This window comes from Thermosyntropha lipolytica DSM 11003 (assembly GCF_900129805.1).
In the GTDB taxonomy this organism is placed as follows: Bacteria; Bacillota; Syntrophomonadia; order Syntrophomonadales; family Syntrophomonadaceae; genus Thermosyntropha; species Thermosyntropha lipolytica.
In genome coordinates this window covers 1-53,308 of the sequence record NZ_FQWY01000016.1, presented here as the reverse complement: position 1 = coordinate 53,308, position 53,308 = coordinate 1, and the positions used below count along the sequence as shown (strand labels likewise).

The 53,308-nt window shown below is 41.3% G+C and carries 53 protein-coding genes, 5 tRNA genes, 1 other RNA gene, 2 pseudogenes and 1 riboswitch; of the genes and pseudogenes, 44 read left to right on the top strand and 17 right to left on the bottom strand.

Annotated features, from left to right (window positions below; all coding sequences use genetic code 11):
• The 6 genes and pseudogenes from BUB92_RS06015 to BUB92_RS05990 form a co-directional block, all read left to right on the top strand.
• Positions 1-261: pseudogene (locus BUB92_RS06015) on the top strand (UPF0236 family protein); the annotation flags it as partial.
• Positions 262-374: 113 nt separating this feature from the next.
• Positions 375-450, top strand: a tRNA-Asp gene (locus BUB92_RS06010).
• Positions 451-537: 87 nt separating this feature from the next.
• Positions 538-613, top strand: a tRNA-Phe gene (locus BUB92_RS06005).
• Between the two features lie 6 nt (positions 614-619).
• Positions 620-694 (top strand) — tRNA-Gly (locus BUB92_RS06000).
• Positions 695-858: 164 nt separating this feature from the next.
• A tRNA-Cys gene (locus tag BUB92_RS05995) sits at positions 859-934 on the top strand.
• Between the two features lie 18 nt (positions 935-952).
• Positions 953-1,041, top strand: a tRNA-Leu gene (locus BUB92_RS05990).
• Between the two features lie 106 nt (positions 1,042-1,147).
• Here BUB92_RS05990 and BUB92_RS05985 read toward each other — a convergent pair.
• The 6 genes from BUB92_RS05985 to BUB92_RS05960 form a co-directional block, all read right to left on the bottom strand.
• Complete coding sequence (locus BUB92_RS05985) at positions 1,148-4,237, bottom strand: Ig-like domain-containing protein (protein ID WP_073091550.1); 3,090 nt, start codon at positions 4,235-4,237, stop codon at positions 1,148-1,150.
• Positions 4,238-4,254: 17 nt separating this feature from the next.
• Positions 4,255-4,662, bottom strand: coding sequence for an SPOCS domain-containing protein (locus BUB92_RS05980; protein WP_073091548.1), 408 nt, complete (start codon positions 4,660-4,662; stop codon positions 4,255-4,257).
• Between the two features lie 19 nt (positions 4,663-4,681).
• Positions 4,682-5,149, bottom strand: a complete 468-nt coding sequence (locus BUB92_RS05975; protein ID WP_073091546.1) for an SPOCS domain-containing protein — start codon at positions 5,147-5,149, stop codon at positions 4,682-4,684.
• Between the two features lie 84 nt (positions 5,150-5,233).
• On the bottom strand, positions 5,234-5,653 hold the full coding sequence (locus BUB92_RS05970; RefSeq protein WP_073091544.1) for a DUF3794 domain-containing protein: 420 nt from the start codon (positions 5,651-5,653) through the stop codon (positions 5,234-5,236).
• Between the two features lie 20 nt (positions 5,654-5,673).
• Positions 5,674-6,171 (bottom strand): SPOCS domain-containing protein, encoded by a 498-nt coding sequence (locus BUB92_RS05965; RefSeq protein ID WP_073091542.1) that lies wholly within the window; start codon positions 6,169-6,171, stop codon positions 5,674-5,676.
• Positions 6,172-6,186: 15 nt separating this feature from the next.
• Complete coding sequence (locus BUB92_RS05960; RefSeq protein ID WP_073091540.1) at positions 6,187-6,681, bottom strand: SPOCS domain-containing protein; 495 nt, start codon at positions 6,679-6,681, stop codon at positions 6,187-6,189.
• Positions 6,682-6,887: 206 nt separating this feature from the next.
• Here BUB92_RS05960 and BUB92_RS05955 point away from each other — a divergent pair, with 206 nt between their 5' ends.
• A complete protein-coding gene (locus BUB92_RS05955) occupies positions 6,888-7,463 on the top strand; it encodes a DUF3794 domain-containing protein (RefSeq protein ID WP_073091537.1) in 576 nt (191 codons plus the stop codon).
• A 105-nt stretch (positions 7,464-7,568) separates the two neighbouring features.
• Positions 7,569-8,159, top strand: coding sequence for a DUF3794 domain-containing protein (locus tag BUB92_RS05950; protein WP_073091535.1), 591 nt, complete (start codon positions 7,569-7,571; stop codon positions 8,157-8,159).
• 13 nt (positions 8,160-8,172) lie between these two features.
• On the opposite strand, the gene BUB92_RS05945 is transcribed toward BUB92_RS05950, so the two are convergent.
• Positions 8,173-9,846 (bottom strand): methyl-accepting chemotaxis protein, encoded by a 1,674-nt coding sequence (locus BUB92_RS05945; RefSeq protein WP_073091533.1) that lies wholly within the window; start codon positions 9,844-9,846, stop codon positions 8,173-8,175.
• Between the two features lie 321 nt (positions 9,847-10,167).
• Between BUB92_RS05945 and nadA the strand changes: the two genes are divergently transcribed.
• From nadA to BUB92_RS05890, 11 genes and pseudogenes are all read left to right on the top strand, one after another.
• Entirely contained in the window at positions 10,168-11,085 is a 918-nt protein-coding gene (nadA, locus tag BUB92_RS05940) for a quinolinate synthase NadA (RefSeq protein WP_073091530.1), read from the top strand.
• Positions 11,086-11,111: 26 nt separating this feature from the next.
• A complete protein-coding gene (locus tag BUB92_RS05935) occupies positions 11,112-11,546 on the top strand; it encodes an RrF2 family transcriptional regulator (RefSeq protein ID WP_073091528.1) in 435 nt (144 codons plus the stop codon).
• Positions 11,543-12,718: a cysteine desulfurase NifS gene (nifS, locus tag BUB92_RS05930; RefSeq protein WP_073091526.1), complete on the top strand. Its 1,176-nt coding sequence runs from the start codon at positions 11,543-11,545 to the stop codon at positions 12,716-12,718. Before BUB92_RS05935 ends, nifS begins: the two co-directional genes overlap by 4 nt.
• A gap of 1 nt (position 12,719) precedes the next feature.
• A pseudogene (gene nifU / locus BUB92_RS05925) lies at positions 12,720-13,082 on the top strand (Fe-S cluster assembly scaffold protein NifU); the annotation flags it as partial.
• Positions 13,083-13,089: 7 nt separating this feature from the next.
• Positions 13,090-14,004 (top strand): cysteine synthase A, encoded by a 915-nt coding sequence (cysK, locus tag BUB92_RS05920; protein WP_073091523.1) that lies wholly within the window; start codon positions 13,090-13,092, stop codon positions 14,002-14,004.
• 14 nt (positions 14,005-14,018) lie between these two features.
• Positions 14,019-16,406, top strand: a complete 2,388-nt coding sequence (locus BUB92_RS05915; protein ID WP_073091521.1) for a heavy metal translocating P-type ATPase — start codon at positions 14,019-14,021, stop codon at positions 16,404-16,406.
• Between the two features lie 25 nt (positions 16,407-16,431).
• Entirely contained in the window at positions 16,432-16,872 is a 441-nt protein-coding gene (locus BUB92_RS05910; protein WP_073091519.1) for an MOSC domain-containing protein, read from the top strand.
• 6 nt (positions 16,873-16,878) lie between these two features.
• Positions 16,879-17,457: a class I SAM-dependent methyltransferase gene (locus tag BUB92_RS05905; RefSeq protein ID WP_073091516.1), complete on the top strand. Its 579-nt coding sequence runs from the start codon at positions 16,879-16,881 to the stop codon at positions 17,455-17,457.
• Positions 17,458-17,569: 112 nt separating this feature from the next.
• Positions 17,570-18,364, top strand: coding sequence for an inositol monophosphatase family protein (locus tag BUB92_RS05900; protein ID WP_242939010.1), 795 nt, complete (start codon positions 17,570-17,572; stop codon positions 18,362-18,364).
• A gap of 16 nt (positions 18,365-18,380) precedes the next feature.
• Positions 18,381-18,626: a CBU_0592 family membrane protein gene (locus tag BUB92_RS05895; protein WP_073091514.1), complete on the top strand. Its 246-nt coding sequence runs from the start codon at positions 18,381-18,383 to the stop codon at positions 18,624-18,626.
• A gap of 37 nt (positions 18,627-18,663) precedes the next feature.
• The gene (locus tag BUB92_RS05890; RefSeq protein WP_073091512.1) at positions 18,664-18,876 is read left to right on the top strand and encodes a hypothetical protein; all 213 of its coding nucleotides are present in this window, start codon (positions 18,664-18,666) and stop codon (positions 18,874-18,876) included.
• A 57-nt stretch (positions 18,877-18,933) separates the two neighbouring features.
• Here BUB92_RS05890 and BUB92_RS05885 read toward each other — a convergent pair whose 3' ends face one another.
• The 3 genes from BUB92_RS05885 to rnpB all read right to left on the bottom strand — a co-directional run bounded on the left by BUB92_RS05885 (position 18,934) and on the right by rnpB (position 22,152).
• Positions 18,934-20,073, bottom strand: coding sequence for an acyl-CoA dehydrogenase family protein (locus BUB92_RS05885; RefSeq protein WP_073091509.1), 1,140 nt, complete (start codon positions 20,071-20,073; stop codon positions 18,934-18,936).
• A 27-nt stretch (positions 20,074-20,100) separates the two neighbouring features.
• The gene (locus tag BUB92_RS05880; RefSeq protein ID WP_073091507.1) at positions 20,101-21,300 is read right to left on the bottom strand and encodes a thiolase family protein; all 1,200 of its coding nucleotides are present in this window, start codon (positions 21,298-21,300) and stop codon (positions 20,101-20,103) included.
• Positions 21,301-21,799: 499 nt separating this feature from the next.
• An RNA gene (gene rnpB / locus BUB92_RS05875) (RNase P RNA component class A) lies at positions 21,800-22,152 on the bottom strand.
• Positions 22,153-22,401: 249 nt separating this feature from the next.
• On the opposite strand from rnpB, the gene BUB92_RS05870 reads away from it, so the two are divergent.
• The 4 genes from BUB92_RS05870 to BUB92_RS05855 all read left to right on the top strand — a co-directional run bounded on the left by BUB92_RS05870 (position 22,402) and on the right by BUB92_RS05855 (position 26,305).
• Positions 22,402-22,728, top strand: coding sequence for a hypothetical protein (locus tag BUB92_RS05870; RefSeq protein ID WP_073091504.1), 327 nt, complete (start codon positions 22,402-22,404; stop codon positions 22,726-22,728).
• 98 nt (positions 22,729-22,826) lie between these two features.
• The gene (locus BUB92_RS05865; protein WP_073091502.1) at positions 22,827-23,564 is read left to right on the top strand and encodes a formate dehydrogenase accessory sulfurtransferase FdhD; all 738 of its coding nucleotides are present in this window, start codon (positions 22,827-22,829) and stop codon (positions 23,562-23,564) included.
• 15 nt (positions 23,565-23,579) lie between these two features.
• Positions 23,580-25,427 (top strand): ASKHA domain-containing protein, encoded by a 1,848-nt coding sequence (locus BUB92_RS05860; RefSeq protein WP_073091498.1) that lies wholly within the window; start codon positions 23,580-23,582, stop codon positions 25,425-25,427.
• Positions 25,428-25,546: 119 nt separating this feature from the next.
• Complete coding sequence (locus tag BUB92_RS05855; protein WP_073091495.1) at positions 25,547-26,305, top strand: SDR family NAD(P)-dependent oxidoreductase; 759 nt, start codon at positions 25,547-25,549, stop codon at positions 26,303-26,305.
• Positions 26,306-26,356: 51 nt separating this feature from the next.
• Here BUB92_RS05855 and BUB92_RS05850 read toward each other — a convergent pair whose 3' ends face one another.
• Positions 26,357-27,163: a histidinol-phosphatase HisJ family protein gene (locus BUB92_RS05850; RefSeq protein ID WP_073091492.1), complete on the bottom strand. Its 807-nt coding sequence runs from the start codon at positions 27,161-27,163 to the stop codon at positions 26,357-26,359.
• 193 nt (positions 27,164-27,356) lie between these two features.
• Here BUB92_RS05850 and BUB92_RS05845 point away from each other — a divergent pair, with 193 nt between their 5' ends.
• Positions 27,357-28,370 carry a sodium:calcium antiporter gene (locus tag BUB92_RS05845; RefSeq protein WP_073091489.1) on the top strand — a complete coding sequence of 338 codons (1,014 nt, stop codon included), beginning with the start codon at positions 27,357-27,359 and terminating at the stop codon, positions 28,368-28,370.
• A gap of 12 nt (positions 28,371-28,382) precedes the next feature.
• Positions 28,383-28,844 (top strand): RidA family protein, encoded by a 462-nt coding sequence (locus BUB92_RS05840; RefSeq protein ID WP_073091486.1) that lies wholly within the window; start codon positions 28,383-28,385, stop codon positions 28,842-28,844.
• A gap of 88 nt (positions 28,845-28,932) precedes the next feature.
• Here BUB92_RS05840 and BUB92_RS05835 read toward each other — a convergent pair whose 3' ends face one another.
• Complete coding sequence (locus tag BUB92_RS05835; protein ID WP_073091483.1) at positions 28,933-29,181, bottom strand: hypothetical protein; 249 nt, start codon at positions 29,179-29,181, stop codon at positions 28,933-28,935.
• Positions 29,182-29,526: 345 nt separating this feature from the next.
• Positions 29,527-29,712, bottom strand: a complete 186-nt coding sequence (locus BUB92_RS05830; RefSeq protein WP_073091480.1) for a ribbon-helix-helix domain-containing protein — start codon at positions 29,710-29,712, stop codon at positions 29,527-29,529.
• Positions 29,713-30,220: 508 nt separating this feature from the next.
• Between BUB92_RS05830 and gdhA the strand changes: the two genes are divergently transcribed.
• From gdhA to speB, 15 genes are all read left to right on the top strand, one after another.
• On the top strand, positions 30,221-31,552 hold the full coding sequence (gene gdhA, locus BUB92_RS05825) for an NADP-specific glutamate dehydrogenase (protein ID WP_073091477.1): 1,332 nt from the start codon (positions 30,221-30,223) through the stop codon (positions 31,550-31,552).
• 110 nt (positions 31,553-31,662) lie between these two features.
• The gene (locus tag BUB92_RS05820; RefSeq protein ID WP_073091474.1) at positions 31,663-32,595 is read left to right on the top strand and encodes a peptidyl-prolyl cis-trans isomerase; all 933 of its coding nucleotides are present in this window, start codon (positions 31,663-31,665) and stop codon (positions 32,593-32,595) included.
• Between the two features lie 259 nt (positions 32,596-32,854).
• Complete coding sequence (gene nuoE, locus BUB92_RS05815; RefSeq protein ID WP_423230200.1) at positions 32,855-33,325, top strand: NADH-quinone oxidoreductase subunit NuoE; 471 nt, start codon at positions 32,855-32,857, stop codon at positions 33,323-33,325.
• A 1-nt stretch (position 33,326) separates the two neighbouring features.
• Positions 33,327-35,075 carry an NADH-quinone oxidoreductase subunit NuoF gene (gene nuoF / locus BUB92_RS05810; protein WP_073091468.1) on the top strand — a complete coding sequence of 583 codons (1,749 nt, stop codon included), beginning with the start codon at positions 33,327-33,329 and terminating at the stop codon, positions 35,073-35,075.
• A 16-nt stretch (positions 35,076-35,091) separates the two neighbouring features.
• Positions 35,092-38,277: an NAD(P)-binding protein gene (locus BUB92_RS05805; protein ID WP_073091465.1), complete on the top strand. Its 3,186-nt coding sequence runs from the start codon at positions 35,092-35,094 to the stop codon at positions 38,275-38,277.
• Positions 38,278-38,547: 270 nt separating this feature from the next.
• A complete protein-coding gene (locus tag BUB92_RS05800; protein ID WP_073091462.1) occupies positions 38,548-39,699 on the top strand; it encodes a YibE/F family protein in 1,152 nt (383 codons plus the stop codon).
• Between the two features lie 41 nt (positions 39,700-39,740).
• The gene (locus BUB92_RS05795) at positions 39,741-40,016 is read left to right on the top strand and encodes a DUF4491 family protein (RefSeq protein ID WP_073091458.1); all 276 of its coding nucleotides are present in this window, start codon (positions 39,741-39,743) and stop codon (positions 40,014-40,016) included.
• A 77-nt stretch (positions 40,017-40,093) separates the two neighbouring features.
• A complete protein-coding gene (locus BUB92_RS05790) occupies positions 40,094-40,528 on the top strand; it encodes a Fur family transcriptional regulator (RefSeq protein WP_423230199.1) in 435 nt (144 codons plus the stop codon).
• Positions 40,529-40,594: 66 nt separating this feature from the next.
• Positions 40,595-42,370, top strand: a complete 1,776-nt coding sequence (feoB, locus tag BUB92_RS05785) for a ferrous iron transport protein B (RefSeq protein WP_159432312.1) — start codon at positions 40,595-40,597, stop codon at positions 42,368-42,370.
• A gap of 14 nt (positions 42,371-42,384) precedes the next feature.
• Positions 42,385-42,612 carry a FeoA family protein gene (locus tag BUB92_RS05780; protein WP_073091449.1) on the top strand — a complete coding sequence of 76 codons (228 nt, stop codon included), beginning with the start codon at positions 42,385-42,387 and terminating at the stop codon, positions 42,610-42,612.
• 232 nt (positions 42,613-42,844) lie between these two features.
• On the top strand, positions 42,845-43,591 hold the full coding sequence (locus BUB92_RS05775; protein ID WP_073091446.1) for an ABC transporter ATP-binding protein: 747 nt from the start codon (positions 42,845-42,847) through the stop codon (positions 43,589-43,591).
• The gene (locus BUB92_RS05770; RefSeq protein WP_073091443.1) at positions 43,578-44,501 is read left to right on the top strand and encodes a SufB/SufD family protein; all 924 of its coding nucleotides are present in this window, start codon (positions 43,578-43,580) and stop codon (positions 44,499-44,501) included. Before BUB92_RS05775 ends, BUB92_RS05770 begins: the two co-directional genes overlap by 14 nt.
• A gap of 12 nt (positions 44,502-44,513) precedes the next feature.
• Complete coding sequence (locus tag BUB92_RS05765) at positions 44,514-45,419, top strand: selenium metabolism-associated LysR family transcriptional regulator (protein ID WP_073091440.1); 906 nt, start codon at positions 44,514-44,516, stop codon at positions 45,417-45,419.
• Positions 45,420-45,535: 116 nt separating this feature from the next.
• Positions 45,536-46,369 (top strand): polyamine aminopropyltransferase, encoded by an 834-nt coding sequence (speE, locus tag BUB92_RS05760; RefSeq protein WP_073091559.1) that lies wholly within the window; start codon positions 45,536-45,538, stop codon positions 46,367-46,369.
• Between the two features lie 2 nt (positions 46,370-46,371).
• A complete protein-coding gene (gene speB, locus BUB92_RS05755; RefSeq protein ID WP_242939009.1) occupies positions 46,372-47,238 on the top strand; it encodes an agmatinase in 867 nt (288 codons plus the stop codon).
• Positions 47,239-47,284: 46 nt separating this feature from the next.
• On the opposite strand, the gene rbr is transcribed toward speB, so the two are convergent.
• From rbr to trpS, 3 genes are all read right to left on the bottom strand, one after another.
• Positions 47,285-47,827, bottom strand: a complete 543-nt coding sequence (rbr, locus tag BUB92_RS05750) for a rubrerythrin (RefSeq protein ID WP_073091437.1) — start codon at positions 47,825-47,827, stop codon at positions 47,285-47,287.
• Between the two features lie 17 nt (positions 47,828-47,844).
• The gene (locus tag BUB92_RS05745) at positions 47,845-48,279 is read right to left on the bottom strand and encodes a hypothetical protein (RefSeq protein ID WP_073091435.1); all 435 of its coding nucleotides are present in this window, start codon (positions 48,277-48,279) and stop codon (positions 47,845-47,847) included.
• Between the two features lie 156 nt (positions 48,280-48,435).
• Positions 48,436-49,428, bottom strand: a complete 993-nt coding sequence (trpS, locus tag BUB92_RS05740) for a tryptophan--tRNA ligase (protein WP_073091432.1) — start codon at positions 49,426-49,428, stop codon at positions 48,436-48,438.
• Positions 49,429-49,695: 267 nt separating this feature from the next.
• On the opposite strand from trpS, the gene BUB92_RS05735 reads away from it, so the two are divergent.
• From BUB92_RS05735 to BUB92_RS05720, 4 genes are all read left to right on the top strand, one after another.
• Positions 49,696-50,118 (top strand): MarR family winged helix-turn-helix transcriptional regulator, encoded by a 423-nt coding sequence (locus tag BUB92_RS05735; protein WP_073091430.1) that lies wholly within the window; start codon positions 49,696-49,698, stop codon positions 50,116-50,118.
• Between the two features lie 84 nt (positions 50,119-50,202).
• Positions 50,203-50,321: riboswitch (molybdenum cofactor riboswitch) on the top strand.
• Between the two features lie 74 nt (positions 50,322-50,395).
• Positions 50,396-51,076: an ABC transporter permease gene (locus tag BUB92_RS05730; RefSeq protein WP_084728363.1), complete on the top strand. Its 681-nt coding sequence runs from the start codon at positions 50,396-50,398 to the stop codon at positions 51,074-51,076.
• Positions 51,077-51,082: 6 nt separating this feature from the next.
• Entirely contained in the window at positions 51,083-51,811 is a 729-nt protein-coding gene (locus BUB92_RS05725; RefSeq protein ID WP_073091427.1) for an ABC transporter ATP-binding protein, read from the top strand.
• A gap of 31 nt (positions 51,812-51,842) precedes the next feature.
• The gene (locus BUB92_RS05720) at positions 51,843-52,694 is read left to right on the top strand and encodes an ABC transporter substrate-binding protein (RefSeq protein ID WP_073091425.1); all 852 of its coding nucleotides are present in this window, start codon (positions 51,843-51,845) and stop codon (positions 52,692-52,694) included.
• A gap of 300 nt (positions 52,695-52,994) precedes the next feature.
• On the opposite strand, the gene BUB92_RS05715 is transcribed toward BUB92_RS05720, so the two are convergent.
• On the bottom strand, positions 52,995-53,308 hold a 314-nt coding region (locus BUB92_RS05715; RefSeq protein WP_143156876.1), incomplete at its 5' end, for an integrase core domain-containing protein.

Here is a 53,308-nt window from a genome sequence, read left to right as displayed (position 1 = left end):
ATGGGTTGGAGTCGGGAAGGACTGCGAGCAATGGCTGAACTGCGAGCATACTTAAGTAGCGGCGGCAAGATCAGCCTGAAGCATTTAAAACAGGAACCAAAGAAAAGCTATAGCCTAGAAAAAGCTATGGCCTTAAAGGTCAGCAATACCTTTACCAGAACACGTGAACAATTAAATAATGTGCCCATATTAAGCAAAGGTAAAGTGATACCAATGTTTAAATGTTTGAAAGATATGCATAATGGAACATCTAATTTATAAACCAAAATAGAGTGGTCATTAATTTATAAATATCCTATAAAAAGTTGACACTATCAAAAAAATGAAAAACCTTTGACTATTTTTAAAATAGATGCTATAATAAACATCGTTGCGGAGCTGTGGTGTAGCGGTTAACATGCCGGCCTGTCACGCCGGAGATCGCGGGTTCAATTCCCGTCAGCTCCGCCATAAAAAAGAATTTAAAATCACAAGGTTGACAATCTAAAACCAGGTGGATATAATAATCAATGCGGCAAGACAAACATAATAGTTTCTGCCTCGGTAGCTCAGTCGGTAGAGCAGTGGACTGAAAATCCACGTGTCGGTGGTTCGATTCCGCCCCGAGGCACCATGATAAGCGGAAGTGGCTCAGTGGTAGAGCATCGCCTTGCCAAGGCGAGGGTCGCGAGTTCGAATCTCGTCTTCCGCTCCATAAAGTAAAACAGGCGTTACGCGAGTAACGCTTTTATTTTGTTATAAAAACTTGTCCAGTGTTTTATATAAATTACTTACCTGGCTAAAACCTCGAGGTTTTGCTTGCAATATAAGAAAAAAGCTGTTATAATAAATCCTGCGTGAGAGATAAACCCTTTACGGGGGCGGGTGGCGAAGTGGCTAACGCTGAGGTCTGCAAAATCTCCATTCACCGGTTCGAATCCGGTCCCGCCCTCCATAGAAGAAGGATTAACATGCCCGGGTGGCGGAATAGGCAGACGCACGGGACTTAAAATCCCGCGGTTGGTGACAACCGTGCCGGTTCGACCCCGGCCTCGGGCACCATATATAAAAAATAGGGACGCTTAAAAAAGCGTCTTTTTACTTTATTCAGCCTTAAAAAGCCTGGCTTTTACAGCCAGGCTTTTTCGCTATCTATTATTTAACATAATCAACATAGCTTGATCCCGACAAAAAGAACTACACTTTTTCTTATAGTGCGGGGATTTAGCAGGTGATACTGTTTGTGTTCCAGTATAATTACAGGACACAGCTCGGCATCAAGCGGCAGCTCAGGCCAGATAATATAGCCTAAAAATGGTTTGGTAAAATGGGCAAAATGCACCTTCTGATCATCAGATGTTGAGCTGTAGGTTACTTCAAATGTTACATGCCCACTAATAATGACTTTCGTTCCTTCCAGGGTTTTAATAGTTTTTATAGAATCTATCTCGGCTATAACTTCAAAATTTATAATTTTTTCTACATCAGGTTTTAATACTGGTATTTCAAGGGTTCCATCTATCAAAATCTGAGTATAATGATCAGGCAGATTATCTATTATATAAGTGTGTGAAGTTTCTGCCGTAAGCCCTCCACAGTCAGTTGCTACTGCTTTTACTACATGAGCCCCTTCGGCAAATTGTGCCGTATCCCATTCGTAAATAAACTGGATATCCGTATCATTGCCTACTATTTCTGTGTGCACGAGCACATCATCGATATATATATCTACTTTAGCCAGACATTCATTGTCATGGGCAGATATCAGGAGGTCTACTACCTCTGAAACCGTAGAACCATCCGGTGGTGAAACTATATTTACCACCGGTGGGGTGTTATCGATTACGATATCGAGGATTTTGGCAGTAGTATTTGAGCATCCGTCAAAAGCAGTTACTTTCAGCTTATAAGGCCCATCAGGAAGTAAAGTGGTATCAAAAGAAACCGCATAGACGTTATCAAATGAAGTAGTTACAATAGCAATAAGGTTATAGTTTATTCCGCCATCATTTGAATATTCAAAAACAGTCTCGGTAACCCCTACATTATCAGTAGCACTTGCTTTAAGTGTTATATAACCTTTTATAAAACTGTTGTTTATTGGTGATATCCAGCTAACCGCAGGAGGAGTATTATCGATGGTAAATGTACTGTCTGATGTATTCTCTCCTTCTAATTCTCCATCCGAAGCTATAACCTTAATGAGATAATTGCCACTGCTGGGAAGCCCTGACGTATTCCAAACATAAGACATGGCAGTAAGTCCGCTGACCAGAGTGTTATAGCTAGCTCCTCCATCGGTTGAGTACTGAATTTTATAGGTTAAAGGATCTCCATCCGGATCAGATGCCACCCAGGTAATGGTAGTTCCGTTACAGATTATTTCGCCCCCATTAGGATTTAATACTGTAACCTGGGGAGGACGGTTTATTATGCTAACTTCAGCTGTATCAGTTATGCTGTAGCTGGCCGGGGAAGTATCTGTACCGGTCATGGTAACCTGGTTTATAAATGTGCGGGTAGTTGCCGGTGGTGCCAGAACAGTAAGGGTGATAGTATAGGCGGCGGGATTAAGTGGTGGAATAGGGGGCATATTCCAGGTAATAACATTGCCTACAATTGAACTGGGAGCCGGCACAGCTGATACAAAAGTAAATTCCGGAGGCAGGGTATCTTTTACCACTACATTATTCAGAGATAAGGTACCGTAATTGCCCAAAGTAATAGACCAGGTAATCATGTTATTGGGATTTACAGTTTGATAAGCCGGCGTTTTATCAAGAAAAGGTGCGGCACCCGGAGTAGCTTGAATAGAAGTACAGTAATTTAGTGAGTAGCTTTCATTGAAGTTGTCATCATAATAGGTATAGTATGAAGCAACGGTGTTAAAGCCGGGACTGGGAGGTGTTACACTGGCCGTAAAAGTCAGTATGGTACCAGGGCCGGTATGCCCGGAAAGAGCAGTTTCATCCCAGGTAAGGGTTTGCCCTACTATACTGGTGGGGGGAATGCTGGCGTCAAAATTATAGGTTGCAAAGGGAGCCAGGGTGATAGTAACCGAAGCTGAGGTGGCCTCACTGCCTCCTTCATTATCCAGAGAAAAGACCACGTTACTTGGAAACCCAACCGGTATATTTAAAGGTGAAGCATTAAGTGCAATACGAGGTTTGCCTACGGAAAAGAGTACGGAATTAAGAAGGTAACGCAAAAAAATCATGTCAGTATTAGCTGTATGAGTATAAGGTTTTTTCATATCATAAGTGTACTCATGCCCGCCTTCATATACGATTTTACCTGCTCCCGTGCCGCCTTTATAGCTGCCTGCGGCTAGAAAATCATAATTTAAAGTTCCTCTTCTAAAATAAGCCAGCCTTTGGGCGGAAGGCAGATAGGTTGCAGTCCAGGTGTTTACAGCTCCTCCCGGACGGCTGGGGGCAGTTGGGGTAGAAACAGCCTGGGTTAAAGGGAAATCAGGTTTTTCTACGAAAAAGGTATCTCCTTGATTAGCTACGGAAAATGTGCTGGTTATAAAAGGACCTACAATATTTTCAATACTCTGTATCGAGTGGCAGGTAGCATGCAGCATGCCGCCTATACGCAAAAATGTATCTAAAGCATCGCGGGCCGCAACTTCTACCGGGTTATTTCCTGACCAGTCCCTATCATTGGTATGGGCCGACAGGAATATGTCATATTTTAATCTTTTGCATGGATCAGCTGCACTGCTTAAAAAACCATAATTGGCAATAGTGGCATGGTCAAGCACATCGGGGGAACTGGTAGTCCACACATTTCCATTAGAATCAGGAATTCCTGCACTGTTAAGATATTTTATTATTACTCGAGCATTACGCTCTTCTATACTTATGCGAGGAGCCCGCCTGAGGGTCATGGCAACAGGAGCGGTAAAAGCTGCGGTTGCTTGATGGACAGTTACCGAATGATTAAGCTGCCATGATTGAATTATAGGAAGGGCTAAAGCTGCATAGCTGAAATCGATTATAAAAGGGCCTCCGGAGTAGTTGTGGCTGTTTATTATAGCAGAAGTTTGTATATCCTGAGCTGAGGCAATAAAGTCTGTATCGTCAACACTAGTTTTCCCCGGCTTAATAGCCCATTTGACCGGAATCCCCTGCTTGAGCAGTGCATATACCAGGCCATAGGCGCTTATCATGCCGGTGTCGATAGCGGCTCCATTCTGATAGGTAGTATCCATAGGAATGATGTAGGAACCAGGAGAAAAGTATTCGACTGCCATTTTTACCCTCCTTTCGGTTAAGGATTATTCTGGGTTATATCAATATGAATAACGATTACCTTGGATAAGTGCCTGTTATCTATCATATGAATCTGGGCATGTTCTTCGGTGATTTCTACACATATAGGACTGCCAGGGGGAGGGCCTCCAGGCCATTCTATCAGTTTGGCAAATGGTTCTTCAAAATGGGCTCCATGTACCTGCTGGTCTGGTACATCAGCTACATATTTTATGACAATTTGGGCTAAGCCTTCTATAATAACTTTGCGTACAGGCAGAGGAGGCTGGTCATCAGTCATAAGTCTGGTATCGATGACTTCTGCTTTGGTAATTTGGTAGCGGATCATATACCCCAAAAGCTTTTCCATAGGGGGGTTTTTATCTGGTATAGTAAGATTATGGTTTATAACGATTTCATCCCACATATTTATCCCCTCTCATTTATCAGGTTTTTTTCTTAAGCCAGATAAGAAGTATTATTTCATAAGAGATAGTGCGCTCATCGATTTGCGAATATTGCTCGTATTCCACGCAAACATGTACTATATACTGACTAATATCAAAATCCAGGGGGAGAAGTGATCCGTCCTTATTCTTTATCAGGGCCTGGAAAGGAATATCAAAGTGGGCAAAATGCACTTTCTGGTCTTCGGTTTTTGCTATATACTCGATTCCTATCATAAATTTTCCTACCGTAAGAATTTTTTTCCCCGGCGGCTTTTTTACGGTTATGGTTATAAATTTAGTTATATCTATTTCATGCATAGTATTAAAAATTTGTTCTTTAGGAGGTTTGTTGCTTGGTATTTCTACGATTCCATTTAGAGGTAACTGGGTGTAGTAATCTATTTCATCGCCGGGGCGGGGACAAAGTTCAAAGCTGGTTTGGCCGCTTGTGCAGTATTTCTCCATTACACTTATCCTCCTTAAGGTAGTTTTTAACAATAAGAACCTCCGTTTGGAGGCTCTTAAATTAATAATTTACTATTTGCCTTATTATTTTCTATATACTTCCAGGCGGATCAGGAGCGCTTTGAAAATCCTTCTTTCATCTTCTTTTATAAAGATAGCTTTTTCGATGACAGGTTTAACTATGATTGGGGTTCCCTGCGGTGGGCCTCCCGGCCACTCGATAAGGGTACAGAACTGAACATCAAAGTGAGCTAAGTGTACTTGCTGGTCATCTACAAGAGCAGAATATTTAATTTTTATTTTAGCTATACCAGTTATAATAACTTTTCTAAGCTGCAGGGAAGTGTCTTCAGGATAGACTAAAGGAGTGTCTATTACTTCTGCTTTGGTTATTTCTATATCAACCATGGTATCTAATATACATTCCATTGGGGGTTTTTGCGGGGGGATGATCAGTTTGCTGTCAATAGGCACTTCCGTAAATACCCCGGTAAAAGTAAGCATATAATTACCTCCTTAAAGAATTATTTTTTCTCCAGCCAGATTAAAAGGACCAGAACCGCTTTTATCTCTCTTTTGCTTAATTGATGGTATTGTTCATGTTCCAGGCATATATGAATTTTATAGTCTTCTATATCGAAGTCAGGGTCATCTATGAGGCCGCGGTTAGTATAAGGATCACAGGGACGATAGCCTATTATTCCCTGAAAGGGGATATCCCAGTGGGCAAAATGTACCTGCTGTTCAGGCATATCAGCTGAGTATTCAATGCCAAGTTTCAAGGTGCCGCTTATTACTAATTTTTTACGCAGTTTCTTTTCGCGGTCTCCCAGGTCTACAGTTATAACTTCGGCACTCGTAACCACAAAATTTTTGATTACATTGGTGATCAGTTCTTTATCCGGTTTTTGAGGCGGTATATATAAATGTTCACATATAATTATTTCCGTAAAATAATGCTGTTCAGGGTGGGTAGGACATAATACATCAGATAAGCTTACAGTATCATTTAAGCAAGTCACTTTATGAGCCCTCCTTTATGATATTTCTTCTGCCCAGATAAGAAGCAGCAGCTCAAAATACATTTTGCGTTCATCTATCTGCCTCTTAATCAGTTTTTCAATACAGACATGAACGACATAACCACTGGTGAATATGGAGTCATGAGGATCAATGAGCAGGCCGCAGTCATTTAAAAGTATAGTCTGGAAAGGCAGTTGAGCACGGAAGAAGTGTACCTTTTGATCGGGAGTTAAAGCAGAATACTGGATTCCCAAATAGATATTGCCGGCAACAAAGATTTTGTTTCCGGGATTAGGCTGATACGGTATAGGATCAAAAGGAAGAGTTACCGTAACCGTCTGGACATCAACCAGTTCAGCTTTGACATCGACATTTACTATTTGTTCAGCGGAAGGCTTTTGAACAGGAATTTCTACCACATCAGATACAAATATCTCCTTAAAATACTTGGCGACTCTATCCGGATAAGCGGGACAGAGTTCCACTACACTGGCAGGCATCAGAGTCATTATTAAACCTCCTTAATACTTTTTAAATATTGAATTAATTTACATTTATTTGCCTGATGTATTTTATGTAAAAAGGCAAATGGGGGTTACCGTTTCTAAGCGGGAGGAAAACAAAAGTCTTGCGTTTTGAATATTTTATAAGTAAGAAAAAAGCTTTGTGTGATAATGCTTTTATGGAATAAGCCCATGAAGAAAGGATGATAAAAATGTTTGATAAGATTGAGTATCATGGTTTACCTGAAAGATATCCGCCCCGAGATCATATCTGCCACTACAAACAGATAAGCATCAATGAACATCTAGTTGTTCCCTGTGTTAAACCCCCGATAGAACAGCTGTTAGAGGTGAAGGTACATCCGGTAGTAGATGAATGTGTGGTTATAGATACCCCGGTAGGCAAAAAACTGGTGATAAAAGGTTATGTTGAACAGAAGATAATCTATGTGGCCGATGTTCCCTGCCAGTCAGTACATGCCGCCCACTTTACTATTCCTTTCTGCCATTTTGAAGAAATATCATCAAGCTGCATATGGAGTACCTGTGATATAAATAATCCTCATGTGTTAGTAGAATATGTATGTGCCAAAAAAACCGGGCCTAAAGAAATAGCCAAATGTGTAATACTTTTAATATGGTGGCCTAAGAAAAGCCATCATGTACCCCCTCCTTGTCCTCCCGATCCTTGTTCAAGCGGGGAAGGGGGAAACCATCATCACCATAATTATATGCCGGGGTGTAAAAACTGCAGCATGTATGGAAACTGTCCTATAAGTGGAAAATAAGCATAAAAAAACAGGGATTACTTAACCGTCCCTGTTTTTTTAGTAACTTTTTTAGCTAAAAACTCATAATTTAGTAAAAGGTATGATAAAAAGGGTGGATAAATAATGCCTGTAAAAATTGATTATTCTGGTGATAAATTATCATTTCCCAAACCGGAACAAATACTTGCTTCAAATCAGTTTATAGTGGAAAAATGTATAGAAATTCCCCGGGATAAGCCTGATATGGCTAGAATTGTTGATGTTAAGCCAGGGGTAAAAATAGATGTTTACCAACTTATTGATAGTCCCCGGGGAAAAAAGGTTTTTATCCGCGGACATATAGAACAGGAGATACTCTATATAGCTGATATGCCCTGCCAGCCGGTACATGGATTTCATGCCGTTTATTCTTTTGGCACTTTTATAGATTTGCATGATTGCGGTATAGTTGATTTTAGCGGGCTTGAGAGTTTAAAGCCCCAGATACTGATTGAATTTATGGAAACGGTTAAAAGCTGTTCCCGTTCTATCAGCCAGTGCATAATTTTATTTGCCTGGTGTCCAAGAGGAAGCATTATTCCCCCTAAACCGCATCCGCCTTGTCCATATCCTCCTTGTTTTCCTACCATAAATATAGTACAGGAATGCAAAAATGAATGCCGGCCCAAAATAGTAAAATCCCGTTCCCGGCCCAAGTATTATGTTTATAAATAAATCAGGGACCATATTAGCTTGCCTTATCAGCCCCGCTATCAGGTAGGGAATTCTGGGAAGAAGACATATACAGCAGATTTTGCAGTTCCTTGGCTAGCAAGGCAAGGTCATCTGTCTTATTATTGAGATCCTGGCTGTTTATATACTGCTTTTTAGTTAACTGGAGTATATGCTCAAGCCGGGCAGATACTTCTTCATTTTGCCTGCATATGTGGTCAAGTTTTTCCGCAACCGCAGGCAGGTTATTAAGCAAAGTATTGCTGGAATGGGCTGCATTTTCAATATGAGCAAAGCTTTCATTTATATCAAGCTTGATGATAGCAAATACTTTTTGCGTATCTTCAATCTGGTTATTTACATTTTTTATCAGTTGGTACATATTATTAAATTCTCCTAACAGGCTGGCAAATGATTTTCTGGTCTGATCAAGCATATAAAAGGCTTTTTGGGAAAAATTGCGCGCATCTAATGCCAACTGGCTGATTTCTTCTGCAACTACGCCAAAACCGCGTCCATGCTCACCGGCTCTGGCTGCTTCTATAGTGGCATTTAAGGCTAAAAGCCCGGTGTGGGAAGATATTTTTTCAATAGATGTATTTATATCATTAAGGTTCTGGAGATGTTTTTCGGTTTCATCCACTATTTTTCGCAAAGCGGCTGCATAATTATCGGTGGCAAGGATTTTAGCATGTGTAGCCAGAAGGAATTCTTCTCCCTGCAGGGTAGCCTGAATTATATTTTCACTTATTTTTATGCTTTCTTCGTTTTGCCTTTTTATATCCCCGGCAGCTGCTGCCAGCTCATCCATGAAATTTTTTATGCTGGTTATAGATTCATTTTGTTTACTTATTTGGTAGTTAATATCTTCTACCTCGTTTTTTATATTTTTAGCTGCCTTACGGTTTTCTTCAGCCGAAGTTTTAAACTCCGTACTGCTGGCATTTAACTTTGCTACGGAATAGGTAATCTTATCGAAAAACTGCTGCAGGAAAGAAAGCATTTGATTAAAGCTTTTACTGAGCATAGCTATTTCTTTTATATCCGTACGGGAGGAAATGAAAGTATCAAACTGTCCTTTTTCTACCTGTTCTGCGGTTTTACTTATGTCGATAAGAGGATTTACGATTTTTTTTATGCTCTGGGAAAAGATTAAAAAAGCTGAGCAGGTTATTATTACTGCCAGGGAATACATAATATACTTTAATCTGTATACAGGTTTAAAAATCTCCGCTTTTTTAAAAACCAGCAGGGCTAATATCTGGTTATCTGCCGAATACGCATAGGATATTATGTACTTTTCCTTTTCGCTAGTTCCTTTCTGTTGTTTTATCATTTCTGCTGTTTCTTCCGGTTTAAACTGAATATTTTTTTCTTCCCCGCTTATTTGCAATATGTTATTCTGGCTGTCTATAAGATACTGGGTGACATTATAGCCGTGCTCCTTTAAATATTCGGCCCGCTGTCTGGCAAGGTAATAGTTCAGCTTATTATCAAAATCCCGGGCATCAGTAGTTGCTCGCAGGACATTCATCTGCTGTACAACATTCTGGGCGGAAACTACTGCCTGCTGTTTTATGAGGGAGGTTAGCTGCTCTTTTTGCCAAGACAGGTTTAAAAGGGTAAAAGGTATGGTTATTCCGAAAATAATTAAGGCTGCGGTAAGAAAAAGCTTATTTTTTAGCTTCACTGCCTGTTTCCTCCTGTTATACTTATTTAGTTAAGCTTGGTAAGAATTATAAGGGGGAAAAGTAAATATAAAGGGATAGTTTATTTAAGAAAATAGATTTACATGGTAAAGAAAGTGTAAATTTAATAAAAAAGCAATTATATAGTCTGATGGTAGGAAACAATATTGATAAAAGATTTTTAAAATAAGTTTCCCTGACATAAGATAGCCAATAGTTAGCAAAAAATATCAACAATTCCTACCAAAATACTAGGAATTATGATATATTAGTGATATAGTATTAGTTAGAGAAATGTTAAAGATTTCTGAGGAGGAGAAAAAATGCTAAAGGAAAAAGAGATGATGGATCTTATCAAAAAGTTAAAAAAAGAAAGATCAGTTTTTATAATTGCCCACTATTATCAGCGGAAAGAAGTGCAGGAAATCGCAGATTTTGTAGGCGATTCCTATGCCATGGCTCTGGCGGCGCGGGAAGCGGACAAGGATACTATCCTGGTGGCGGGAGTAGATTTTATGGCCGAAACCGCGGCTATATTATGCCCGGATAAAACTATCCTTTCCCCAGAACCTATGGCTACCTGTCCCATGGCCGATAGTGTAGATGTAGAAAAAATCAAGGAATACCAGGCAAAGAATCCGGAAGTTATGCTGGTAAGCTATGTAAACACTCCGGCGGCGGTAAAAGCATTGAGCCATGTATGTGTAACTTCTTCTAATGCGGAAAAAATTATATCTAAATTAGACGGGGAGCGCGATATCATGTTTATTCCTGACCGCAATTTAGCCGGCTTTATCGAAGAGAAAACCGGCCGGGTTATGGAGAAATATCCTTCCTGCTGTCCGGTACATGTAAAACTTACCGCCGGTAATATTAAATCTTTAAAAGAGGCGCACCCGGATGCCTTGGTGCTGGTACATCCGGAGTGTGAGCCGGAAATTTGGAGGGAAGCTGATTATGTCGGCAGTACAGGTGGAATTATAAAATATGCCGAGATCTCTCCGGAAAGGAAATTTATCATCGGCACCGAGGAAGGAATTTTATATCCTCTTAAAAAAGCCAGGCCAGATGCCGAGTTTATTCTGGCTGCTGATGAGCTTATCTGTCCTAACATGAAGAGCATAACCCTGGAGAAAATCCTTTATTCCTTGGAAAACCGGGAAACGGTTATAACCGTGCCGGAAGAGATAAGGGGGAAAGCTTTAAAAGCACTGGAGATGATGATAGATTTAAGCAGATAACTCAAGCTTTAAGGAGGAAAATTTACATGAAACTTTCTACTCGCGGAAGGTACGGCCTGAGGGCCATGATAGACATTGCCCGCGCCAGCAGAGAAAATGAGCCGGTTTCTATTGCCTCTATTGCGGCCAGTCAAGGCTTGTCCGAAGGCTATTTAGAGCAGATTATGACCGGCTTAAAAAAGGCAGGTTTAGTCCGAAGCAGTAAGGGAGCCAAAGGGGGCTATACCCTGGGCAAAAGCCCTGGGGAGATTACGGTAGGTGAAATAATAAGGACTTTGGAAGGAGATATGGCACCGGTAGATTGTGTAAGTCAGGCGAAAAAAGGTATTTGTGATAGGGCTGACCTGTGTGTTACCCGCATAATTTGGGAAGAAGTAAGGGATGCTATCAATCAAGTACTGGATAAATATTCTCTTTTGGATTTATTAGAAAACGAACAAAAACTGCTAAAGGAGAGATGAAAGTGAAACTTGTCTATCTGGATCATAATGCTACCACTCCGGTAGCTTCGGAAGTGCTGGAAGCTATGCATCCTTACTTTAGAGAAGACTTTTACAATCCTTCTTCTATTTACAGCCCGGCTCAAAAGGTCAGGGAAAAAGTAGAAGAAGCCAGGCTTAAAGTAGCCCGGCTCTTAAATGCCGAGCCTTCAGAGATTGTATTTACCAGCGGTGGGACCGAAGCGAACAATCAGGCTATAATTGGTGGAGCCAGGGCTAATAGGAAGAAAGGCAACCATATTATTACTTCGGCTATCGAACACCATGCGGTATTAGATACCTGTTTGCGTCTGGAAAAGGAAGGTTTTGAAGTAACCGTGCTGCCGGTTGACCAGTATGGGACTGTAAGCCCGGAAAGCCTTCAGAAGGCGATTAAGCCGGAAACCGTTCTGGTTAGCATAATGTATGCCAATAACGAAGTGGGAACAGTTCAGGATATCAAAACCCTGGCTCATATAGCCCGCCAAAACGGAAGCCTTTTTCATACCGATGCCGTGCAGGCAGTGGGGAAGATAAAGGTGGATGTAAAAGAGCTGGGGATAGACATGCTTTCCCTTTCTGCCCATAAGTTTTACGGGCCTAAAGGTATCGGCTGCCTCTATATTAAAAAAGGGGTAAAAGTAGAAAGCCTGTTAACCGGCGGGGGACAGGAAAACAAAATGCGGGCGGGAACGGAAAATACTCCGGGGATAATCGGATTAGGCAGGGCAGCAGAGTTTATACTGGAAAACAGAGAAGAGATGGAAAAAAGGATAAGGGAACTAGAAGAGCTTTTGCGGCAGGGGATAAAAGACAGGATACCGGATGTTATCTTTACCGGACATCCCGAGAACCGGGTACCTGGCTGTGTGAGCGTATGTTTTAAATATATAGAAGGCGAATCTATGCTGCTGCTTCTTGACCAGCAGGGGATAATGGCTTCCAGCGGTTCGGCCTGTTCTTCTAAATCCCTCAAGGCTTCCCATGTCCTGCTGGCTATGGGTATAACACCGGAAATCGCTCATGGCTCCTTGCGTTTAAGCCTGGGAAAAGATACAAAAAGAGAAGACATAGAATATGTGCTTGAGGTTTTGCCCGGGGTGGTAGAAAAACTTAGAGCCATGTCGCCATTATACAGGAGAGGAGATGGATAAGATGTATACAAGAGAGGTTATGGACCACTTTTTAAATCCCCGCAATGTAGGAAGTGTTGAAAATGCCGACGGGGTAGGGGAGGTAGGAAATGCTTCCTGCGGAGATATAATGCGCATAGAGATAAAGGTAGAAGATGATAAGATTGCCGATATAAAATTTCAGACCTTTGGCTGCGCTGCGGCCATTGCTACCAGCAGTATGATAACCGAGCTGGTGAAAGGAAAAACCCTTACCGAAGCAGAAAAGATAACTAATAAAAAAGTTGCCGAAGCTTTAGGTGGACTTCCGCCAGTAAAGATGCACTGCTCAAATCTGGCGGCTGATGCGCTTAAAAAGGCTATTGCAGATTACCGGGAAAGGAGAATAGACAGTGATAGCAGCGGACATAACTTATTTGATCGGGCGGACTCCGATAGTAAGGCTTTCAAGGATAAACCCTAATCAGGAAACAGAGCTCCTGGCCAAGCTGGAGTTTTTTAATCCGGGAGGGAGCGTAAAGGACCGTATTGGCCTTAATATGATAAAAAAAGCCGAAGCGGAAGGAAAGCTGAGGCCGGGAGGAACGATAGTAGAAGCTACCAGCGGCAATACCGGCATAGGTTTGGCTATGGTGGCTGCCGTTAAAGGTTACCGCCTCCTCCTCGTTATGCCGGAAACGATGAGTATAGAAAGAAGAAAGCTCCTTAAAGCTTATGGAGCCGAAATAATCCTGACTCCGGGTGAAAAAGGGATGCGAGGTGCAGTTGAAAAGGCGGAAGAGCTGATTAGGGAAAATAAAGACTACTTTATGCCTAGGCAGTTTGATAATCTGGCTAATCCGGAAATCCACTACCTTACTACCGGGCCGGAGATATGGGAAGATACCGAAGGAAGATTAGACTATCTGGTAGCCGGGGTAGGAACGGGAGGAACCTTAACCGGAAGTGGCCGCTTTCTTAAAGAAAAAAATCCGCATATCAAGATAATAGCCGTAGAACCTGCTTCTTCCGCCGTCCTTTCTGGAGAAAAGCCGGGCAGGCACGGTATTCAGGGTATAGGAGCCGGATTTATCCCTTCGGTGCTGGAAAAAGATATAATAGACGAAATCATAAAAGTTGATGATGAAGATGCCTTTAATACCTCCCGGCGTTTGGCTAGGGAAGAAGGGGTTTTATGCGGGATTTCTGCCGGGGCAGCTGTATATGCAGCGCTGAAAATAGCTAAAAAGGCTCCCCGGGGAGCCAGGATCCTTGCCATTATTCCTGATACCGGCGAGAGGTATTTGAGTACGGAGCTTTTTGGATAAAAGGTGGATCTATTATGGAAAAAACAAGAGTTAATATAGAGGGTATGAGCTGTGCAGGCTGTGCAGCCCGCATTGAAAATAAACTTAAAGCCAGAGAAGGAGTAAATAATGTCCATGTTAATCTGGTCCTTAACCAGGCGGAAGTTGAATATGACGAAAACAGGATAAAGCCATCCCAGATAGTCGAGGAGATAGAAGGATTAGGCTATAAAGTTTCCCCTAAGAGGCTTTCCTTAATAGTTCAAGGCATGGGCTGTGCTGCCTGTGCGGCTAAAATTGAAAACAAACTTAAAGAATTGCCTGAAGTTAAAGAAGTATCGGTAAATCTGGCTACCGGACAGACAGTAGTTGAATACTATGGAGAAAAGGGAGAAAAAGAATTTGCCGATCTCATAGGAAGCCTGGGCTATAAAGCTCTTATTTCCCATAAGGAAGAAAAAGATTTATTTTTGCTGCAGGAGGAAGAAAAGGAAAAGTTAAAGAAAAAATTTATACTTTCCTTTCTTCTTTCCCTCCCCTTTTGGGGAATGATGGCTTCTCATCTTTTTTCTTTGCCTTTTCCCGCAAGTTTGATGTCTCCCTCGCTGCAGATAATGCTGGCAACGATTGTGCAGTTCGGGCTGGGAGCTTATTTCTATCGGGGAGCTTATTATGCCCTTAAAACAGGTGGGGCTAATATGGATGTACTGGTGGCATTAGGGACCAGTGTTGCCTATTTTTACAGCCTTTTCGCCGTATTTTTCTTACCTGAGGCTCCTCTTTATTTCGAAGTAAGTGTAATGCTTATTACCATTATCCTGCTGGGCAAATATCTGGAGGCTTCGGCCAAAAGCAGAGCTTCCGAGGCCATAAAGAAGCTGCTGGATTTAAAACCTAAAACCGCTGTAGTTATTACTCCGGAGGGAGAAAAAGAAATACCGGTTTCTTATGTCCGCAAAGGAGATATCGTTCTGATAAAGCCGGGAGAAAGGATACCGGTTGATGGAGAAATAGTGGAAGGTTATTCCGCTGTTGACGAATCCATGATAACCGGAGAAAGTTTGCCGGTAGATAAAAAACCGGGGGATGAGGTTATAGGAGGAACAGTTAACCAGCTGGGAATGATTAAGATTAAAGCTACCCGTCTGGGAGAAGAATCAGTTCTGGAACAGATTATAAGGCTGGTTGCTGAAGCCCAGGCGGATAAGCCTCCTATCCAGAGGATGGCAGATACAGTAGCAAGATATTTTGTGCCGGTTATTTTAGTCCTGGCCGGGATTACTTTTGGCATGTGGTATTTTATTTTAGATAAGGGGGATTATGTTCATGCCCTTTTAAATGGGGTTGCGGTTCTGGTTATTGCCTGTCCCTGTGCTATAGGGCTTGCCACTCCGGTATCAGTTATGGTAGGAACCGGGCGGGGAGCCTCTTTAGGTATAATAATACGGGGAGGGGAATATTTAGAAAAAGCCGGTAGAATCGATACCGTAGTCCTGGATAAAACAGGTACGGTTACGGAAGGAAGGCCTATGCTTACTGATTTAGAAGTATTAGAGCCTTTTAAGGAGGAAGAGACCAGGTATCTAGCCTGGTTTAAAGGGGCGGAAGCTTTAAGCAATCACCCCGTAGGTATAGCTGTAGCCCAGGGCATAAATTCTCCATCAGCAGCTGAGATAATTATGTGGGAGGAATTTCAGGTAATACCGGGCAGGGGAGTAAAAGCCAGGGTAGATGGAAACCAGATCATAATCGGGAATTATAATTTTATGAAAGAAAACAGGATTTATAGCCCGGAAACCGAACAAATAATTTATACTTATGAGAAAGAAGGCAAAACTACGGTATTAATGGCTGTAAATGGGGAAATAGCCATAATAGCCGCCGTTGCCGATAAAATAAAAGCTGAGGCTGATGTGGCAGTAAACAGGCTTAAAGCCATGGGTATTGAAGTATGGATGTTAAGCGGAGATAATATAAATACCTGCCTTAGTGTAGCCCAAAAAACGGGGATTGAAAAAGTAAAAGGTGGACTTATGCCGGCGGAAAAAGCAGAAGTGGTAAAGAAGCTCATGGCCGAAGGCAGAACGGTAGCTATGGTAGGTGATGGCATAAACGATGCCCCGGCTCTGGCTCAGGCTGATATAGGTATAGCGATGGAGAGCGGAACTGATATTGCTGCGGAAACGGCCGGGATAATCCTTATGGGTGGGGATATGGCCAAACTTCCTACCGCCATAGCCTTAAGCCGGGCTACACTTAAAAATATAAAACAAAACTTGTTCTGGGCTTTTATCTATAATATAATTGCTGTTCCTCTGGCGATGGGAGGACTTTTAAGTCCGGTAATTGCCGGAGGGGCTATGGCCTTCAGTTCAGTTTCCGTAGTATTAAATGCCTTAAGGCTTAATAGATTCAAAATATGAAGTATTAATAAAGGAGAGGAAGAAGATGCAGGGTAAGGTTTTAGCCGTAAATATTTCGGAAAAAAAGGGAGAAAAAAAGCATAATATAGGTAAAGCTTATATCAGGGAAAACTGGGGGATAGAAGGGGATGCTCACAGCGGGGAAGGCTTAAGGCAGGTGAGCCTCCTTTCCTATTCCAGTATAGAAAAAATGAAAAAACAAGGTTTAAATCCCGTTTTCGGGGATTTTGCCGAAAACCTGACAGTAGAAGGCATAGATGTTTTCTCCCTGCCGATAGGAACCCGTCTTAAAGTGGGGGAGGCAGTGCTTAAAATAACTGCTATCGGCAAAGAATGCCATAATCAAGGCTGTGCGATAAAAAGACAGGTAGGAAAATGTGTAATGCCATTAGAAGGGGTTTTTGCCCGGGTTATAAAGTCAGGCTGGGTAAAAGCAGGGGATAGTATAGAAGTAATGGAGGAATAAAGATAAATGGGACATAAGTTTGATGAAAAGAACATGCACAAGCTGGATAACCCGAAGAGAAGAGAGCTCCTTCCTCCGGACGAGATTTTAAAGGGAATAGGGTTGGGACCTGGTATGATTATGGCCGATATAGGCTGCGGTATCGGTTATTTTACCCTGCCGGCAGCCCGCCTGGCAGGAAAAGAAGGCAAAATTATAGCCCTTGATTTATCAGAGGAAATGCTGGCCGTATTAAAAGAAAAGCTGGCCCTGGAAAATATCGATAATGTCGATGTAATAAAAAACGAGGAGAATAAATTGCCTTTAGAAGATAACAGTGTTGATATCGGGTTTTTGTGCCATGTTATGCATGAAGCAGAAAACCGGAGTGTTTTCTTAAAAGAGGTAAAACGGATTATAAAGCCGGGTGGGAAAATAGTTATCATAGAATGGGAGAAAAAAGAGACCGAATCCGGCCCTCCGCTTGAACACAGAATCTCCCGGGAAGAGATGCAAAAACTCTTAAAAGAAGCAGGTTTCCGGGATATATCCCTGACCAGCATCAATGGAGTATTCTACCTCATACAAGGAAAATACGATTCGTAACAGATTTTAAATTGGGGACGGTTCTTTTTTTAAAAACTAGTTCGAATCGTAATAAAGGGCCACGGAGATTTTTCCGTGGTTCTGTACTGTGAGCAGAGGAGGTTTTTAAAAATTGCTTGACGGGACTGAAATGTTGGAAAGGGCTAAAAAATGGGCATATGAAGCAGGTAGGGTGCAGATGGAGTATCTGGATAAAAATCTTAATATAGAAACTAAGTCAACTTCTATTGATTTGATAACCGAGGTTGATTATCTATCCGAAAAAATTATCCTGGAGGGGATTAAGGGAAATTATCCTGACCACAGTATTCTTTCCGAGGAGGCAGGGACTTACGACATAAAATCTGATTACATGTGGATAGTTGACCCTTTAGACGGGACTACCAATTATGCGCAGGGACTTCCGGTTTTTGCCGTTTCCATTGCTTTGCAGTACCGGGGGGAAACGGTTCTGGGGGTAGTCTATGCTCCCTTTTTGAAACAGATGTTTACAGCCGTAAAAGGAGAAGGGAGTTATCTTAACGATAAGAGGATAAAAGTGAGTTCAAAAACCGAATTTAAAAATGCCTTTTTAGCCACCGGATTTCCTTATGACCGCGCTATACATCCAGACAATAACCTGAAGTATTTTTGCCATTTTAAGCCCCGGGTAAGAGGGATAAGGAGATTAGGTTCGGCTGCTTATGACCTGGCCTGTGTAGCGGCCGGGATTTTTGATGGTTACTGGGAGCTGAACCTTAACCTGTGGGATGTAGCGGCAGGTGCGTTTTTAGTGGAAGAGGCTGGAGGGAAGGTTATATATCTTAAAGAAAAACGCGGGGTTTCCCTGGTAGCCGGAAATGAAGTGATAGCGGAAAGGATTGTAGAGGAGATTAAAGCGGCTGATTTAAAAGAACAGAATTTATAAGAGAGGGAGAGGAGTTGTGAACCAGGTAATCGCTTTTTTAGCTTCTGTAGCAGTTTTAGGTGCCTATGCCCTTTTGCAAACGGGGAAATTATCCAACGAAGGACGAGCTTTTAACTTAACCAATTTTATTGCTACCGGAACTCTGGCCTACATAGCTTTTTTGGGGCATCAGTGGGGGTTTTTATTTCTGGAAGGAACCTGGGCAGCAGTAAGTATTTATGCTCTGCTAAAATTCTGGAGGAAAAGGAGCTGGATCTTATAAAGCTAATTGCCAAATTGACTGGCTTGCAGAAGAAAGGATGGAGGAATTAAAAAAGAAGATTTTAATTAGAGCAGGTCTTTGTTTAGGCCTGCTTTTTAAGTCTAGAAAGGTTAAGAATGTTTTACCTGGTAAAACAGTTGTAGGTACAATTTATACATTTTTATCTTTAGATTTGCCTGTTTTCAGGTTTTTTAGGGGGGAACTGATAAAGTCAGGAAAAAAACTTCCCCCTGTTTCTGCGGATTATTAGATAAAAATCCTCGAAAACCAGCAAAAACGAAGGGGGGGAGCCCCCCTTATTTATTAACTAGTCACGCAGAAGGTCGCGGGCAATAACCAGTCTTTGTACCTGAGCTGTTCCTTCAAATATCTGCATTATCTTGGCATCTCGGAAGTATTTTTCCACCGGGTATTCTTTGGTATAGCCGTAGCCTCCAAATATCTGAACCGCATCCGTAGCTACCTTCATGGCTACATCACCGGCAAAACATTTAGCCAGGGATGCTATCTGGGTAAAAGGAAGCCCCATATCCTGACGGCTTGATGCTTCCAGGTATAAAAGGCGGGCAGCGTGAATGTACTGGGCCATATCAGCCAGCATAAACTGTATAGCCTGAAAAGAAGCAATCGGTTTGCCGAATTGTTTTCTCTCTTTGGCGTATTTAATAGATGCTTCCATGGCGGCCTGGGCAACTCCTACCGCCATGGCGGCTACGGAAGCGCGGGAAAGATCCAGGGTTTTCATAGCGATTTTGAATCCTTCACCTTCTTTGCCCAGAAGGTTTTTGGCAGGTACGCGGACATCTTCAAATATTACCTGGGTGGTGTTGGAGCTTCTTATTCCCAGTTTATCTTCTTTGGGTCCTACCGATACTCCTGGGGTATTGCGATCAACCATAAATGCACATATTCCTTTATGCCCCAGTTTTTTATCCAGGGTGGCAAAAACTACATAGAGCTGAGCTACTCCACCATTGCTTATGAATTGTTTGGTGCCGTTTAAAATATAATAATCTCCATCTTTTATGCAGCGGGTTGATAAGTTGGCTACATCAGAACCAGCTTCCGGCTCGGTAAGGCAAAAGGCAGCGATGGCTCCTTCATTTTGCATGCCATAAAACCATTTTTTCTGCTCATGGGTGCCGGCAATCAAGACAGGATCAGCAGCCAGCAGGGTACTGGCAGCCATGGTAGTGGCGATACCGGCATCGCCGCGGGCAATTTCTTCCGTTACTATGTTTTGGGCAACATGGTCAAGTCCCGGGCCTCCGTATTCGGCAGGTACGCCTATAGTCATGAGGCCTAACTCGTGCATTTTTTTAACTGTTTCTTCCGGGAAAATATTGTTTTTGTCCCATTCCTGCGCATAAGGAGCAATTTCGTTGTCGGCAAATTCGCGGGCCATTCTTTTCATCATTTCTTGTTCTTCAGTTAACCGGAAATCCATAAAATAAATCCCCCCATCTTTTTAAAATTAAATATCTCTGCTCCAGATAGAAGCCATGGCCGGGCCGCCTCCGACACAAAGTGAAGCCCCGCCGAGTCTAGCTCCCATCCTTACCATCTGATAATACAGGGATACAATTATGCGCAGCCCTGTACATCCTACCGGATGTCCTAAAGCAATACCAGATCCGTTGAGATTGCACTTTTCCATATCCAGTTCCATGCCATAATCTTCTTTGAGCATTCTTTTTACTCCTAAAAACTGAGCGGCGAAAGCTTCATTTATTTCCCAGTACTCGATGTCGTCAAACTTAAGCCCGGCTAGTTTTAAAGCTTTAGGAATAGCAACGGCCGGGCCCAGCCCCATGATTTTGGGATCTACCCCCTCACTGCATATGGTTACCAGTTTCATTAGTGGGCTTAGGCCTAATTCCTGTGCTTTTTCTTTAGACATTACTACTGCTGCTGCTGCTCCGTCATTTATGCCGGAAGCATTGGCTGCTGTTACTACACCGTCTTTTTTGAAAACAGGAGGCAGTTTGCTCATGGCTTCCAGGTTGGCATCAGGGATCATGTGCTCATCAGTTTCATAAAGGATGGTGCCTTTTTTAGTTTTAATTTCTACCGGGACTATTTCCTCTTTGAAGAAGCCTTCCTTTACGGCGCGGGTTGCTCTTTGGTGGCTCATGAGGGCAAGTTCGTCACATTCGCGGCGGGTTATGCCGTATTTTTCCGCAACATTTTCGGCCGTAATTCCCATATGTCCAGGTACCATAGCATCGAAGAGCCCATCGTGGATCATGGCATCTTCAATAGTGCCATGGTTCATACGGTAACCCATGCGCGCTTTAGGAAGCATGTAAGGTACATTGGTCATGCTTTCCACACCTATGACCAGAGCTATATCGGTTTTTCCAAGCATTATGTCATTGCAGGCGATTTCCATAGCGCGCATGCCGGAGGCACAGTTCTGGTTTATGTTTACAGCAGCGCTTCTGACCGGCAAGCCTATTGCCATGGCTACCTGGCGGGCGGGAAGAGAACCCTGCATGTGGGGATATACCTGTCCCATAGTAATTTCGTCCACCATATCAGGGGTAATTCCTGCTCTTTCAATAGCTGCTTTGCCAACAGTTATAGCTAGTTCCTTGGCTTGTACATCTTTCAGGCTTCCCATAAATTTGCCTATGGCTGTCCGGCAAAGGCTTACCACAACAACTTCACGCATATTTTTAACACCCCTCTCTCGTAAAAACTCTAAAATATAGTCTTGTCCTTTAAATCTATATGCCTGATTTGGGTGCAATTATTACACTATTTTAAAATTAATGACAAAATGTAATTATTTAACTATTGAAAAAATTAAAAATTAATCAAAAACTCTACCTTAATAACATGGTAAAACTTATGAAAAATTTTTACAATAGAAAAAATATAAGCCTTTAGGACAACTTTTGACAAAAAGCCAGAACCTATAAAACAGAAATGTATAGTTTTAATTTTTAGTAGCATAATATTAATAGCCTTTAATACTGGTCAGGAAATAAAGGGGGTAAAAGAATGGCCAAGAAAGAACAGAAAAATAAAGCTAAACTGGAAAGCAAAAAAGGGCAGAAATTGGAGCAGAAAAGCAGCCCAACTGGGACTGAAGAAAGCGGCGAATTAAAGTAGGGGTTGCCAAATAAAAAAGTGCGCCTTTAGCATAGGCGCACTTTTTTAGCGTATTTTAAGTAAGCAAATCTGTAAGCGGAGTTCTGTCGAGGATAGCCATCTATCTGGGATGCCAGTTGCCTGACACCTCAAGCGACCTAACCCGGGAACGAAGCGGGCCACTTCCTAGTTCCCCTATTTGGTCTTGCTCCGGGTGGGGTTTACCTAGCCGTTTAGTCGCCTAAACGCTGGTGAGCTCTTACCTCACCTTTCCACCCTTACCACGGAATAAATCCTTCCGTGGCGGTTTGTTTCTGTGGCACTTTCCTTGGGGTCGCCCCCACTGGACGTTATCCAGCACCCTGCCCTGTGGAGCTCCGACTTTCCTCAGGTATATAGAACATATACCCGCGGCTATCCGATTTGCTTACTCTTTTATCATGACTGACTTTCGCAGGCATAATTATAATAAATATTAAAAATTTTGTAAAGGGCAGGAATGAATTGCAGGAAAATTACTTCTTTTTTAAAATAATTTATTTTCAGCAGGAAAAAAGAAAAATAAACCGAATAATACTAATGACCGGAAATAAGTTGGGTTTGTATTTTGGCTATGGGGCTTGTATCAACGGGGATAAAATAATAAAATAATTCCTAAAGAGAGGGGGGAACGGTTTTTATGGTATTTGGAGCAGGAGCTGCTCATGCAGGAAGTGGCGGAATATTTTCCCATCCAGTAGTTGCTATTTTGGTAGTCATTTTATCGATCATAATTTTTGTTAAATTCTGTGGATGGGCTAAGAATTTTTCTCTATCCAAAGGGGTAAAGAAAGCAGTATATATTTTAACTGGAGTAGGGCTTATTGTATTTAATTATCTTTACTCTATGGGTAATAAAGCATATGCCGAAGGGGATTTATCCCGTGCTACTTTGGCTTTGGTAGTTTCATTAGTTTGGGTTTTTATCTTTGCTTTTGTCCTGATGGCAGAAACCAAGGCCGAATAACCTTATACGTGATAATGAGATTTAAAGGCGGCTTTTGGCCGCCTTTTTGTGTAGATAGACCTGAATGTTTTACTATTTAAGTTAAGGAGGCTTTAATTGTGCTGGAAAAAGAACAGTATCTGGATAATAAAACTATATGCCGCACTATTAAAAGATATAGAAGGGGAAAAGGGCTAAAGGAGGAAGAAGATTATATAATCTGCGAAAATGGTTATAAAGTATGGGTAGATAACCACTTTTACGGCAGTTTTTATTGTACGCCTGAATATCTGGAAGAGCTGGTAATTGGCAATCTGGCTATAAATGGGAAGATTAAAAATTGCCGGGAAATTAACGATATTATTATTAATAATGATGAAATTAAAGTATTTTTAAATAATTCTTCCTTTATACCGGGGCCTGATAATAACAGGAAGGGTGCTGACTTTTTTGTTTATGCCGAAGATATTCTAGGCTTGATGGAAAAACATTTGCAAATATCTGAACTGCACAAGATGACAGGAGCAGTTCATGTAATGAGTATTGCCGATAAAGATAGTATTCTGGTTACCAGAGAAGATGTGGGTCGGCATAATGCCGTAGATAAGGTATACGGCTACTGTTTGCAAAAGGGTATAAGCTTAGAGGATAAATTGCTTTTAAGCAGCGGACGGATTACCCATGAAATATGTTATAAGGCTTTTAACATGGGGCTTAAGTTTCTGGTTTCCCGGGCAGCGGTTACCAGCATGGCGGTGGAGTTTGCTCTGGCCCATGATATGACGGTAATAGGGTTTACCCGGGAGGAGCGTTTTAACATCTATACCGGGACGAGGAGAGTAAAACTTAAAAATTAAGAGCAGGTGGGACCGGTGGAAGAAAAAGCAAGAATAAATGTAATAACAGGCGAAAAGAGCCAGGTTTTTTGGGCTTTACCGGGGCAGGATTTATGGTCATTTTTAGCAGCCCATAACTTTATAAATGATGATAATAATAACTGTGGGGGACGGGGCTACTGCGGCAAGTGCAAAATAAAGGTAGAAGGAAAGGTAAATGATTTAACCTCTACCGAGAAGGAAAAGCTGCTTCCTGATGAGATACGCAAAGGTATAAGGCTGGCCTGTCACTGCCGGATAGCAGGGGAAGTATCTGTATATGTAGAAGAAAAAAATGCAGAATTTCGATTAAGTGATAAGGCTCCTTTTGCCTTTAGCCCGGAAATGATCCGCGATGAAGAAACCGTAAAGGTGGTAAATTTTTTTATACCTGGCCTGGATGATTTAGCACCCAGCCCTATTTATGACCGGCTAGTTGAAGCCTGGCATGGTTATAAACTGGATCTTACTATGGATAATTTAAACCACTTGCTTTTATTCGATAGGGCAGGGCGGCCAGCTATAGAGCTTAAGGCTCTGGTTTTTGACAACCGGGTAGTAAAAAGAATAGATAAGAAAATAGAAGGGGTTTATGGTCTTGCTCTGGACCTGGGGACTACCAGCCTTTTTGCGGCTCTGGTAGATCTCGAAAAAGGGGAGATAAAAGGAGTAATTTCCAGAACGAATATGCAGAGGATTTATGGAGCTGACATAATATCGCGTGTAAGCTACTGTCTGGAAAAGGAAGATGGACTTAATAAAATGCATAGAATATTGATAAATAATATTAACAGCATGATAAAAGAGCTGGCAGAAGAAGAGAATATATCGACAGAGCAGATTTACAAGATTACGGCGGCTGGCAATCCGGTTATGCTGCATTTTCTGGCTGGTTTAAGTGTTAGAGGCTTTGCGGCTGCACCTTATGCGGGAATTTTTAAGCAAGGTCTGAAATTAGAAGCGTGGAAACTAGGGATAAATGTCAATATGCAGGCGGATTTATTTATACTGCCGCAGGTAGGAGGTTTTGTAGGCGGGGATACTGTAGCCTGTATTTTAAGTCTGGAACCAGATCCTCCTGCAAGATACCTTCTGGTTGATATAGGAACAAATGGAGAAGTGGTGCTAGCCTGTGGTGATAGGATGTGGGCAGCTTCAGCAGCAGCAGGGCCTGCCTTTGAGGGAGGCAATATTACCAGTGGCGGGAGAGCTGAAGAAGGGAGTATAAACAAGTTTTATCTGGATGAGGAAGAAAACTTGCGATTTACCTTTATAGGGGAGGGACAGGTAAAAAATATCTGTGGTTCGGCGGTAATAGATCTGGTTTCCTGCCTGCTCACGGCTGGCTATATTGACAATAGAGGAATAATTACGGAAAAAGCCCGCCAAAGGCTTAAGGTAACAGCAGGCAGCCGGGGTAGCGAAATTGTAATATGTGATGACATAAAAATGGTAAGGAATAATCCTCTGGTCTTCAATCAGGAAGATATAAGACAGGTACAGCTGGCCAAGGGGGCCATAAGGACGGCTATAGATATCCTTATGCATAAAGCAGGCATAAGTGAAGATGATCTGGATTATATTTTGCTGGCGGGAACTTTTGGGTCTTATCTTAATCCGACAAACTGTATAAAAATAGGGTTGCTTCCCGGGGTTGAGGTTTCCAAAATAAAAAATATCGGCAATGCGGCAGCTAAAGGAGCCATTATGGCTTTGGTTTCGTCTAAGATGCTTAAAAAAGCGGAAGAGATAAAGGGGAAAGTGGAATATGTGGAACTAGCCCGGGAAGCCGATTTTGAAGAAAGGTTTATAAATAATCTTGATTTTGATGTAAGGCGGCTTTAAGGCCGCCTTATGCTTTAATAAGATTTTTATTTTCTGCATAACGGGAAAAGGGAAAAAAATTTATATGCAGAATAAATGCTTTAAATAATTTTATTACTATAAATTCAGGAGGTAAAAATATGCGGCTTAAAGATAAGGTGGCGATAATCACAGGTGGGGGGACGGGAATCGGCAGGCAGGCAGCTATCGATATGGCTTTAGAAGGAGCTAAGGTGCTGGTAGCGGGAAGAAGGCCAGAACCACTGAAGGAAACAGTTAGCCAGATTAAGGAACAGGGTGGGGAGGCTATAGCCTGTCCGGCAGATGTTACGAAAATAGAAGACATAAGGAAGATGCGGGATATGGTGAAAAATGAATGGGGGAGGCTGGACATATTAGTGAATAATGCTGGTTCAGCTATGGTAAAGCCTTTTTTGGAGATTACGCCGGAAGAATTGGATTATACCTATCAGGTGGATTTAAAGAGCGTGTTCCTGGTTACTCAGGTCATGGTTCCTCTTATGCTGGAAAGCGGGGGAGGAAGCATAATAAATGTTTCTTCTATTTTAGGGGTTTTGGGAACCAAGAACCAATCTGCCTACTGTGCCATGAAAGGGGGAGTAGTTCAGCTTACCCGGGCTTTGGCAGCAGAATTAGGACCTAAGATAAGGGTAAACTGCTTGTGCCCTTCCCATATTGTTACTCCTATGCTGCAGCCTATGCTTGATCATCTGGAAGCCAGTGGAAAGATGGATAAACTTACTCGTCTTTTTCCCATGAAAAGGATAGGATATCCGGAAGACATGAGTCCAGCCATAATATTTTTTGCTTCGGATGAGTCAAAATGGCTGACGGGAAATATTTTTATGATTGATGGAGGCCTTTCCTGTTATTGCTAATAAAATTAAAAAAGGAAGTATAAATATAAGCCGGGCGGGCAGTCCCCCGGCTTATACTATTTTTATCATGTGCGGTTTTCGGCCGCGATAGGTAGCTATATATTTTATGTCCAGTTCTTTAAGCAGGGTGTAGGCAGTATTGAAATAGGAAGCTATATCTTCAGCTCTGTGGGCATCAGAGCCTATAGTAATTATTTCTCCGCCCAGTTCGCGGTACCTTTTAACGATGCTTGCCTGAGGGTGAAGCTGGTTAAGTTTATAACGATAGCCGGAAGTATTTATTTCGATACCGGAACCGTTGGCTATAATCCTTACAAGGATTTCATCGATTATATCCTTATAATCAGCATAGGATAAAGTTTTTTCCGGAAAGTTTCCATAGCGGACGATAAAGTCCAGATGTCCGTAAACATCATAATTGTGGAACTGCTTAACAGCTTCCAGTATATTTTCAAAGTACCTTAAGTAAGCTTCTTTTTGCTCTTTTTCTTTAAAAAAATCACCGGTATAAAAATCAAGGTGATCGGCCATGTGGGTAGAGCAGATAACGAAATCAAAAGGATAATCCTGCAAAAGTTTTTCAATGGCAGATCGGACATGGGGCTGGTATCCTACTTCTACCCCCAGGACTAGGTGTATCTGTTTTTGATATCTTTTTTTAAGCTGTTCAAATACTTTTGTATATATATCATAATTTATAGCCTCAAAGCTGGGGTCAGGATAATCAAAATCTACATGATCGGTAAAAGCCAGCTCTTTTAAGCCCAGGCTGATAGCCCTTTTTATCATACTTTCCATGGAAGCATTGCAGTCTCCAGAAAAGCTGGTGTGCACATGATAGTCGGCATAGAAGGACATGGGTTTAACCTCCAATAAACAGGTTTTTAAAGATTAAAACTATCTTTCCCTATTTTACTTTTATCTATTTTTAAATACCAGGCCAATTTTGGCATTTTGCTTGATTAAAATTTATATAAATGATTAAATAACTAGTTAGAAGAAAATAATGTTCATAGGCAAGATGAGGCTTGAGGAAGGAGAAAAGCAAATAATGAGCAGTATAGCTGTGCTTATTATCAGTCTGGGAGTTATTCTTGTGGGAGCGGAAGTTTTTGTTAACGGGGTGGAATGGCTGGGAAAAAAACTTGATCTTTCCGAAGGAGCAGTAGGAAGTGTACTGGCGGCGGTAGGGACTGCGCTTCCGGAAACGATGATTCCTCTTATTGCTATTTTGTTTGGACACGGGGATGAAGGCCACGAAATAGGCATAGGAGCTATTCTAGGAGCTCCTTTAATGCTTTCCACCCTGGCTATGTTTGTAGCCGGCGTATCAGTGCTTTTTTTTGCTGGTAAAAGAAAGAATGGGAGAATTGTAGTTGCTGATTATGAAACGATGTCGCGCGATTTGGGATTTTTCTTGATTGTTTTCACGGCTGCGGTTTTGACTGGTTTTATACCCCCTGAACTTCGCCACTGGCAGCTTATAATTGCTGGTTTTATGATTATTTCTTATGCCTATTATTTATATGTTCTGGTAAGTGAAGAAAGGGAAGAAGAGGCAGATCACTGTTTACCCCCATGTTATTTTGACCGCCGCAGCCCATCGCCAGCCTTGGGAAGAATAATATTGCAGGTTGTGGTGGCACTGGCTCTCATCATTTGGGGAGCAAATCTTTTCGTGGGTTCGGTTAAGGAGATTGCCGTTATGTATGGAGTGCCTGCTTTTATATTGGCTCTCATCATAGCTCCCGTAGCTACTGAGCTTCCGGAAAAGTTTAACAGCATTATTTGGATTTCCCGGGACAAAGATACTCTGGCTTTGGGAAATATAACCGGAGCTATGGTTTTTCAAAGCTCTCTTATACCTGCCATAGGGATTTTTTTAACCGACTGGCAGCTCAAAAGCGGCGGGATGTTCCTGGCGGCGGTAATTGCCCTGGCATCAGCAGGTCTTATCCTGTTTGAACTTAAAAAACGTAAGGTCATCAGTGCTGGTATTCTGGTTTTGGGCGGAATTTTTTATGGTATATTCATATGGGCAGTTTTAGAGGGTATTATAAGATAAGGAGGTTAGGATATGAATATTGAACAAAGGCTAAACAACCTGGGGATAACTATACCGGAAGTGGCAAAGCCGTTAGCTGCTTATGTCCCAGCTCTTAAGGCCGGAGAATTTGTTTATATTTCAGGACAGTTGCCGCTAAGAGAAGGTAAACTGGTTTACAGCGGCAAATTGGGCCGGGATTTGTCGGTAGAAGAGGGTCAGAGGGCAGCCGAGATTTGCCTTATAAACTGTCTGGCTGCTTTGAAAAGCTGTATAGGTTCCTTAGATAAAGTGGAGAGGATCGTAAAAATAACCGGATATGTGCAGAGTGCCGATGATTTTTATGAACAGCCTCAGGTTATAAATGGAGCTTCTCTGCTCTTGGAAAAAATCTTTGGTGAAAAGGGGATACATGCACGGGCAGCGGTAGGGGTAAATGCTCTGCCTTTAAATGCAGCCTGTGAGGTAGAGATGGTTGTTCAGGTGCGCGAATAATAAAAATAGTTTGGCAAATAAAGCCAAAAGGGACTTATTTTTAAAGTAAGCCCCTTCTTTTTTTTGCCTTAATTTAAGATGTAGGACTTTATGCAGCTCGGGATAATTTGATTTTTTCAGCTGGCTGATATTTACGCAGGTACAGATTGTAGGCAGTTTGCCATCTCTTTTTTTCTTCAGCACGTTTTTTGGCCAGATAAGCCTGTAATAAAGCATGTTTTTCTCTAGCTTTTTTCTCCAGGATTATAGTTACCACATAAAGAGCCACAAATAAAGCTCCTTTTACCATGAAATACATGAATGTATAAAAGAGAAATATTTTTTGCAATTCTGTCATTCTTTATCCCCCCTTTATAAGGTAAAAGCCATCACGCCGTAATTAACCTTATTACGATTCCAGATAAACCTTTTTGAAAACGTGAAGCATGCTTACTGTTCCAGCTATCAGTGATATGCATATGGCAGCTGCTGCGATTCCCGCCAGCATATTAACCCCCCCTGTAATAAAACATCACATATTGTTATCTTAATAACATAATAACATAACATGTTAACAAAACCAAATTAGCAAAAAAAAGAAAACAAATAAATTAATGAGAATTTTCAGTATATTTTTTCTAAATCGTTCTAGACAAAAAAATAAGCCCGGATGTTTAAACATCCGGGCTTAACGAGTGAAGACCTATTCCGATTTGGTTTCTTCATCTAGGGGCAACGAACCTTTTTTTTCAAATTCCTTGCGCCATTCTTCCAGATAATCTTCAATTAGTTTTCTCACCAGGCGGGATTTGGTAGTAGCCTGATCCGCACAGGCAAAACGAAGTTCGCGGTCGATTTCTTCAGGTACTACTACTGAAATGTACTTCATTTGCTACTTCCTCCTTTCCTTGGGGTTTTCCGTTCCCTCTTCTACTATAAATTTTAATACTATATGTGGTTGTATACAATTTCCCCAGCCTAATTGGCAGTTAATAAGGCGTTTTTGGTTTTTTATATGGTGTGATATTCACATTTTGTTATTGTAATCACAAAAGCAAGCTGCTTATTATTATAACATATGCTATTAACCTCTTAAAATAGGTTTTTGGCAAGGTGTTAGTCTGGCATATAGACTGGTTTTAGAAATAATAGTGCTATATATACCTTGTTTTTGATAGTACAAGAAGTTTTTGCGACTGATAAAGAAAAAAATCACAAGATAAAAATATAAAAAATTAATATCATGTTAAGATAATGAACGAGCCAGTACTAATATTTTTAAATACCAAAAATGAATACAATATATCTTTGCTTAAGCTATTTACTTTATCTATATAAAATTTATAATTTGAAAATATAAAAATATATATTGGTAAATATCCAAAGGGGGAAAGGCTATGTCATATGTGCAAGATCTGCTAAAGAGAGTTGTGGAAAAAAATCCTAATGAACCTGAATTCCATCAGGCGGTTAAAGAGGTGCTGGAGTCCCTAGAACCGTTTATTGAAAGACATCCCGAATATGTAGAAGCTGGAGTCCTGGAAAGAATTGTGGAGCCGGAAAGGGTAATCATGTTCCGTGTGCCCTGGGTGGATGATAACGGCAAGGTACAGGTAAACCGCGGTTACCGGGTAGAATTTAACAGTGCTATTGGCCCCTATAAAGGCGGTTTAAGGTTCCATCCCTCTGTAAATTTGAGCATCCTTAAGTTCTTGGGTTTTGAACAGATTTTCAAGAATTCCCTTACCGGACTTCCTATAGGAGGAGGTAAAGGAGGAAGCGACTTTGACCCGAAAGGCAAATCGGACGGGGAAATCATGCGTTTTTGCCAGAGCTTTATGACTGAGCTTTATCGGCATATTGGAGCCGATACAGATGTACCGGCCGGAGATATTGGGGTAGGAGCCCGGGAAATTGGTTATATGTTCGGCCAGTATAAGCGGATAAGGAATGTCTATGAAGGGGTTTTAACCGGCAAAGGCCTTACCTGGGGCGGAAGCCTGGTGAGAAAAGAGGCTACCGGATATGGCCTGGTTTATTTTGTTGAGGAAATGCTGAAGACCAGGGGAGAAACCTTCAAAGACAAGAAGGTTGTTATTTCCGGTTCTGGCAATGTTGCCATATATGCTGCGGAAAAAGCTATGCAGCTGGGAGCTAAGGTAATAGCCATGAGTGATTCTAATGGCTATATACTCCATGAATCAGGAATAGATTTGAACACTATCAAACGGATAAAGGAAGTAGAAAGAAAACGGATCAAAGAATATGTAAGTTATCACAGCGATGCCAAATATTTCGAAGGCAAAGGCATTTGGACTATCCCCTGCCATATTGCTCTGCCCTGTGCTACGCAAAATGAGTTGGATGAAAATGATGCCAAAACCCTGGTAGCCAATGGGGTTATTGCCGTAGGAGAAGGTGCTAACATGCCCTGTACTCCGGAAGCTATCGATGTATGGCTGGAAAACAAGATTCTCTATGGTTTAGGAAAAGCTGCTAATGCCGGTGGGGTTGCCGTTTCAGCTCTGGAAATGACTCAGAACAGCATGCGGCTCAGCTGGACTTTTGAAGAAGTAGACGCTAAGCTTAAGGAAATAATGATTAACATTCATAAAAAAGCCAGCGAAGCGGCTAAGGAATACGGATGTGAAGGTAACCTGGTAGTTGGAGCCAATATAGCCGGCTTCAAGAAAGTAGCCGATGCTATGCTGGAACAGGGTATTGTATAATTTTAGCCTAAAATGGAATATTTTAGGGAGCATTAAGGCTCCCTTTTTTATTTTTATTGCCATGAGAGTATGTTATAATTGCTTTTAGCCAGGAAAGGAGGATGATAGAGGTGAAGAGGGTTTTATTTTTTATTTTACTTATGGCCGCTTTAATTTTTGCTGGATGTGCCGAGAAAAAAGAAGAGGTAGTGGCTGTGGTTAATGGAGAAGAAATTACCGGAGAACAGTTCCGCAGCTACTATAATATGCTTAAGAACAGCTATGAATTGGAAGCTGGAAAAATCGATGAACATAAAGACAAGAACCTGCTTAAGAATATAGAGGATAAGGCTTATGATGACCTGGTTTTACAGGTTCTTATAAGACAGCAGGCTGAAAAAGAGGGGATTAAGATCGATGATAGAGAACTAGAAGCTGATTTGCAGGCATTTAAGGAACATATGGGAGAAAAAGGGTATAAGGATTTTTTAAAGCGAACAGGAATGACGGAAAAAGAATTATTAAGGCAGCTAAAGATAGAAAAGATGTATAAGGAGCTTAAAGAAAGGGTTACTTCTGATGTTAAAGTAAGTGATGAGGAAGTTAAGAAGTATTATGAAGAAAATGAGGACCTGTTTAAGGAACCTGGTGGCATAAGGATTTATCATATACTGGTTGATAGTGAAGAAGAAGCCAGATCTATTATAGCCAGGCTTAATAAGGGAGAAGATTTTTCCAGGCTGGCGCAAAAGTATTCTAAGTGCCCAAGCAGGGAAAAGGGCGGGGATTTAGGTATAGTTAATGAAAGTACCAATTTTGTAACCCCTTTTAAGGAAGCGGCATTGAAGCTTAAGCCCGGTGAAATTACCCAGGAACCGGTAAAGACTGAATTCGGCTATCATGTTATAAAAGCAGGAGAAAAAGTAGCAGGTGGAATTAAAAAACTGGAAGAAGTAAAAGAAGAACTGAGATATCAGCTGGAGGAAGAGGCTAGAAATAAAGTATTTAGTAACTATATTGAAAATTTGCAAAGGAATGCTGATATAATAGATAAAAGGAAATAAACGAAACTTAATGAAAACTCCTCTCCAGAAAATTATTTTAGGAGAGGAGTTTAATTTTTATCTGTTTAAATGATGGGTTAGTACACATTATACATGAGTGGAAAATATTTTAATATATTTTACTTTTGTTATAATTTAAAAATAAGTTTATTAGCATAATAAAATCCAGATAAAAGAGGTGTAGGCAATGAGTTGTTGTTGTGGGGGGAAAGATTCGGTCCCTGCCAGGTTGTCCTCAGGGCAGGTAGACTTATCTTTATTGGAAGATGTATTAAAAGTGTATAGAGAAGAAAAAGGCAGTTTAATTACGGTTTTACAGAAAACCCAGGAAATATATGGGTTTTTGCCGACAGAAGCCTTGCACTACATTGCTGCAAGTCTGGGAGTAAAACCAGCCAAGGTATGGGGAGTAGCTACGTTTTATACGCAATTTAGGCTTACTCCGATAGGCAAGTATCTTATTCTTTTATGTCAGGGAACTGCCTGTCATGTTAATGGTGCGAAACAGATTGAAACTGCTTTATGTCAGGAACTGAACATAAAGGTAGGAGATACTACTGAAGATGGCCTTTTTACTCTGGAAAATGCTGCCTGCCTTGGCTGCTGTAGCTTAGCTCCGGTTATGATGATTAATGGGCAGGCGTATGGTCCCTTAACTCCTGATAAGGCGGTACAGATAATAAGGGATATATATAAGAAAGATAAGTTTGCTGTGGGGGAAGGTGAATAGAATGCTGGTACGGATAGGAATGGGCAGTTGTGGAATAGCTGCTGGTGCAGATGTGGTATGGAAAACAGTTGAGCAGGAGTTTAAAGACTATCCGGAGGTTGTGCTGCAGCGAACAGGCTGTATAGGTATGTGTTACTTCGAGCCTATTGTCGATATAATTTTGACTGAGGACTTAATTTTTACTTACGGTGGAGTTAATGAAGATAAGATAAAAGAGATAATTAATCACCATCTTAACTGTCAGGAACCATTAGAAAAGTATTTGCTAGCTTCTAAAGATTTTTTAACCAAGCAGAACCGAATAGCTTTACGCAATTCAGGGATTATAGATCCGGAGAATATTGATCAATACATAGAAAAAGGTGGCTATGAAGCTTTAAAAAAATGTCTTTTTGATTTAAAACCGGAGGAAGTAATAGAAGAAGTAAAAATTTCGGGATTAAGAGGCCGAGGGGGAGCAGGTTTTCCCACCTGGAGGAAATGGGAGGCTACCCGGCAGGAAAAAAGTGATAAGAAGTTTGTTATATGTAATGCTGATGAAGGGGACCCGGGGGCTTTTATGGATCGAAGTATTTTGGAAAGCGATCCCCATGCTTTGCTGGAAGGTATGATTATAGCAGGCTATGCTATAGGAGCTGATACTGGCATTATTTATGTACGGGCAGAGTATCCGCTGGCAGTTAAGAGATTGGAAATAGCTATCAGTCAGGCAGAAAAGAAAGGTTTTTTAGGGTCTAACATATGGGGAAGCAATTTTTCGTTTTCTATCCAGTTGAAACAGGGAGCTGGGGCTTTTGTTTGCGGTGAAGAAACTGCTCTTATTGCCTCTGTCGAGGGAGAGAGGGGGATGCCGAGGTTAAAGCCTCCTTTTCCTTCCCAAAAAGGATTATGGGGTATGCCTACTAATATAAATAATGTGGAAACCCTTGCTAATATACCCTGGATTATAAGGAATGGCGGAATGGCTTTTGCCGCTTTAGGTACTGAAACTAGCAAAGGTACCAAGGTTTTTGCGCTGGCCGGTAAAGTTAAAAGAGGCGGGCTGGTAGAAATACCTATGGGTATGACTTTAAGGGAGATTATATTTGATATTGGCGGCGGGATAAGAGATGATAAAAAAATTAAGGCAGTTCAATTAGGAGGGCCTTCCGGTGGATGTATTCCGGAAGAGCTTTTGGATACCCCGGTTGATTATGAGTCTATTACCTGTACAGGAGCGATAATGGGATCAGGTGGGATGATAGTTTTAGACGAAACTACCTGCATGGTTGATATAGCTCGTTTTTTCCTGGATTTTACCCAGAAAGAATCCTGCGGAAAGTGTGTCCCCTGTCGTATTGGTACCAAGAGAATGCTTGAAATACTAGAACGCATATGTGAAGGCAAAGGAGTTAAAGAGGATATAGAGCTTTTGGAAAGTTTGGCTTTAGAGATAAAGAGTGCTTCGCTTTGTGGACTGGGACAAAGTGCTCCTAATCCAGTTTTGACTACTATCAAGTATTTCCGACATGAATATGAGTCTCATATAGAGGATAAAAAATGTCCGGCTAAGAGTTGTAAGGCACTTATTACTTATAATATTAATCCGGAAAAGTGTAAAGGATGTGGAATATGTGCTAAAAGATGTCCAGTTAACTGTATAAAAGGAGAAATTAAGCAGCCCCATGTGATAATTCAGGATGAGTGTATAAAATGCGGGACTTGTCTTAATGTCTGTCCTCCAAGATTTAAAGCAGTACAGGTTTTATAGGGAGAGGTGAGGGAAAATGATTACATTATATATTAATGGACAGAAAGTAAAGGGCAAAAAAGACCAGACTATTTTAGAAGTGGCTAGAGAAAATGGAATAGATATACCTACCTTATGTCATGATGATCGGGTCGAACCTTTTGGAGCATGTGGATTGTGTGTAGTAGAGGTGGAAGGGTATAACAGGCTTATTCGTGCCTGTGCAACTAAGATTGAAGAGAATATGGTAGTGTATACCGATACCCCCCGGGTTGTAAAATCGCGGCAGAATACGCTAAATCTTATGCTTTCCGATCATACTGGCGATTGTCGTCCTCCTTGTCTTAAAGCCTGTCCGGCTAATACGGATTGTCAGGGATATGTAGGCTTAATAGCTAATGGCCAGTATAAAGAAGCTGTATCGCTTATCATGGAAAAACTGCCTTTACCTGCCAGTATAGGTTTGGTTTGCCCTCATCCCTGTGAAGAAGCATGCCGGCGTAAAATGGTAGATGATGCGGTGGCTATTGCAGCATTAAAGGCTTTTGCTGGTTTTTATAATCTACAAGCTGTTGATCCTTATCTGCCAGAGGTTAAAGAGGTAAGCGGTAAAAAGGTAGCGGTAGTAGGCGCAGGACCTGCTGGGCTTACGGCAGCCTATTTTTTAGCCCTTAAGGGACATAAAGTTGATATATATGAAGCTATGCCTGAGCCGGGAGGAATGCTGAGATACGGGATACCCGAGTACAGATTGCCTAAGACTGTTTTAGATAAAGAAATAGGCTATATAACGAGATTGGGAGTAAATATTATAACTAATACCCGTTTAGGGGTTGATGTTAAGCTTGAGGAGCTTAGAAGCAGATATGATGCAGTCTTTTTAGGTATAGGAGCCTGGGTTTCTTCTAAAATCGGTTGCCCGGGGGAAGAAAGTGAAGGTGTAGTGGGCGGTATTGAGTTTTTGCGACGGGTAGCTATGAAAGAACCGATAAAGATAGGACGAAAAGTGGCAGTAATAGGCGGAGGAAACACAGCTATGGATGCGGCGCGTACAGCAATAAGGATGGGAGCAGAAGAAGTTATGGTTTTATATCGACGCACCCGATCTGAGATGCCGGCAGAGGATATTGAAGTTAAAGAAGCAGAAGAAGAAGGGGTTATTTTTAAGTTTTTAGTAGCTCCTGAAGAAATAATAGCCCAAGATGGCAAAGTTAGAGCGATAAAAATGCAAAAGATGCAGCTGGGAGAACCGGATGCTTCAGGTCGCAGAAAACCTGTCCCTATACCAGGTGAAGTGGAAATTATAGAAGCAGATATGATTATTGCCGCTATTGGACAGCAGGTAAATACAGAGGGACTTGAGGGTGTAGGTTTAAATAGGTGGGGAACGATAGAAGTAGATGAAACTACTTTTATGACTAACCTGGAGGGGGTTTTTGCTGGCGGCGATGTGGTTGCTGGACCTAAAATAGCTATCGAAGCAGTAGCCCAGGGGGGAAAAGCAGCTCAGGTTATAGATTCTTATCTTAGGGGGCATATTTTACCTTTATCTAAATCTTATTATGTGCAGAGGCAGATGACTCCGGAAGATTTATCTTGCTATCCCAAGCAATCTAGAGTAGAGATAAGACATCTTCCTCCCGAAGTAAGAAAGAATAATTTTAAACAGGTAAGTGCTATTTATACTGTAGAAGAAGCAGTAAATGAAGCTAAAAGATGCTTGGAATGCGGTTGTTTAGATTATTTTGAATGTAAGCTTATACAATATGCTAACCGGCATGAAGTTAACCCTGAAAGGCTACAAGGGGCAAAGCATATACATGTTCCTGTCGACTATAATGACTATATAATACGGGAACCGGATAAATGTATTCTTTGTGGCCTTTGTGTGCGGATATGTGATGAAGTGATGGGAGTTACGGCTTTAGGTTATGTGAATCGCGGCTTTGATGTCCTGGTGCAGCCAGAGTTTAATCTCCCTCTAGAAGAAACAGAATGCATTACCTGTGGGCAGTGTGTGAGTGTATGCCCTACTGGTGCCCTGGTTGAAAATAGCCAAAAATTAAAAAAAGTTCCTTTAAAGCTGGAGACAGAGTTTTCCGTATGCTCTTTCTGCAATACAGGATGCAGGCAAAAACTATTTTACAAAGGGAATAAAATTTATAAAGTGCTTCCTGTTGATAATGGACTTTTATGTTTTAATGGACGTTTTGCCCATGAAGGGGCAGGTGAGAGAATCTTAAGGCCTCTGCTCAGGAAAGACGGGGTCTTTACCGAAGTAGGATGGGAAGAAGCATATGCGTATATCAGAGAAAAAGTTAGCCAGTTGCCCGCTTCTAACATAATTTTTAGTATTTCCCCGGCTTATACCATGGAGGAAATAAAGGCGGTACAAAAACTAAGTGAACAGTGCTTTGCATCTTCGTATATAGGTAGTTTTTCGCACTGCTTGCCGGAAAAAATGCTAAGTAAGGTGAATGATTGTTCTTTAGAGGAGTTGGAAAATGCTGACACTATTCTGGTAGCAGGAGAATTTAAGGATTATCCTATTGCTCTGGTGAAGACAAGAAGAGCGGTGAGCGAAGGAGCCAAGCTCATATTGGTAGGACCTGAACCTGGTTTGATTGCGGATAAAGCATTGGTGAAAATAGAAAATATTAGGATTTTCCTGGATGAAATGCAGGCGATTATAAATAATGAAAATACAAGTGGTTCAGATTCACCATGGATCACAGTTTATCAATTGTTGTCTTCAGGGAAAACCATGTTTTTATTAGATGGGGCGAGAATAAATAAAGATATTATAGAGGAACTGGGAATTCTTGCCCATCACTGGGGAAGCAAGGTTATCTATATTACGCGAGGAGCTAATTTTAATGGACTTTTGAGCTTGGGCGTAGGTGATGCTCATGTTTTGGTTAATAAATTAGAGAAAAAAGAAGCTAGAGCAGTTTTTGTTTGGGGAGAAGATCCCGTAGGGGAAGGGAAGCTTGGGGCTGATTTTAGAGAAGATGTTGAGTTACTTGTAGTATCTGCTCCTTATATGCATGAGACGGCAAAAATAGCTGATGTAGTTTTACCAGGTTCTATTTCCTGGGAAGTAGAAGGAACTTATTGGAGTCTGGGTAATGAGGTTATTAAACTTAATCGAGTAGTATCTTCTCCCCATGGCAAGGATAATATTATGGTTATAAATGAATTAGGTGATGCATTATGCAAGTAATAAGAGAGTTTGTATAACTTAATATAAAATATTATTGGCAACATTTATTTTGTGATAAAATCTTTTATCTACCAAAAGTTTAAGGTAGATAAAAGATTTTTTTTAAAGCAGTAATAATTACCTAACCAGAGAAAGCTGCCTTAATAGATATAGCAAAGTTATTGTATTTATCTTTGAATTAATTGAGCTGAATAGTTGTGGATTATATTTGTGGATTAAAGAAAGCTTTATGATAAAATATAAACGAATTTTTAAAAGGGGGGATAATTTATGGCAAGGATTAAGGATGTAATTGGCTTTATAATTTTTGTGTGTTTTTATATGCTGCTTTTCTGTACCCTGCCTGTACAGGCAGAGATAAAAGCCGGGGAAGAATTGGTGCTTGAAAAATATGAAAAGGCTTTAGTTTTGGAGGTAAACGATGCGAGCTCTACCCCAGAGGCGCAGGAAAGTATGTTTACCGAACAAATCGTGAAGGTAAAAGTGATGTCGGGAAAATATAAAGGCAAAGTTATGGAAGCGCGTAATTCGCTGTCAGGCAGTAAAGGCTGGGATTTAGAGGTTAAGCCCGGGGATAAAGTGGTTTTATATATGACCGAAGAAAATGGTAAACTTGCGGAAGTGTATATTGCCGATATGGCAAGGAGCTCCTATCTTGGCTATTTAGCCCTGTTTTTTATATTATCCCTGGTAGTTATTGGCGGTATAAAAGGGTTTAAATCGCTGGTGGCTTTAGGTTTTACCATTTTAGGCATTTATAAAATCCTTTTACCGGCACTTATGCAGGGGTACTCCCCGGTGCTGGTTACCGTGTTAGTCCTTATAGGCGTTACCTTTCTAACTATGTTTATAATAGGCGGGATTAGCCGCAAGTCAGTAGCTGCTACTCTGGGAACGGCAGGTGGGGTAATTGTTGCCGGACTTATTGCCATGTATATAGGGGATCTGGCGCATTTAACCGGATATGCGACGGAAGAAAGCCGTATGCTTCTCTATGTAGATAACTTTGAGGTGGATATGAAAGGGCTTTTATTTGCCGGCATTATAATCGGGGCTCTGGGAGCAGTTATGGATGTAGCTATGTCGATAGCTTCGGCGGTAGATGAGATAAAAAGGGCTAATCCAGGACTTGCGAAAGCTCAGCTTATCGGAGCCGGGATGAATGTTGGACGGGATATTATGGGTACTATGGCTAACACTTTGATTCTGGCCTATACCGGGGGTGCTTTGCCTTTACTGCTCCTTTTTATAGCTTATAATACACCGGGGATAAGGATATTTAATGCGGAAATGATTGCTACAGAAATAGTAAGGGCTCTGGCTGGCAGTATAGGCTTGATATTCTGTGTTCCCCTTACAGCTTTCCTGGCAGGTATTTTGGCTAAAGAGGAAAAAACAGTGTCTTATGGGAAAGAGTTTTAAAACATCTTTTATTAAAGAAACGGGGGGGGGGGGAGAAAAGTATGAATTTAACGGGAATACTTTTTGGTCTTCTGGTATTTCTTACAATTGGTATTTATCATGTGCTGGTAGTAAAAATCGAATACCATCTGGGAACCTGGCCCTGGATACTCTTTCTGCTTTTAGGATTAGTATGTATTTATTTATCGCTGGTGAGTACTGATGAAACCTGTTCGATATTCTGGGGGTATTTCGGTTTTATAAATCTCTGGACGATACGGGAACTTTTTGAGCAGAGAAGAAGGGTTAAGAAGGGCTGGTATCCCTCTAAAGATTAATTTATATTTGGCTAAAAATATGTTATTATAATATTAAGATAACAATGATAATCATTATCGGACAATGAGGGAGCATGATGGATAAAAAGATCACCGAAAAGTTAAAAGAGAATAACTATAAGCTTACGGAGCAGAGGGAAGCAGTTTTAGAAGTTATGCTGGATAACCGGGGTAAGCATTTGAGTGCGGAAGAAGTTTTACAGGAAGCCAAGCAAAAAATGCCTAATATTGGTATAGCTACTGTCTATAGAACCCTGGAGAAGCTTGCCAGTATGGATATTCTCTATAAAACCATGTTTGAGGGCGGCAAGTTTCGCTATGAACTGTCGGATGAGGATACCCATCAACATCACCACATTGTCTGCCTCAAATGTGGCCATATATATGAATTTGAGGAAGATCTGCTCAATGAGCTGGAAAGTCGTCTGGAGGCTAGGGGTTTTGAAATAGTTGATCATGAACTCAAGTTTTATGGCTATTGTCCTGAGTGTAGAGAAAAGATGAGAAAATAGAATTTTGCAGGGTGTATATGATAATGATTATTAGTATTAATATCCATGAAGGCAGGAGGCAGTTATATGCATATTGTTATGCTGGGTAATCCCAATGTCGGCAAAAGTTCAGTATTAAACCGGCTTACAGGAAGTATGGTTTTTATATCTAACTATCCTGGAACTTCGGTTGACATATATGAAGCTTCACTGCAGCTGGCGGGGAGGAATTTTGTTATTTATGATACACCGGGGATTTATTCGCTTTTTTCGGCAGGAGAAGAACAACAGGTAATAAAAGAGCTCTTAGAAAATAAAGATATTGATCTGGTTTTAAATATTGTCGATGCGGCTAATCTGGAACGCAACCTGGTTTTAACTCTGGAAATAATAGAAACAGGCTTGCCGGTGATTGTGGTTTTAAACCAGATAGACCGGGCAAGGCTTTTGGGTTTGAAGATAGATGTTAAGATGCTGGAAAAGCTCCTGAAGGTGCCGGTAATTTCTTTTTCCGCAGCTACGGGAGAAGGACTGTTTGAACTGCAGGACTTGCTTTTGCAGCATGCCGACAGGTGGAAGAAAGGAAAAATCAAAACCGATGCCCGGCCGGTACAGGTCATAAACCTGGACAATACAGTAGGATGTAGTAGTGAACATTGCAACCGCTGTTCTATTCCCCAGATGACCTGCGCTACGCTGGCGGATTTTAAAAGAGCAGAAAAGGCTAAAACTATTGTAGGGATGGTGGTAAGCAGAGCTGACCGGAGAGAAAAGCTGCTGCTTGATAGGATACAGGATGTGGTGGATAAGCCGGTTTTGGGTACTATGCTGCTTTTGGCCTGTGCCTATCTGGCTTTTTTAATACTTTTGCGCTTTATTGAATTGAGTGAAGGGCCGATAAGCCTTTTTTTAGAACCGGTAAACAGGTTTTTGTCCCATTTTATCCTGCAGGTTATGCCGGAAGGGATGTTGGGGACTATTCTAGCTCGTGCCGTTCCGGAAGGGCTGATAATTCCTTTTACTATAATCATGCCGGCTATGCTGATGGTAAGTATTATTATGTCAGTAATCGAAGATACCGGGCTTTTACCTCGTTATTCAGTAGCCCTGGAAAGGATAGGAAGTTTTTTTGGAGTTTCGGGGCAGGCGGTAATCCCTTTAGCCTTAGGATTTGGGTGTCGTACCCCGGCGGTACTGGCTACCCGCATTATGCCTGATTATGCCCAGAGATTTATTGTTATAACCCTGCTCAGTATTGTTATACCCTGTGCGGCTACTTTGGGTATATTAACTTCGGTTATAAGTGCTTTTAATGCTTCTCTGCTTACTATTATGCTGACTATGCTGACAACCCTCATGGTTCTGGGCTGGATCTTGAGCCGTCTAAATCCGCGGGAAGAAATCTTTATTTATGAACTTCCTCCCCTCCGGCTGCCCTTATGGAATAATGTGTGGAACAAGATAAAAATGCGTTTTTCCGGTTTTTTTACGGAAATACTGCCTCTTTTGCTGGTTATGAGCATTATCATCCGTGCACTTATCGAATCCGGTGTATTACAATATCTTGGAGAATTAGAAGAATTTTCTAGAATCCTTTTTGGTATTCCCGCTGAAGCTCTGGTAGCAGTATTGATTACTATATTCCAGCGGTATTTAGCTCCTCTGGTTTTGCTTAATTTGCCTTTAACTCCGCGCGAGGCCACCATTGCCATAAGTATGATTGCCCTTTCGCTTCCCTGTTTGCCGGTTATGGTGATGACCATACGGGAAATAGGGGTAAAGGGGCTTATAAAGATAATAATGTTAGGTTTGCTTACTTCTTTTACTGTAGGGATGGTGCTTAATCTTATTTTACCAGCCTGAAAAGGGGTGATAGTATGAAAATAGTTGAGCTGCGCCCAGGCCAGAAAGCCAGGGTAAAAGAGATAAAAAAAGGAGTTAACGGACAAAGAAGGCTTTTTGAAATAGGATTGATACCGGGAACGGAATTAAAACTTTTATCCAGCCATCCTTTTAATGGTCCTCTGGTACTGCAGGTGGGAAATGCCAAGATAGCTTTGGGACGTGGTATGGCAGAAGCCGTTGAAGTCGAGTTGCTGGAATAATAGAATAATTTTTTTAAATTATTCATTATATAAAAGTAAAATTTCCTAAATTTATGCTATTATATTTTATGAATAAAAGTAATAAATTTGCCCAATAATTTTGAATATTTATACCGGTTGTACTAAAATTGATTTTTAATGAAGGGTTTCTTGTAATATAACTTTATGTAATGATAAAATCTATTATAATACCGGATATAATACAGGCGGAGAAAAGCGGGAGGTTAATAAATTGCTGATATTAGAAGATGTAGCTATGGCGGTGGAAGACCATGGCGAAAATAAGGAAATATTAAAAGGGATAAGTGTGGAATTTAAGCCAGGCAAGCTTTACGGCATAACCGGTCCCAATGGGGGAGGTAAGACTTCTCTGGCCAAAGTTATTATGGGGATATATAAAAATACCGGAGGGAAGATTTACCTTAACGGGGAGGAGATAAGCAGTCTTTCGGTGACCGAGAGAGCCAGAAAAGGTATTGCTTATGCTTTTCAGCAGCCCCCACGTTTTAAAGGGATTACGGTACAGGATTTGCTGAAGATTGCTAATCCGGATATGGATGAGGCCCTTTTGCGCAAAAGTTTGCGGGATGTAGGTTTATGTCCGGAAGACTATCTGGAAAGAGAGCTGGATACCAGCTTAAGCGGAGGAGAAATAAAAAGGATTGAGATAGCCCAGGTTTTAGCCAGAAGAGCCAGGATAAGTATTTTTGACGAGCCGGAGGCGGGGGTTGACCTGTGGACGATACAGAAGCTTATTCACATAATAATGAGCAATTATAAAGAAGGTAGCGATTCTACAGCTATTATTATTACGCACAATGAAAACGTGCTTCCGGTTTGTGATGAGATTATAGTGATAAAAGATGGGGTAATTGATGTAAGGGGACGGCCAGATCAGGTGTGGCCTTTTATAAGAGATGAGATAGAATGCAAACGCAGAATGGAATGCAGGGGAGAAATGGTGTATGGAATTGAATAAGCTGGATGTCGAGATTTTAAAAGAGGTAGCAGGCATAGAAGGTGTTCCTTCCGGAGCAGTTAACATCCGCAAAGATGGAGAAGCTATAATAAGGAGTTCTTCTTCCGGTATAAAGATAAGCTCCCATCCGGAGCACGGGGGACTTATAGTAGAAATAAAACCGGGCATAAGGAATGAGAAGGTGCATGTACCGGTTATTCTGACTAAACCTGGATTTAGGGATAAGGTTTACAATACTTTTATTGTGGGGGAAGAGGCTGAAGCTACTATAATTGCTGGTTGTGGTATACATAATGAAAGCCACAGCGAATCGAGACATGACGGGATACATGAGATAATAGTAAAAAAGGGAGCTCATCTAAAGTATGTGGAGAAACATTACGGGCAGGGAAAAAGCCAGGGAAAGAAGGTTTTAAACCCTTCTACCGTTATAAGGCTGGAAGCAGGCGCTAGTGCCGAACTGGAGATGGTGCAGATAAGAGGCGTAGATGATACCTGCCGGACTACGGTAGCCTATATAGGTGAAAGAGCTAGTTTAAAGATCATAGAAAGGCTTTTGACTCATGGAGAGCAAAATGCTGAATCAAATATTGATATATATATTGAAGGGAGTAAGGGAAGTGCCCAGGTTTTATCCAGGTCTGTAGCTCAGGATTCTTCACGGCAGCTTTTTAAAGCATCTCTTACGGGCAAAGCAGCGTGTTTTGGCCATGTGGAATGTGATGCTATTATAATGGATAATGCTAAAATAAAGGCTATTCCTGCCCTTATAGCTGAAGATGCCGATGCGGTACTTACCCATGAGGCAGCCATAGGAAAGATTGCCGGGGAACAGCTTATAAAGCTTATGTCGCTGGGCCTTACGGAAAAAGAGGCTATTGAGACTATATTAAACGGTTTTTTAAGATAGGCAGGTGAATATATGAATATTAACCTTTTAAAAACTTATATCCGGGTAGTGGAAACGCAAAATCTTTCCAAAACAGCTGAAGAATTCGGCCTTTCCCAGCCAGCTGTAACCAAACAGATACAGGCTTTGGAAGATATGTATGGGGTTTTGCTTTTGGAAAGATCGGGAAGGAGGCTTAAGCCTACCGAAGCGGGCGAGGTTTTATATCAGCATGCCCGGGAAGTTTTGAAAGCAGTGGAAAAGACAGAAAGGGCTATGGAAGAAATAGCCGAAAGCCGCAAAGGGAAACTTTATATCGGGGCCAGCACTATACCAGGGCAGTATATTTTGCCTCCCCTGCTTAAAAGGTTTAAAGATGAGTATCCCCATATAAGTATAAGTATGGATATAGGTGATACAGAAGAGATTTTCAGCCGTATAGCCGAAAGGGAATTAGATGTAGGTGTGGTAGGAGGCTGGATAAATAACCGCAAGGTAGATGGTTTTAAGTGGATGGAAGATGAACTGCTGGTTATTGTGCCGGAAAGCCATAGTCTGGCAGGGAAAAAAGAGGTAGAGGTAAGAGAGATTTTGCATGAACGCTGGGTTTTTCGGGAAAAAGGATCGGGAACCCGCAAAGCGGTGGAAGAACTTTTATCAGCTTATGATGTCAGGAAAGACGATCTTAATATCTACATGGAGGCGGGGAGTACCGAGGCTGTTCTGGCGGTAGTAGAATCGGGAATGGGAATATCCATAGTATCCAGATGGGCATTAAACAGTATTGATAGCTATAGAAAGGTAAAGGTGCTGAAGATTAAAGATCCTAAAATAAAGAGATTTTTTTATGTTGTATATCCCAAACAAAAAACGCGCCGCAAATCGGTACAGGATTTCCTGAATTATATAAAAGAACAGGGTAAGAGCTTAGGTTTCTAGGCTCATTTTTTTTGCCGGCAAGGGGAAAAATAGGTTTGCATTTTAAATGCGACCAGAATATAATATTTCTATTGTTTATAGGCTTAATAAAATATGGCATAAAGGAGGAAGGCTGTTTGGAACTCTGGGTTACTGAATACCAGACACCTAATTTAGGTTTTTCCTGCAGAGTAAAGGCTACTTTAAGAAATGAAAAAACTCCTTTTCAGCATTTAGCTGTAGTTGAGACGGAGCAATTTGGCAGGATGCTGCTTTTAGACGGCATGGTTATGACTACCGATGTCGATGAATATGTTTATCATGAAATGATTACCCAGGTAGCGTTAAATTCCCATCCTCATCCCGAAAAAGTATTGATAATAGGCGGAGGGGACGGAGGCGCTTTGCGGGAAGTGGTAAATCATCCTAAAGTTAAAAAAGGCACTCTGGTGGAGATAGATGAACGTGTCATACAGGCGGCGCGTGATTTTTTCCCTGCTCTGGCTTGTTCTTTTGATCATCCCAAGGCAGAAGTTATAGTAGATGATGGCGTAAAATTTGTTAAGGAACATAAAAATACTTTTGATGTGATTCTGGTAGATTCTACGGAGCCGGTAGGACCGGCGGTGGAGCTTTTTTCCCAGAATTTTTACCGTGATGTGTATGAAGCTTTGTGCGATGATGGGATGCTGGTGGTGCAGAGTGAATCGCCTTTTTACAACCGAGATGTTATAAAAATGGCTTTTACCGGGATAAAAAATGTCTTCCCTGTATGTAAGCTTTACCTGGCCAGTATACCTACTTATCCTAGTGGTTTGTGGAGCTTTACTGTGGGGTCGAAAAAGTATGATCCCGAAGAGGTTAGTTTTGTATATGAAAACCCGCAGTTAAAATATTATTCTCCGGAAGTGCATAAAGCAGTTTTCAAGCTTCCTCCTTTTGTTAAGAAGATAGTGGAGGGAGATGAATAAGGTTGAGCTTTTACCCATTGCCTTATTTAGAAAGAAAAGCTGTATTTATGGGGAGTTCAGAAAGTTTGGAAGGTTGCGAAAAGGTTATCATAGGTATACCTATGGATCTTACTACCAGTTTTCGGCCGGGGACTAGGCTCGCACCTTTTCGCATCCGGGAGGTATCAGAGGGAATTGAAGAATACAGCATATATCAGGATAAGTCCCTGGAAGATATAAAGTTCTATGATGCTGGGGATATAATTATTCCGTATGGCAATGTAGAGGAAAGCCTGCGCAGAATCGAAGAAGTTACGGGTGAGCTTCTTAAAAAAGGCAAAAAAGTTTTTGCTTTAGGGGGAGAACATCTGGTATCCCTGCCTCTGATAAAAGCATATAAGAAGTTTTATCCGGATCTGGTTGTAATTCAGTTTGATGCTCATGCTGATTTAAGATCATCCTATCTGGGGGAAAGCTTGTCCCACGCTACGGTAATGCGCAGGGTGGTGGAAATAATAGGTACAGGGAATCTCTATCAGCTGGGAATCCGTTCGGGTACCCGTGAAGAGATGGAATATGCAACACTTAATACTAACCTGTATTTAAACCAGCTTTCTTCGGTGGTGGCAGAAGTCAAAAAGAGTGTAGGCAGGCGCAAGGTATATATAACCCTGGATATAGATGTTCTGGATCCTGCCTTTGCTCCAGGTACGGGAACTCCGGAAGCAGGAGGTTTTTCTTCGCGGGAACTTTTAGAAGTCCTGCTGGAGTTAAAAGATCTTGATATAGCGGGATTTGACCTGGTGGAAATTTCGCCCCCTTATGAACAAAATGATAATACTTCCCTTTTAGGGGCCAAGATTTTGCGCGAAGTTCTGCTGGCTTATTAAATTATCAAAAAAGAGGGTACAGGTTTACCCTCTTTTTTTAAACTGTTTAATAATTTTCACACATTACTTCAAAATAGCTTTGCGGATGAGCACAGGCAGGGCAGGCTCTAGGGGCTTCAGTTCCTTCATGGACATAACCGCAGTTGCGGCATTTCCATTTAACCGGGTATGTTTTTTTGAATACCGTTTTGTTTTTAACATTTTCTAAAAGCTTCCGATAGCGTTTTTCGTGTTCTTCTTCTGCTTTGGCAATTTGCCTGAAAACAGTAGCTATTTCAGGAAAACCTTCTTCTTCCGCTATTTTTGCAAATTCCGGGTACATAGTAGTATGCTCGTAATTTTCCCCTAATGCTGCTTGTAATAGATTTTCTTCCGTAGCCGGTATAGAACCGCCTACCAGGAATTTGTAAAGCCTTTTAGCGTGTTCTTTTTCATTATCAGCTGTTTCCAGGAAGATAGCAGCTATCTGTTTATAGCCTTCCTTATCTGCCTGGCTGGCCCAGAAGGTATACTTGTTGCGGGCCTTTGATTCGCCGGCAAAAGCTTCCCACAGATTTTTTTCTGTTCTGGTTCCTTTAAGATCTTTCATTATAATCCTCCTTTGCTCTAGAATCGGGTTAGATAATCGGGATAGACATAGATGGTGTCATGAGCAGCTCTTTTGCAGGTAATAAACTGGTTTAGGAAATAGATTATATTCTCTATCTCTTCAGATGATAGGTTATTTGCATTATAACTTTTAATCTGGAATAAGGCAATATCTGCCTCCATCCAGTTAAGGAGCCTAAGTTCCTGCAGGCCTTCTTCTAAAAATTCTAAATCTTGATAGGGCATAGAAAAAGGAGTATGGGATTTGCTTTTAATGTGGGTTTCCAGTTTGTCTATAAAATATTTGAGTTTTTCTTCCTTTTCTGGGGTTATGCAGTACTGGAACAGGATGTCATAAAGGGTTTGGGCCGTTATTATGGCTGTTATGTTGGGCAAAAGCAGGTGTTTTTCGGTACGCAGGAATTCTAACACAAATGCTGGAAGATGGGACATCAATTTCACTCCTTTGGACGCAGGTTTTTTGTTTCTTATGTTATTTTAATTATAAATGATAGAACAGTTTAGATGTTTTTAATAATTGCTTTTTGCTGTCAGGTGATGACTAAATAACGCTAAAAGGGGGATAAGCCCTTTTAGCGTAAGGAATGTTTATTTAAAATAAGCTATTTTCATGGCTTCCCTTACTTCTTCCATGGTTTCTTTAGCTACCGCATGAGCCCTTAAGGTGCCCTCCCGTAAGATATCTTTAATGTCATCCGGGCTGTATTTTTGTCTCCTTTCATGCATAGGGGCTAAAAGCTGGTTGATTTTGTGAGCTAGGTTTTTCTTGCAGGCTACACAGCCTATATTACCCTGCCGGCAGTCGATTTCAATGGCGGAGACTTCTTGCGGATTAAAAATCTGATGATAAGCAAAAACGGTACATACTTCGGGATGGCCCGGATCGTTTTTGTGTATGCGGGCCGGGTCGGTTACGGCATTCCACACTTTTTTATTTACTTCTTCCGGGCTATCACACAGGTATATGGCATTATTAAGGCTTTTACTCATCTTGGCCTGTCCATCAAGACCTATGAGACGGGGAACTTCTCCTACCATGGCTTGTGGCTCTACCAGTACCGGAGCATAGAGTTCATTAAACCGGCGTACAATTTTACGGGCAAATTCAATATGCGGTATCTGATCCTCACCTACCGGCACTAAATCAGCTTTGAATATAGTTATGTCTGCCGCCTGGCTTACGGGATAGCCTAAAAAACCATAAGTTATTTCACTAAAGCCGTGCTGGGCAGCTTCCGTTTTTATTGTAGGATTATGACGCAGGACGTTTACTGACGTAAACATGGAAAAATACATGGTAAGCTCATGTATTTCCGGTATCATGCTCTGGATAAAGATGGTTACTTTATTAGGATCCAGCCCTGCTGCCAGATAGTCAGAAGCTATCTGCATCACACTTTGATAAAGGCTTTCACCTTTTTCCCAGTGGGTGGTAAGGGCTTGCACATCAGCAATTATGATGTAGCTTTCATATTCATCTTGCAGTTTGACTCGATTTTTCAAGCTGCCTACATAATGGCCCAGATGCAGGCTCCCGGTAGGACGATCACCTGTCAGTATCCTTTTGCGCGTTTTTGGCATTTTTTAAATTAACCTCCTGTTTTTGGGATAGATATAGTTTTAAAATGTAAAGTTTCGGGATATAATTTTTGTATATAGAGGCTCAAAAAAATATATATTTGACGGTATGACTTTTTTAAAATAACATTATAAAACGTGGAATGCAAGCCTGCAGGGAGGAGTAAATTTATTTTAATAAGTAATTTATGTTTACACATAATAAAAAAGTGTAATAATATAATTATAAAGGATTAAAAAATAAAAAATTTAAGTAAAGGAGTTTGGTTTATGAACGATTTGTCCAGCTATATATGTTTTAATATGCGAGCTGCTATGAAAAAGATAGATAAACATCTAAGTGAAAGGCTCGAAGAATATGGTATAAGTATTCCCCAATCTTTTATCCTGTGTTGCCTTTTGGGGGAAAATGGCTTAACCCTTAAAGAAATAGGCAACCGTACCCTAATAGACAGTTCTTCGATGACGGTTCTGGTTGATAAATTAGAAAAAGACAATCTGGTGGAAAGACAGCTGGATTCTCAGGACCGTCGCGCTATAAGGGTTTTCATAACAGATAAGGGCAGGGAAATTGCCGAAAAAATTGAAAAGCTGGCCAGCGAATTCAATGCTCACCTCTTTGAACTTTTAGGCGAAGGCAACCAGAAAGAGTTTTTACATGGCTTGAACAACATAATAAATGGATTAGAATAAAAGTTGGCCCAATTAGCGAAATAAAAGAGGATTTACTTTGAGCGTGGAGAATAATTTGTAAAAATAGCGATAAAATTTTAATAGCTGTCAAAGCTCGCCGAGTTTATAATCCTAAGGTTAAAGGCTAGGGATTATAAACCGATGGGTATGGCTGGAAACGGCTGTGCCTCCCGTGTTTGGAAAGGAGAGCTCTTAATTTGGGTTGGGTAAACACCAGGCGAGTAAGAAAAAAGCCTGGTGTTTTTGTTGTATTTATTGCAGGTGAGGAGAAAAATTGATGGATATAATAGCAGCTATCATGCAGCAAAAAGATGAAATAACCGGGATTGTATTTTTATCTTTGCTGGTATCGGGGACGGCTACACTTATCAGTTCATTTATTGCTCTTCCTCTGGGAGCTTACCTGGGGTTATATGATTTCAAAGGCCGGAGATTAGTTTTGCGTTTGGTGTATACCTTGATGGCTTTGCCTCCTGTTCTGGCTGGTTTAGTTGTGTTTTTGCTTCTTTCGCGAAGCGGCCCTTTAGGTTTTCTTAACCTGCTTTTTACTCCCGGGGCTATGATTATAGCTCAGTGCCTTCTGGTTTTGCCTATTGTAACCGGGTTGGTAGCGGCAGCAGTGGCGTCAGCGGAAAGGCTGGTTTATGAACATGCTTTAAGTTTGGGAGCTACTCATTATCAGGCAGTAGGCAAAGTTTTGCTGGAAACCCGTTCGGGTATTATATCTGCCATCATGACCGGATTTGGCAGGGCATTTGCCGAAGTAGGGGCGGTTATGATGGTGGGAGGCAATATACGCTATGAAACGCGGGTGCTTACTACCGCTATTGTAACTGAAACCCGAAGCGGAAATTTTGAGATGGCAATAGCTCTAGGCATAATACTGCTTTTGCTGTCATTCCTTATAAGCTGGATAGTTCTTACTAATGCCGATGATTTAAGAGATGTAGCGAGGTAAATAGTTATGGATGAGATTTTAAGGCTGGAAAATGTGAAGAAAAAATATGGGGAAAGGACAGTTCTTGATATCGATTATCTGCAGATAAAAGAAAGGTCTATTTGTGCTTTACTGGGGCCTAATGGGTCAGGTAAAACTACCTTGCTCAAGATTTTGAATTTTTTAGAGAAACCAGATGCCGGCAGCCTGTTTTTCCGCGGTAAGAAGGTAGGATGGGAAAGGAATTTAGAGATAGCCCGTATGATGAGCATGGTTTTTCAAAAGCCTTTTATGTTCAGGGGAACGGTATATCAAAATCTGGCCTATGGCTTGAAACTGCGCGGGATGTCAAAAAAAGAGATTGCGGCCAGGGTGAAAGAGGTGCTTTCTTTTGTAGGGATGGAAGGTTTTAAAGACTTTCCGGCCTGGAAAATGTCGGGTGGGGAAAGCCAGCGTATAGCTATAGCCCGTGCTTTAGCCTTAAAACCGAAGATATTATTTCTGGATGAACCGACGGCCAACCTGGATCCGCATAGTGTGCAGGCTATTGAGAGGATAGTTAAAGATTTGCCGGCTGTTTACGGCACTACGGTTATAATAGTAACCCATAACCTTTTTCAGGCTCGGCGCGTGGCTGATGAGTGCGTTTTGCTGATCGAGGGGAGAATAGTGGAAAAAGGGAAGACAGAATCTTTTTTTACGGCACCGCAAAAGGAAGAGACTCGTGCTTTTTTAACCGGTACCATGGTTTATTAAAATTATTTATTAAAAAGGGAGAGGAAATGGCATGGGGAGAATTAAAAGGCTTTGCATGTTGTTTATAATAGCTGTTGTTTTGAGCTTGCCTGGTATAGCCGGATGCCGGGATGACAAAGAGCCTGAGTCCGACCTGATTTTGGCGACTACTACCAGTACTCTGGATTCAGGCCTTTTAGATGTTTTATTACCTGTTTTTGAGAAGGAATACGGCCTTAAGGTAAAAGTGATAGCGGTAGGGAGCGGGCAGGCTATGCAGATGGGACGCAAAGGAGATGCTGATGTACTGCTGGTACATTCACCGCGGGAGGAAGAAAAATTTGTTGAGGAAGGCTGGGGGGTAAAAAGACATCCGGTTATGCACAACCGGTTTATTCTGATAGGGCCTGAGGAAAATTCTGCCCGCATTGCTGACGGAGATGATATAATAACGGCTTTAAAGAAGATTGAGAAGACCAAAAGCCTTTTTGTTTCCCGGGCTGATAAATCAGGTACTCATGTGAGAGAGATGGCTTTATGGGAAGAAGCCGGGATAAAGCCTGAGGGCAGCTGGTATCTGGAAACCGGACAGGGAATGGGAGAAACCCTTATGATTGCGGACGAAAAAGGTGCCTATACGCTGACTGACGAATCTACTTATCTAAGCTTTCGGAATAAAGGGAGGATAGAATTAAAAGTCTGGATAGAAGAAGATGCCAGGTTATTTAACAGCTACAGCGTTATAGCGGTAAATGAGAAAAAGCATCCCCATATAAATAAAGAGGGAGCGGCAAAATTTATCGCATTTATAACCGGACCTGAGGGGCAGAAAATCATACAGGAGTTTGGGGTAAAAGAATACGGAAAACCTCTCTTTGTCCCGGATGCCTTTTATAAAAAATAGCAGTAAGAAAAGTTTGGTAAACTTGTACCGTAAAGGCTGTCAGACAAGTCTAGGTTAACTGCCGCTCTAATAGATCGATTAGCTTACAGGGCATATATTCTGGATATGAACGGATCGTCATATCGGTTAGAGCAGCGGCTGAAAAAACAAATAGGTGCTGATAGTTAAGGTTAATCTATGCAAAGTGCCGCCTTGCCCCTTATTAATTTAAAAAATCTGTCTAAATCTAAAGCTCTTTGAAAATTACATAAAATTACTGTAATACATAATAGATTAATTCCCCGATCCTTTAAGCTTATATTAAGCTACCTGGGTTAAAGCAGACTTCTTTTTATGAAGTTCATAATATTTAGCAGGAGTAAGATATCCCAAACTACCATGTATTCTTCGATGGTTGTAATATTCCAGGTACTGGCTTATTATTTCATATGCTTCTCTAAAATTTGTAAATTCATTACAAATATAACATTCTTCTTCCAAAATAGAATGAAATGCCTCTATATGTGCATTCATATTAGGAGTTTTTACGGGTATTCTCTCATGTATCAATTTTAATTCCTGGCAAGTTTTGGCAAATTTAGCTGACATAAACTGCGGCCGGTTATCAGTTCTTA

Excerpts from the sequence above, each read along its gene's own strand:
- BUB92_RS05985 (WP_073091550.1), bottom strand. The coding sequence starts at position 4,237 with ATGGCAGTCGAATACTTTTCTCCTGGTTCCTACATCATTCCTATGGAT.
- BUB92_RS05980 (WP_073091548.1), bottom strand. The coding sequence starts at position 4,662 with ATGTGGGATGAAATCGTTATAAACCATAATCTTACTATACCAGATAAA.
- BUB92_RS05975 (WP_073091546.1), bottom strand. The coding sequence starts at position 5,149 with ATGGAGAAATACTGCACAAGCGGCCAAACCAGCTTTGAACTTTGTCCC.
- BUB92_RS05970 (WP_073091544.1), bottom strand. The coding sequence starts at position 5,653 with ATGCTTACTTTTACCGGGGTATTTACGGAAGTGCCTATTGACAGCAAA.
- BUB92_RS05960 (WP_073091540.1), bottom strand. The coding sequence starts at position 6,681 with ATGACTCTGATGCCTGCCAGTGTAGTGGAACTCTGTCCCGCTTATCCG.
- BUB92_RS05955 (WP_073091537.1), top strand. The coding sequence starts at position 6,888 with ATGTTTGATAAGATTGAGTATCATGGTTTACCTGAAAGATATCCGCCC.
- BUB92_RS05950 (WP_073091535.1), top strand. The coding sequence starts at position 7,569 with ATGCCTGTAAAAATTGATTATTCTGGTGATAAATTATCATTTCCCAAA.
- nadA (WP_073091530.1), top strand. The coding sequence starts at position 10,168 with ATGCTAAAGGAAAAAGAGATGATGGATCTTATCAAAAAGTTAAAAAAA.
- BUB92_RS05935 (WP_073091528.1), top strand. The coding sequence starts at position 11,112 with ATGAAACTTTCTACTCGCGGAAGGTACGGCCTGAGGGCCATGATAGAC.
- nifS (WP_073091526.1), top strand. The coding sequence starts at position 11,543 with ATGAAAGTGAAACTTGTCTATCTGGATCATAATGCTACCACTCCGGTA.
- BUB92_RS05915 (WP_073091521.1), top strand. The coding sequence starts at position 14,019 with ATGGAAAAAACAAGAGTTAATATAGAGGGTATGAGCTGTGCAGGCTGT.
- BUB92_RS05910 (WP_073091519.1), top strand. The coding sequence starts at position 16,432 with ATGCAGGGTAAGGTTTTAGCCGTAAATATTTCGGAAAAAAAGGGAGAA.
- BUB92_RS05905 (WP_073091516.1), top strand. The coding sequence starts at position 16,879 with ATGGGACATAAGTTTGATGAAAAGAACATGCACAAGCTGGATAACCCG.
- BUB92_RS05890 (WP_073091512.1), top strand. The coding sequence starts at position 18,664 with ATGGAGGAATTAAAAAAGAAGATTTTAATTAGAGCAGGTCTTTGTTTA.
- BUB92_RS05885 (WP_073091509.1), bottom strand. The coding sequence starts at position 20,073 with ATGGATTTCCGGTTAACTGAAGAACAAGAAATGATGAAAAGAATGGCC.
- BUB92_RS05880 (WP_073091507.1), bottom strand. The coding sequence starts at position 21,300 with ATGCGTGAAGTTGTTGTGGTAAGCCTTTGCCGGACAGCCATAGGCAAA.
- BUB92_RS05870 (WP_073091504.1), top strand. The coding sequence starts at position 22,402 with ATGGTATTTGGAGCAGGAGCTGCTCATGCAGGAAGTGGCGGAATATTT.
- BUB92_RS05855 (WP_073091495.1), top strand. The coding sequence starts at position 25,547 with ATGCGGCTTAAAGATAAGGTGGCGATAATCACAGGTGGGGGGACGGGA.
- BUB92_RS05850 (WP_073091492.1), bottom strand. The coding sequence starts at position 27,163 with ATGTCCTTCTATGCCGACTATCATGTGCACACCAGCTTTTCTGGAGAC.
- BUB92_RS05845 (WP_073091489.1), top strand. The coding sequence starts at position 27,357 with ATGAGCAGTATAGCTGTGCTTATTATCAGTCTGGGAGTTATTCTTGTG.
- BUB92_RS05840 (WP_073091486.1), top strand. The coding sequence starts at position 28,383 with ATGAATATTGAACAAAGGCTAAACAACCTGGGGATAACTATACCGGAA.
- BUB92_RS05835 (WP_073091483.1), bottom strand. The coding sequence starts at position 29,181 with ATGACAGAATTGCAAAAAATATTTCTCTTTTATACATTCATGTATTTC.
- BUB92_RS05830 (WP_073091480.1), bottom strand. The coding sequence starts at position 29,712 with ATGAAGTACATTTCAGTAGTAGTACCTGAAGAAATCGACCGCGAACTT.
- gdhA (WP_073091477.1), top strand. The coding sequence starts at position 30,221 with ATGTCATATGTGCAAGATCTGCTAAAGAGAGTTGTGGAAAAAAATCCT.
- nuoF (WP_073091468.1), top strand. The coding sequence starts at position 33,327 with ATGCTGGTACGGATAGGAATGGGCAGTTGTGGAATAGCTGCTGGTGCA.
- BUB92_RS05805 (WP_073091465.1), top strand. The coding sequence starts at position 35,092 with ATGATTACATTATATATTAATGGACAGAAAGTAAAGGGCAAAAAAGAC.
- BUB92_RS05800 (WP_073091462.1), top strand. The coding sequence starts at position 38,548 with ATGGCAAGGATTAAGGATGTAATTGGCTTTATAATTTTTGTGTGTTTT.
- BUB92_RS05795 (WP_073091458.1), top strand. The coding sequence starts at position 39,741 with ATGAATTTAACGGGAATACTTTTTGGTCTTCTGGTATTTCTTACAATT.
- BUB92_RS05790 (WP_423230199.1), top strand. The coding sequence starts at position 40,094 with ATGGATAAAAAGATCACCGAAAAGTTAAAAGAGAATAACTATAAGCTT.
- feoB (WP_159432312.1), top strand. The coding sequence starts at position 40,595 with ATGCATATTGTTATGCTGGGTAATCCCAATGTCGGCAAAAGTTCAGTA.
- BUB92_RS05780 (WP_073091449.1), top strand. The coding sequence starts at position 42,385 with ATGAAAATAGTTGAGCTGCGCCCAGGCCAGAAAGCCAGGGTAAAAGAG.
- BUB92_RS05770 (WP_073091443.1), top strand. The coding sequence starts at position 43,578 with ATGGAATTGAATAAGCTGGATGTCGAGATTTTAAAAGAGGTAGCAGGC.
- BUB92_RS05765 (WP_073091440.1), top strand. The coding sequence starts at position 44,514 with ATGAATATTAACCTTTTAAAAACTTATATCCGGGTAGTGGAAACGCAA.
- rbr (WP_073091437.1), bottom strand. The coding sequence starts at position 47,827 with ATGAAAGATCTTAAAGGAACCAGAACAGAAAAAAATCTGTGGGAAGCT.
- BUB92_RS05745 (WP_073091435.1), bottom strand. The coding sequence starts at position 48,279 with ATGTCCCATCTTCCAGCATTTGTGTTAGAATTCCTGCGTACCGAAAAA.
- trpS (WP_073091432.1), bottom strand. The coding sequence starts at position 49,428 with ATGCCAAAAACGCGCAAAAGGATACTGACAGGTGATCGTCCTACCGGG.
- BUB92_RS05735 (WP_073091430.1), top strand. The coding sequence starts at position 49,696 with ATGAACGATTTGTCCAGCTATATATGTTTTAATATGCGAGCTGCTATG.
- BUB92_RS05730 (WP_084728363.1), top strand. The coding sequence starts at position 50,396 with ATGGATATAATAGCAGCTATCATGCAGCAAAAAGATGAAATAACCGGG.
- BUB92_RS05725 (WP_073091427.1), top strand. The coding sequence starts at position 51,083 with ATGGATGAGATTTTAAGGCTGGAAAATGTGAAGAAAAAATATGGGGAA.
- BUB92_RS05720 (WP_073091425.1), top strand. The coding sequence starts at position 51,843 with ATGGGGAGAATTAAAAGGCTTTGCATGTTGTTTATAATAGCTGTTGTT.